Here is a 57421-nt window from a genome sequence, read left to right as displayed (position 1 = left end):
TATAATGGTATTCAAGCAGTTAGGTTTATAGAGATTACAAAGCAAATATAGATATATTTTACCACTTTATACCACTTTACACCACTTTGTTGATAAGTTTCACACTTTTGCCACCACCTGAAAAAAAAGTCTTACATTCACTAAAACTCAGATTTTAGAGAATTTTCGGGATATTCAAAAGAATACTAAAAGGTTTATATTTTTTTAAGAAATCTTAACATTGACGATGCAGAAAATAAAAAAGTCACAAAAATTGTTAATAACAATAAAAAACTTACCGAACGTAAATTTTGACACTGTCCAGCACCCCCTCCATTAAAAAAGCGCAAAGGTTAAAAAATAACCCAAATATCATGTAGTAAAATTCTTTTTAGCAGAGAATATCCTATATTTGCGATAATACAATTTGTTTAGACCACGACATGCACACTACAAAAAAAGACGGCAAATACACATATTACGAAGCCGGTGAAGGCACCCCGATAATCATCCTGCACGGATTGATGGGTGGCCTCAGTAACTTTGACGGCGTAGCTAACTACTTCCCTCAGCAAGGCTACAAGGTAGTTATACCCGAATTACCAATATATACACAGAGTATTTTAAAGACCAATGTAAAAGCGTTCGCCCGATGGGTTAAAGATTTTATTACGTACAAAGGTTTTGACAGGGTTATATTGCTTGGCAACTCGCTTGGCGGCCATATAGCACTTTACCATACCAAAATGTACCCGGAAAAAATGATGGGTCTTATAATAACAGGAAGTTCAGGGCTTTATGAAAGCGCTATGGGCGACAGTTATCCACGAAGGGGCGACTATGACTATATACAAAAGAAGGCTGAAGCTGTATTTTATGATCCGGCTATCGCTACAAAAGAAATCGTAGATGAAGTATATGCCATGGCAAACGACAGGATCAAGCTCATCAAAACACTTACTATTGCAAAAAGCGCCATACGCCACAATATGGCAAAAGACCTGCCGAAAATGCACGTTCCAACCTGCATTATCTGGGGTAAAAACGATAATGTAACACCACCTGATGTTGCCGAAGATTTCCATAAGCTATTACCTAACTCTGCACTTTATTGGATAGACAAATGCGGACATGCTGCCATGATGGAGCATCCTGATGAGTTCAACCGACTTATGCACGAATGGCTTAAAAAGCTGGACACAGCACACCATCTCTTAACAGAAGAATAGTACTTACGGCATACGCCGGATAAAAAAGCCCCGGGTAGCACTATTCGGGGCTTTTTGCTGGTGGTAAATTGTGGGGACAATAGGCTCTAAATTGTACTAATTTAGACGAATGATGGATCGACCTTACTAAATTAGAGATTATCAGAGGCCGACACTTTAAAATTCAGCCTAAAAATATTTACCGTAACTTTGCAGCAAATACATAAGACATGAAAATCAATACTGCCGAGTTTATAATAAGTAATTCTGAAGTTAGCAAATGCCCAAAGGAACCTATTCCTGAATATGCTTTTATAGGTCGCAGTAATGTAGGCAAGTCATCGCTTATCAATATGCTTACAGGCCGTAACAGCCTTGCAAAAACATCCGGAAAACCAGGTAAGACCCAGCTTATCAACCACTTTAAGATAAATGAGAACTGGTTCCTTGTAGATTTACCGGGATATGGATACGCACGTGTATCCAAATCTACTAAAGAAACCTTTCAGAAATTCATTACCGATTATTTTGAAAAACGTGAACAGATGGTTTGCGCTTTTGTACTTATAGATATTCGCCTGGAAGCCCAAAAGATTGACCTTGAATTTTTGACTTACCTAGGCACAACAGAAGTTCCATTCTGTATCGTGTTCACTAAAGCTGACAAAATAAGCAAAGGAAAAATAGACCAAAATGTTGCCGCTTACCGTAAGGCACTCCTTGCAAACAACTGGGAAGAGATGCCGCAGTATTTTGTTACTTCTTCTACAGAAGGCACTGGCCGCGATACGCTTCTTGACTATATAGGAGAAGTGAACCAGGGTATTTTTGACAATCAGGGATTTATATAACATAAACACTCTAATGGTGAAACACTTTCTTTTATCAATAATTGCGATACTGTGCCTTGCATCGTGCCAAAAGGAAAAAGCTGCAGGTAAAAACGTTGAAAAATTACTATCTGACCAATACAAGGAATCAGAATACTTTTACAGCACTAACCTTACCGATTTTCAGGCATACATACAACAGTACATATCGCAAAATCCGCAAACGGGCCTATATCCAAGTTTCGACAGCATAAGGCGCATAAAAGTCATTGTAGACAGAACTCTTGCTGATATAGACCACGCAAAAGACAAACAAAAACTGATCAATGACAGTCGCGAAGAAATATCAAGGCTATCTAATTATAAATTTGAATTTGTAGACCTGAAACTATTAAATGGTCTAAACGACACACTATACAATCAGGCCATAAAAACAGATTTGCTAAAAGCGAACTATAACATTTACCTTCAATATTCCCACGATAAGATGAAACAATAAAAAGCGGCTTTAAGCCGCTTTTTATTTATAATTGTGATATTAGCGATACAGCCACGCTGCCACTTTGTAATTATGATCAAAGAAATAAGCTTTAGGAGCACCCTTAGCGTTGTACACAAATACCGGTACTATACACTCATAAGTAGAGCCGTGACTGCGGTATGCAGCCGGGAGTTTTTCAAACTCTGTATCTGCCAGCTGGCCAAAAACAGTAACCTTATCTCCCAATACCATAAGGTCGCCTACGCGTTCAGGGAGTAAGTCATACTTGTTAACCGCCTCCTCTTTTGTCAATACTGCTTCGACACCTTTTAAAGATAGTAATGTCTTTTTAACCTTTTCAAGGTCTTTCGGTTTCTTAAGGTATACATAGGCAGATCCGCCCATGCCTCTGTGATGTTTAAAATAGCGATCTTTTTCGGGAGAGATAGATATTTTTATTGGCGCTTTGCGCTTTGCACAAGCTTTTTCAAGATCCCAGCAATAATCTTTATGATTCAGGCCGTGGTCTGCCGTTATAAGTATAGCAGCATCCGGAGCTGTTTCATGCAGCTTACCAATATACTCATCAAGCTTATGCAGAAATTCCTTAGAATCTTTATCTTCCGGAGCCCAGGTATGCATTGGGTAGTCGGTAGTATGAATATAGATAAGCCCAAGATCGGGATTATTCTTAATAGTATGCAAAGCCGATTCCATAAGCCAATACGTAACTTCCTTTGAATATACTCCCGGTGGCGGACCGAATAGCTTAGCCCATTCTGATTCCTCTGCCCCATCACATTCAGGACATAATGAAACGACTGTATTTTTAGACATCATATCAACCGTTTTTTTCTTCACAGAAAACAATGCCGACTTAATACCCCTGTCTTTTGCCTTATCAAAAATGGTAGGCACCATGATAAGATCAGGGTCTTCTATAAATTCTTCTTCTTTTGTTTTTGGGTTATACCAAACGTTACCGGTTATCCCTTGTTTATTTGGCAGTTCCCCCGTAGCAATTGCAACGTTATTTACCATTGTAACAGCCGGCATTATAGAAGGAACGACAGCAAATATCCCTTCTTTTTCCATTCTGTTAAGATTGGGCATATCGCTGTTACGGTAATACGGTTCACCAAAACCGTCTATCATAATTACAATTGTCCGCTGTGGTTTTGCAGCATTTTGTGCTGATGTTACGCCTACAGCTGTAAACGAAATTAGGGTTACAAACAGATTTTTAATAGCAGATTTCATTGTCTTATTTTTTAATAATTATCATTAAGGACAAAATTAGCAGGCCCGCTCTTATTTCCTCCGATGCAAAATTCAGTAGAATGAAATTAGCACACGACCATCTGAGTTTTTTTTGTGCCAAAAAGTAAATATAGAACCAGATTTACGTACAGATAGCTACATATCAAACAATTGAACCAATGTTAATTTATCATCATCTAAACAATACAAATGTTTGATAACATTAAAGAAACATTGCTTAACTGTTTGAGGGCTATTTTTGGTGCAGATTTACAACCATATGAATTACATTCTCTTTGCCGGGCTGCTGCAGATTATACTTGCTCTGGCATTTATAGGACTGCGCATGGAAAAACATAAGGCTAATTACCTCGTTATGTTACTTACATTATGTATAGGCATACATATAGCCGCCAAGCTCTACATATTTTCAGCGGTAGAGAATTCTAACGTAACGTTCAGAATGCACACAGGCATACAGCTCGCCTACGGTCCGCTATTATACCTTTTTACCCGTAAAACCAACGATGAGGGCTTTACAACTTCTAAAATGTGGTTTCTTTTTATACCGCTCATTATAGTGATCACCCTTTATATATGCACCTCTTTGGCTATATCGGCATTTCCTGTGCAGGGAAACTCAATCCTGAAATTCTACAACTCGATAGTGTTCTTACCCATCGTTTGTTCGCATATCATATTCGGAATACTGTCCAAACCCAAAACAACGCCAACCAACACCGTATCCTTAATTAACGGACTACGATCTATACTTATAGCATTGGGCATAACAGAAATAGCCCTTTTAATCTTCGGCAATATAGATCCGGCTATAAATCCTTACATCCGTTGTATTGTTTATATCTTATTAGCGGGCGTCCCCGTCATTATTTTCTGGTTTGGCCAGCCTTTAATGGTAAACAAGGGTTACGCCGGTAGTAAAGATATACCAGGAAATCAGGATACAAGTGAACGAAAACAAGTACTGCCAGAAATTAAGCACGAAGAAATATTTAATCAGCTTGAAGCACTGCTAAAGCAAAAGCAGCTTTACAAAGATGAAGACCTTTCCCTTGAAAAACTAGCCGCTGCATCCGGCATTAACAGGCACCATATTTCGGAGACTTTAAATGTTTTTGCTAAAAAATCTTTTTACAGATACATCAATGAATACAGGATAAGGGAAGTACTGCAGCAGCTTGATGCCGAAAATAATAAAAAAACAAGGCTGCTCTATCTGGCCTACGATTGTGGCTTTAAGACCAAAGCCTCCTTCAACCAATATTTTAAAGATATCGTAGGGACAACACCATCAGCATATATAAAAGAAAAAGCGGCATAAAGCCGCTTTTAAACTGTAATAATAAAAATATTATTTCTTCGTGATCTCAAGTTTTTCCGCAAAATAATCGCAGAAATCTTTCATCGTTTCGCTCATTTTTTTGTCGCCTGTAGCACGTTCAAAAGTATCGGCCATAGAAACAAGGGTCTGGTGATAAAACACCTTCATCTCATCTACCGGCATATCTTTTGTCCAAAGGTCAATACGCATACTTTCCTGAGCTTTACTGTCCCATACCGAAAGCATTACTGCTTTAGACTCTTCTGCAACGACACCACCATCACGAGCCGTCCATTTAAGTTTCTCCGGCACACGGTTATCATCAAGCTCAACAACTATTTTTATCTCAGACGTAAGAGGATTATTAGACATTACTTTTTAGGTTTGTATTTAGAATTATCAAAAATTGTTTTGGCATCCATCGCCAAAAGGTCCTGCAAAGGTACATTTTTATTATTTTCCACATATGATTTTACGATCTGCCATCCCAGCCATTGGCCTATCCTTCCAGGAGATTCATTATCAAGCTCCAGATAAAACTTAGAGAATGGTGCAGGGTTAATAAATCGAGGTGCAAGCTTAGGATCAGAATCATATAATATTTTCTTATCTACAAAGTAGCGCCATATCTCAGTTTCATTAGCTTCTGCCCATTGCATTTGTTCTTTTGTGTACCCTATTCTATTATTATCGGGCGTTTCAGGAATGAGGATATCTTTCATGTACAGCTCTTTTCCCCAGTAGACCATAAGCGACAGCAGTTGCTTATCGCGTGGAGGTGCAATCTTGCCATAGCAGAAAGACCCTGCAAGGTCTGGCATGATCTGGGACGGCTCATATTGCTCGATCTCATATTTATTAAGTCCTTCATACAAGTAATTATCTTTACCAAGATAAAGGCTAAGAGGTATAAGTATAACCTGTGGAGTATACACCGCCTTGATCTCATTATCATCTGTAACCAGCGATATTACTTTTGGCGTAGGCAGCTGCGGATAATAATATTTTATATGCTGTAAAAAAGCACTCATGTCGTCTTCGAGCACGTTGAGATTAGGAAACTTTTTTTCGGCTTCAGCCTTTAGCTTCAGCATAAAAGGATCCTTCATTTTATTTAACCATACAGCATCTTCATTTCCTTCAGGAAATAAAAATGGGTATTTAGCCTTAAGTTCCGGAAGGCTTCCAGGGCCTCCGGCAAAAAAATCTTTATCAAAACGTTCAATCTTCACTGTCGGGGCAGGTATCTCTGCAATCTTGCTTTCTGCTTCATTTTCCTTTTTACAGGCTGCAAATAGCACCAAAAGAGAAAGAATTACAACACATTTCTTCATTTTGTAATTTTATTAGTAATTTCTTATTAAGGTTTTTTTAATTTTATGCGCAAATATACAACTCACCCTTCAATAATAGATAATTATGACATCTAAGTCGTCTTTTCAGTCCGAAGCAATAAACAAACACATTGTAACATGGCTGCATGCCTATGCAGAAAACGCAAAAGTAAAAGGTTTTGTTGTAGGCATATCCGGAGGAATAGATTCTGCACTTACATCTACATTGTGCGCGCAAACAGGCCTGCCTACGCTTTGCGTAGAGATGCCGATACACCAGGCAGACAGCCATGTGAGCCGCGCACGCGAACATATTAAGAACTTAAAAGAAAAATATCCCAACGTATCATCTGCTGAGGCAGATCTTACCCCTATCTTTGAGAGCTTTAAAAAACAGCTGCCTGACACTGACAATCCGTTTATATTAAACCTGACACTAGCAAATACACGTGCAAGATTACGCATGACAACACTTTATTATTTTGCAGGCCTGCATAGCGCGCTTGTAGCCGGAACCGGCAATAAAGTCGAGGATTTTGGAGTAGGGTTCTTTACAAAATATGGTGACGGAGGTGTTGATATAAGCCCTATAGCCGACCTTTTAAAATCGGAAGTAAGAGAATTGGCACAATATTTGGGTGTAACACAGACAATTATAAAGGCAAAACCTACAGACGGCCTTTTTGGCGATGACCGAAGCGATGAAGATCAGCTTGGTGCCAGTTATGATGAATTAGAATGGGCGATGGAACAATTAGAGAACGGAAAAAACCACAACGACTTTACCGGCAGGCAAAAAGAAGTTTTTGAGATCTATAAAAGGCTCAATTCCGTAAATCAACATAAGATGAACCCAATACCGGTATGTGAAATTCCGAAAGAATTGAAATAAAATTCTTTCATTCACAATACTTTAAGAATTAAATTATTAAATTTACTATAGTCTAAACCCAAAAATCTAGCAATATGATTAAACTATGCCTCGCGGACAATCATCCCGTAGTGCACTACGGCATGAAATCGTACTTTAGCGACAATCCGCAATTTAGCTTCTCCGGCGTTGTGAACAACCTGGAAAGCTTACTTGATGTCTTAGGCAAAAAAACAGTTGACGTAGCTGTTATTGACCTTGAGCTTGAAGGACTAACAAGCATTAGTGCTGTTAAGTCGCTGGTAAAGGATTTCCCTGATACCAAAGTAATTATCTTTACTAACCTTGCTGAGCAAATCTACGCGCCTAATGCACTTAAAGCAGGAGTTTCTGCTTATGTTCATAAAAGCGCCAAGATGGAAGAGCTTGAAAACGCCATCAAAAAAGTAAATGAAGGCGAAGTAGTTTTCAGCGACCTAGTAAAGAAAAACCTTGCCTTACTTAACAAAGGTAAAAAATCTGAACGTTTGTACAGAAAGCTGTCTTCAAGAGAAATTGAAGTACTGCGCTACCTTAGTGAAGGCAAAAAAAATAAGGAAATCGCAAAACTGCTTGACCTTAATGAGAAAACTATCAGTACATACAAACTGAGACTGCTTACAAAACTGCATGTTACAAACCTTGTAGATCTTGTAAACAAAGCTAAAACATTAGACATTGTTTAATGACAGCTTACCCGCTTAAGACAAAAACAACAACGACACTTGCTATAAAGTATTAGTGCGGTACTGCCTTACCTGTACTCACAACCAATTATATAAAACGCCCTGCTTACTACCAGGGCGTTTTTTAATTTCTATAATTATTTCTTTAATAATACTGGCTTCTTATCCTGCTAAGTTTTCTGGAAAGGTAATTTACAAGTGTGTTATAATCATTTACAGCCATTAGTATCTCCATATTGTCTGCCTCCGGGCTTACCTGCATTTTTAAGTCCTGTATAAGCCTTCCTAAAAGTAGCCATCGAAGGTCTACAATATGTTCGTTAGTATAATTTGCCACCGTTACGATCTTTTCTTTCACCGGAATCTGTTTTTTTTCTTCCCATTCGTGCAGGTAGTATTTTTCGTCCTGCATGTATATATCAGTAGCTACATGCTGAAGTTCAGGATGCAGTTCATTAAGAAAGTTATCTATAACCATTGCCTGATTGGCCACATAAAAATCTATGATTGCCTTGTAAAGATCTTTAAATACAGGGTTGGTAAACTCAATCTCGTCTTCATGAAGATTTAAGTAGATGCGCTCGTATACCTTATAATTTTTTACTTCGGTGTGCTCAAACTCTTTTCCGTATTCATCATATTTGATATATACATCCTGAAATTCTTCTTCCACACCGCCATACAGCAAAAGTATTTCAATAATCTTTCTTTCGAGGGTATCAAGTATATTGATTCTTGGCTGGTTTGCCATTCCTTCTTCATCAAACACAGGCTTCATTACAGCAGCTTTCTGCTCTTCCTTAACCTTCTTACCGGCATCGGCTACATCTTTCTGCACAAGCTGCGCCAATGTACTTGAAAGCACCTGTTCTGATATATCCATGATGCGTGAACATTCCTGAATGTATATCTCACGCTGTATCCTGTCCGGAATCTTGGAGATACTGGTAACCATATCTTTTATCAGGCCGGCTTTTTTAACAGGGTCGTTCTTTGCCTCATCCATAAGAAGGCCTGCCTTAAACTGAATAAAGTCTTTTGAATTATCATTAAGATAGGCAACCAGTTCATCGTGTGGTGTCTTTTTTGCAAAACTGTCCGGGTCTTCCCCATCAGGAAAAGCACACACCCTTACGTTCATGCCCTCTTCAAGAATAAGATCTATACCGCGCACGGATGCCCTTAATCCTGCAGCATCACCATCAAAAAGTACGGTTATATTTTTAGTAAGCCTGTTGATAAGCCTGATCTGGTTTGGCGTAAGCGCAGTGCCCGATGATGCCACTGTGTTTTCTATACCCGCCTGATGAAACTGTATAACATCAGTATATCCTTCTACCAGGTAACAATTATCCTGCTTGGCGATTGCCTGCTTGGCATGATAAATACCATATAGCACATTACTTTTATGGTAGATTTCACTCTCGGGAGAGTTTAAGTATTTGGCTGCTTTTTTATCGTTTCCTAATATACGCCCGCCAAAGCCAAGTACACGGCCTGACATACTATGGATGGGAAACATTACACGCCCACGGAAACGGTCAATGTGCCTGCCGTCTTCGCGTACAATAGTAAATCCGGTTTTGTCAAGATAATCGAGCTTATAGGCCTTACCCAAAGCCTCTTTAGTAAAAGCATCCCATTGTTCGGGAGAATAACCTAAACCAAACTTTTTTATTGTATCGCCCGTAAAACCACGTTCTTTAAAATAAGAGTAACCGATAGCCTGGCCTTCGTCGGTATTAAGCAGCGTATTCTGGAAGTATTTCTGTGCAAACTCGGATACCAGGTACATACTCTCTTTCTCATTTGCCTGTTCCTTGTCAGCATCGGTCTGCTCTGTTTCCTCAAGCTCTATATTATATTTTTTTGCCAGGTAGCGAATGGCTTCAGGGTACGTGAAATGCTCGTGTTCCATTAGGAATGCAACCGAGTTTCCGCCCTTACCGGAGCTAAAATCCTTCCATATCTGCTTTACGGGAGATACCATAAACGACGGTGATTTCTCATTACTGAACGGACTAAGCCCCTTAAGGTTAGTACCCGCCCTTTTTAGAACTACGAAATCGCCGATAACCTCCTCTACACGGGCGGTTTCAAATACAGTATCAATGGAATTTTTGGATATCAATTTCTATGGAGTTGCAAAGTTGAGAGTGCCAAAGTTACAAAATAAAAAAGCAGGCTCTTACTCAGCCTGCTTTTCATTTACCAAAAAAAAAAGAAATACACTACATCTATGATTACCGGATTTCGACTCTTGCCGATACCAAAACCGGACAGTAATTTGCACCAGTTCAAATCGTTCACAGTAATCCTAAAAACTTTTTCAAAACTACTCCCTTTATAAACAGAAAAAAATACCCATCAGTGGGTATTTTATACCTTTAGTCACTATTACCTTATCAAATCAACTGTTAAACATCCTGCTTAGGTGCAAGTTCACAGTTTTCGTCTGTAAGTTCTACTTCTATTGTATAATGAGAAAACGGGTATTTTTTTAATATCTGCTTTACCTTTTGCTTTGCCTCTATCATCTGCGAAAAGTTAATGATGTACTTCAGCTTTATGTGCGCTGTAAAAACATGGTGCTCCCCTTCAAGTGACCATATATTCATATGATGTAACGACGCGATGTTATCAACCGCCAGTATATCCATTTTTATTTTTTCGGGGTCTATTCCTTCGGGCGTACCTTGAAGCAGTATTACAAAAGTCTCCCTCAACCTTTTTATTACATTGTATAGGATAAAAAGTGTAATAGCTAACGATAGTGCAGGATCAAGGTACGGTGCATCAGTAAACATCATCACTATCGATACTATAAGAACTGCCACCCAGCCTAAAACATCCTCTATAAGATGCCAGCTCACAACACGCTCGTTAAGCGAACTGCCGTGGCTCAGCTTAAAGGCGGCGTAACCATTTACCAAAATGCCAATAATGGCAAATATGAGCATTCCCTGTGCGTCAGACGGTTCAGGGTGTATCAGCCTTTTTATGGCCTCGATAATAACATAGACCGAACCACCCATTAATATTACGCTATTGATAAGCGCTCCTAATATTGAGAATCGGCTGTAGCCAAAGGTAAATTTATTATCTGCCTCTTTTTTTGAGCGGTTATGCAGGTACCACGATATACCCAGCGAAAAACTGTCGCCAAGGTCGTGCAGCGCATCTGACAATATGGAAACACTATTTACATAAAATCCACCTATAATTTCAAGAATGGTAAAACCAAGGTTTAAGAAAAAGGCAGCTTTTATATTTTTACCGGATGTAGTATGATGATGGTGCGAATGACTGTGTGATGAATGATCGTGCGGCATTAGATGTGTTTTTCATAAAAATACAAAACATAAAAATAGCCCTAGCTTAAAATAAACAAAAAAAGGGTGTCCTTTACGCAGACACCCTTCTTATCAAAGTACAAAACTAACCCTTATACTTAATTCAAATCAAATCTTATGCCAAGTGAGAAGTTATTCTGATCAACATCGTTATTATTAAAAACAGGCTGAAGATCATATTTCGCATACACGCTTATATCGCCATAACCTACATAAGCACTAAGCCCGTATGTAAAGTCGTTTACATTAAAATCGCCCTTAGTTTTATCCCTTACTCTGTTACCATCGTCATTTTTATATTTGAGAATTTGCTTCTCTTTTACATTGATACCTGCATATCCACCAATACCTAACCTAAAGCTATCATGTATAGGATAATATGTTTTATCTCCATTTACTTTTTTAGGTGTAAAGTCAAATTCTAAGTGCATTGGCACAACTAGGTTTACATATCGAAGACGTACTTTATTAAGGTTCCTGCCTGAGTCTACTAACTCTGTCTTATCGCCATCTGCCATAAATATCTTGTCATTTTTAGGCCTAAGATTATTGTATTGAAGTGAAAGCCCATATTTAAAATGCAGCAGGTTATTGGTCTTGAATATCCTTGTATTGTAGGCAATACCCCACTCGTAGAAGTCAGACCCGTCTTCAAAATTGTCAGTATCTACTTTTCCGTCAGTCATAAGGCGATTGATACCTAAGGCAAATACAAATTGAGATGTTGTCCTTTTAAAATCATGCCTTACTACTTTTACAGTGTCTGCTTCGTCATCTCCTTTATCGTACGTAAAAGAAAAACCGCCTTTTCTTCTTTTACCCTGAATTTTTCCGTCTACTTTATCTTTAACAAGCTGAGACAATTTCTCTTCCTCAACAGCTACTTTAGTTTCTATGTTTTTAGCACGTACCGCAGATAATTGCTGTTTTTTAGCAGCAGCCTGCTCGGTAGTTATTTCTTTATTGTCCAGCTGCACATTAACCGCTTCCACTTCTATTTTAAGCGAATCCTTTTGCTGTTTGGTGATGGTTTCTATGTTGTTAGAGATTTCCCTTGCCTGATCTTCAAAAGTCAGCGGCTTATTTTCCTGGGCTGATAGTCTGGTTGCAAGAAGGCATAGCATACCCGCAACATAAAAAGTTACTGTTTTCATGTTTAATGATTTAATTTATGTTTCTGATGATTGTTTTATTCGTAATTCCTGTTAGACACCGCTACTTTTACAGTATTAAAGCTTTTAACGACACCCTGAAAAGCTTTGCTCCTGTAGTTTTCGTTAAGCTCACCCTCTACGTTAGATAGTAAGGCATTAGGATCTACTTTTACCGTTGACCTCTTTTTCGGCGTTTCATTTGTCATCGCAGATGCTAAAAGATTATCGGCTGTAGCCTGAGGCACTACATTTTGAATCTCTTTTTTATCATTTGCTGCAACAGCTTCAGTATTCATCGCCGGAACTTCATGCATTTTGCTCACTGGCTGTACCGAATTTTTTTTGACTGTACCTCTAACCTGTTCTTTAGCTGCTACCGCTTCCCGGATAATAACAGGCACTACGTTTTGAGGCTGTACAGTTTCAGTTGCCGGCTGTGGTTGTTCTTTTGTCGTTACCACACTATTGTTATTCTCTACGCCGTTACCTTTTTTCTCCTGGTTTAAGAACAGTACTCCTGCCAGCAGGAACACTAAAAAAGCCGCTGCCACATACATCCATGTCCTTTTCTTCTTTGGCTTTTTGTTTTCGGTAACCGAAAGCATGGCATCCAGCCTGTCCCACGCCATTTCAGAGGGCTGAATTCTTCTTTGTTCCAGCTTATCCCTAAATTCGTTCTCTATTTTATTCGGTTCCATTTTCATAATTCTTTAATCTGTTAATCCCTTCCTTCAGCATCTTCCTTGCGTGCGATAATTGCGATTTTGATGTCCCTTCGTTAATGCCCAGCATCTTTGCTATTTCCTGGTGTTTAAATCCTTCTATCGCATAAAGGTTAAACACCATCTTGTATCCGTCGGGCAGTCCGTCTATCAGCGTTTGAATATCTTCTACCGAAAAATGACTTTCTATATTATTAAAGGTGTCTTCCACAAAAAATTCATCTTCAAGAAAACTTACTTTTTTCTGCACCCTTATAAAAGAGATACATTCATTTACAATTATCCTGCGTATCCATCCTTCAAAACTACCTTTGTGCTCAAATGCCTTAAGGTTAGTAAACACCTTCATAAAGGCCGTTATCATTATATCCTCGGCCTGCTGTACATCTTTAACATACTGCCTGCAGATGCTCAGCATTTTCGGAGCATGTTTAGCGTAGATCTTTTGCTGGGCATGGCGGTTGTTCTCCGCTGCCTGCGCAATAATATCTTTCTCTTCCTGATGTAAGGCTATTACTTTCAAAACTATTGGTTGGTTGGTTTGGTCTGCCGGTTCAAATCTTAATTACTAACCGACTTCTATTAGCATAGACGAGCCGGGTTGAAAAAAGGTTGCATGAAAGGTAAAAATATTTTTAAAATTTATCGGTTTTAATTTCAACATACTGAAGATCAGATACAATTAAAAAATAAAAAAAGCTACTAAAAGAGCAGCTTGTAAATATTTCTTATCCCAGAAGGTAAACTTTTCCCAAAAAATTAGATTTTTCGCTCAATAACGTAATTTACCATAAGCACTAATGCATCTTTGTAAACAGAAGAAGGATAGTCTGACAATAAAAGAAGTGCTTCTTCACGAAACTCTACCATACGCTGTTCAGCATACGTAAGTCCGCTCTTTTGCTTAACGAAATCTATGACTTCCTTTACGCGCTTTTTATCTTTATTGTGGTTCTTTATAGAATTGATAGCCCATTTTTTTTCGGCTTTGGTACAGTTATTAAGAGCATAAATAAGCGGAAGGGTCATTTTTTGCTCTTTAATATCAATACCTGTTGGTTTGCCTATGGCATCATCGGTATAATCAAAAAGGTCGTCCTTTATCTGGAAAGCCATACCTATGAGTTCGCCAAATTTACGCATCTTCTCTACGTGCATGCTGTCGGGCTGCACAGAACAAGCGCCAAGAGAACAGCAAGCTGCTATAAGCGTAGCTGTTTTTTGGCGGATTATCTCGTAGTAAATATCTTCGGTAATATCAAGCCTGCGTGCTTTCTCAATCTGCAAAAGCTCGCCTTCGCTCATCTCGCGAACAGCTACCGATATGATTTTAAGAAGGTCAAAATCGCCATTATCTATAGAAAGCAATAAACCTTTAGACAAAAGGTAATCGCCCACTAAAACGGCAATCTTATTTTTCCATAAGGCATTGATGGAGAAAAAGCCCCTGCGCCTGTTGCTGTCGTCTACAACATCATCATGCACAAGTGTGGCTGTGTGGATAAGCTCTATTACCGATGCTCCCCTGTAGGTACGTTCGTTAACTACACCCCCGCTTACCATCTTGGCAGTAAGGAATACGAACATAGGGCGCATCTGCTTGCCCTTACGGTTCACTATGTAATAGGTTATCCTGTTAAGCAATGCCACTTTTGAAGACATGGACTGATGAAACTTTGTTTCAAAAAGTTCCATTTCCTCTGCTATTGGCTGCTTAATTTGCTCTGTTATCTTCATTGCGCCTCAAAGATAACAAAACCCCCTTTACCCCCAAAGAGCGAAAAGGTAAAGTTTTTATTGTATTTACTGTGCAGGAGATGCTGCCTCATTTTTGTTTGCAAGCTGTCCGCAGGCAGCGTCTATATCCTTACCACGGCTTCGACGCACCTTAGCCACAATATCGTTTTTTTCCAGTGCCTTTATGTAAGCATCTATAGTCTCAGGGTCGGCCTGCTGGAATTCCCCGTCGTCTATTGGATTATATTCAATAAGGTTTACTTTACAGGGAACATACCTGCAAAATTTAACCAACGCATCTATATCCTGCTTACGGTCATTAATACCTTTCCACACTACATATTCATAGGTAACGCGGCTTTTAGTTATCCTGAACCAGTATTCTAATGATTCTCTTAGATCTGCCAGTGGAAAATTTTCGCTGAAGGGCATAATCTTAGAACGCACTTCATCTATTGCAGAATGCAGTGAAACCGCAAGCTTAAAGCGAACTCCGTCGTCTGCCAGTTTTTTGATCATTTTAGGAAGCCCTGATGTTGAAACCGTGATACGCTTTGGTGACATACCTAAGCCTTCTGGAGAGGTTATTTTTTCGATAGCCTTAAGCACATTATTATAGTTCATAAGCGGTTCGCCCATTCCCATAAATACAATATTAGAAAGTGGCCTGTTGTAATACAAACGGCTTTCGCTGTCTATAGCAGCCACCTGATCGTATATTTCATCAGGATTAAGGTTACGCATGCGCTTAAGTCTCGCAGTAGCACAAAAGTTACAGTCCAGACTGCACCCTACCTGGCTCGACACACAGGCAGTAGTCCTTGTTTCGGTAGGTATAAGTACAGATTCTACCACAAGGCCATCATGCAGCCTAACAGCGTTTTTAACCGTACCGTCGGTACTCTTCTGCATCTCATCCACATGGATGTGATTAATAACAAAATTATCCTCCAGCATCTGCCTTGTTTCCTTGGCAACATTGGTCATATCCTCAAACTTATGGGCGTGTTTGCTCCATAGCCATTCGTATACCTGGTTACCGCGGAATGCCTTATCGCCATTTGCTACAAAAAAATCGCGTAACTGTTCTTTTGTAAGCGCCCTTATATCTTTCTTCTCCGTTTGCATGGTGCAAAGGTAATAACTATTTGCTAAATATCTATTTTACTGCGCCAAGGTAAAAAAACAAACTCCTGAATACTGTAAATACAGTATTTCAGGAGTTTACCAATTTTATAGTTTAAACTACTCCTTAACCAGTTTATAATTTGCTGTTTTCCCTAAGCTGTCAACGACTTTTAATATATAAATACCGTTTGCAGCACCTGACAGGCTAAGGGTATTTTCGCCCGAAGCAAATTCCCCTTCAGTAACAAGCTGGCCTAAAACACCATAAACAGCATAATGAGCATCACCATCAATTGCAACAGTATACACTCCCTTAGAAGGGTTAGGATACACTTTCACTGTGTCCTTAACTACATCTGCTATATCAGCCACATCTGCTTCCTTATAATTCACAGTTTGTGCATTTGTATTTGTAGGGTCCAGCCAGTCTTTAAGCCTTGTAGAAGCTGTCGTTCCTGTATCCCAGGATTTACCCAGTCTTCCATAATAATCAGCTCCTCCGTTATCAACTGTGCCCTGGCATTCAGAACTGCCTCCATACAACTGTCCAATTATTCGTCCGTTTGCATCAAACAATGGCGATCCCGATGATCCCGGCTCGGTAACGCCCAAATCCCACTCTGATACTTCCCACATAAATTCATCAAAAGAATTATCAATTGCCGGTGCATTATAATCCCTGCTTACCTTCATTATATCTCCTGACGGGTGGTGAATACCAAATGTAGACGAAGTAGGCGTCTCACTCCTGCTCCATCCTGCATAAACAACATCCCAGGCAGGAGATATCGTCGCTGTTATCTCAACAAGGCAAAAATCACTTGCTGCACGTCTCGCTTTTAATTCGGCACCGCTAAGTGTCTGGTAATAATTAGGTGCATTATTTGTGCTGCCTATATTTTGCCCGCAAACAGGATTAGGACTTATCCAGTTGAAACGGAATGCCCATTGCCCAAAATCATTATCTTCAGTACAGTGGTTTGCCGTCAAAAAGTATGGCGTACCGTCGTTTGAAGTAGTATTGATAAGCGCGCCTGTACAAAAACTGCTGTTAGAAACAATTATCAGCCCAACCGCTTTTTTATTGATCTCTTTTAAGGCGTTAATATCAGATATATTACAATCCACGTCATAATTACAAGCTCCGGAAGAATTCAGGTCATTATCGGGCGATTTAAAATTCCTTACCGACCTGTAGCCGTGTACAACTTTAAATACCTCAAGCTTACCCTGTCCTTTTACAGCAGCAGGCTCATAATACTCTATCCAAATATCCTGTCCATCAACAAGCCATGTACCAAGCTCCCTTTTTTCATTATTTTGCTGCGCATCATACGCGCCAAGCAAATCTGTCCTCTCATTGTTATACAAATACACTTTTGCTCCTTTTGGCATATAGTAATCGCTAAAAAGAAAGTTCATTGTCTGCGCCCCTTCAGAATAGTAGCGTATTCTCCATATCCTGTCACCGTTAGCCAGAGTAGTCCACTGCCCACTGTTTTGCAGATTATGGTCTACTAAAAATTCATAACCATAACGCCATGGCTTATTTTTTCCGGCATCGGTAATTTTATCTTCTGCCTGTAGTTTTGCAAGATCAAAAGCAGGCATTTTTTGTGGTGCCAATGCCGTTATGCCTTCAGCTTCCCAACTGAATGGCTGGCCCTCATTTGAAACCTGGCTAAAACCAAAAGCTCCGCATAAAAGCAATAAAAAAGTAATTTTAAATTTCATTCGTTTGATATTAAGGCAGTAAAAATAAAGGTTTTAATGTTATATAATTATAGCTATTAAACTTTTGACCGCAGAATTAACAATAAGATGTCATTTATTATCTTTGCACAAATTACGATTATGCATTTTATATCAGAAGACTTAGAAGATTATGCTGCGCTTCACAGCGAAAACGAACCTGAACTGCTTGCTGCCCTAAACAGGGAAACCTATCAAAAGATACTGCTTCCGCGCATGCTTAGCGGGCACTTTCAGGGAAGGGTGTTGAGCATGATATCTAAGCTTGTAAATCCAAAACACATTCTTGAGCTGGGAACATATACAGGATACGCAGCTTTAAGCCTTGCTGAAGGAATGCAGAAAGACGGCACGCTTGACACTATAGATATAAAGGAAGAACTGTATGATTTTCAGCGAAAGTATTTTGACCGTTCGCCATGGAAAGACCAGATATTTCAGCATTTAGGAAATGCCATAGACATAATACCAACACTCAATAAAAAATTTGACCTTGTCTTTATTGATGCGGATAAAGAAAACTATGTAAATTATTTCCATATGCTCGTGCCCCTTATGAACAAAGGCGGTATCATATTATCTGATAATGTATTATGGAGTGGCAAAGTCGTTGAGCCGCTAATGCCAAACGACAAAAGCACTAAAATACTTTTAGATTATAACAAGCTGCTTAAGGACGACCCTAGAGTAGAAACAGTATTATTACCCATTCGTGACGGGCTCACTGTTAGTAGGATTATCTAAGTTTTCCTGTTGAGGAAAATACCTGTCTCTTAAATAAATATACAACTTAAGCACAAGCCATCCTGTAAATATACCCCAGGCATAACCTAAAAGTATGTCTCCCGGATAGTGAAGCCCCAGATAAATACGGCTGTAAGCAAATATTAACGGCCACAGGAAGAAGAATCCCATGTACCTTAAATACGGGCGCAGCACTTTATACAAGAAGAAAGCAGCTGCCATAGAATTTGAGGCATGCCCCGATATAAAACTGAAAGACCTGCGGTGTTGTATAGCCCTGATAATTCCTGCAATCTCGGGGTTATTGCCCGGCCGCAGCCTTTGGAATCCATTTTTAAACAGGTTTGTGGTCTGGTCTGTAAATGCGATCAACACTGCTACCATTCCTACTACCAAAAGAGCGTGGCGCCAGCCAAGCCTTTTAAAAGTAAGGTAAGCGATTATGGCAAAAAGCGGAATCCAGTTTATTTGTTTGGTTATAAATTCCCAGAAAGGGTCGAAGGTTTCAGAGCCAAGAGAATTAAGATAAACGAGTGCGTCCCTGTCAAGGTCCAGTAAACTTTTAAGCATATTACCTGATACGTTTTATAGGTCCTGTCATATCTTCAATATCTTCTTTTGCCTTAGTAATTTCGCCGGTAATGTTTTCGGTCAGGCTGTTAGCGCTCGTATCTACGCCATTAAGGGTATTTTTAATATCTTGTACCTGAGAACTGTTGCCAATGTCGTTGAACGATTTTTTTATACCGTCAACATCGGCACTTTTATGTATCTCGCTTTTAATATCGTTAGTTGCATTTTTAAGCTGCTGCATACCTTTACCAAGGCCGCGCGCAATCTCAGGGATCTTGTCAGATCCAAAAAGCATTAGTACTACTAATATAATTACAAAAAATTCTCCTCCTCCTATTCCAAACATAATTCGGGTGTTTAATATACAAATGTAGTTATAATTACGTTTTTAGTCTATAGCCGGTTGTCCTTTTACTGCAAATTTAACTACACCTTAATTTTTTCTACGCTTATTTTGACTTCTTTTCCAGCTCATCAAACTTAGAAACTGCCGCCGAAGCGGGCCATATATTGTTAGATGTATCTATATCTGCCGTAAGCAGTTTAGGATCGAGCGTAATCTTCTTAACCTGTTTGTTTACCGCAAATACGCGTGATGCCGTCTGGTTGTTCTTTCTCCATATCTGAACCGGAAAAGTATAGCTTTCAGTAGTACCGTCGTCAAAAGTAAGTTCCGCAATAATAGGCATAAGCATATCGCCGGGCTTATTGAAAGTTACTTCATAAAAATACTTTGGCGATTTAAGTTTAGCCCTTTCTTCTGCCGAAAATTTTTCTGAAATATAATCGTCAAGCAGCTTAACCTCTTTTGTATCGAGTGCTTTTTTATCACGGCTTTTAAGATCGGCGTCACCAGCCATATATACAAACGGCCCCTGCTCCTGTCCAAATCTGCCTTTTTTGATATTTACTTCCTTGAGGCTTTCCGGCTGTTTATCGGTTACATAATATTCTTTTACTTCCTGGATACCCATATCTACATAATCTGTTGTATAGAACCATCCCCTCCAGAACCAGTCAAGATCTACCGCTGATGCATCTTCCATTGTCCTGAAAAAATCTTCCGGGGTAGGGTGCTTAAATTTCCAGCGGGTGGCATACGTTTTAAACGCGTGGTCAAACAGCTCTTTACCCATAACCACTTCGCGCAGCATATTTAGGCCCGTAGCAGGCTTGCCGTATGCATTAGACCCAAACTGGTGTATCGACTCAGAATTTGTCATTATAGGTTCTAAGAACTTTTGATCACCACTCATGTAAGGAACAATCTTAGCTGCCGGCCCACGGGATGATGGGTAATTAGCGTCATACTCCTGCTCTGTTAAGTATTGAAGGAAGGTATTAAGCCCCTCATCCATCCACGTCCACTGCCTTTCGTCAGAGTTCACGATCATAGGGAAAAAGTTGTGCCCCACTTCATGTATTATAACACTCATGTTACCCCACTTTATCCTGTCACTAACAAAACCTTTTTCATCAGGACGTCCATAATTCCAGCAGATCATAGGGTATTCCATACCCTGGTCTTCGGCAGAAACCGATATCGCTTTTGGGTAAGGGTAATCAAAAGTATATTTAGAGTATGTTTTAAGGGTATGCGCGACTACTTTTGTAGACGTATCACCCCAAAGCGGATTTGCCTCTTTAGGATACAGTGACACGGCCATAACCGTTTTATTAGAAAGCTTAACTGCCATTGCATCATAAATAAACTTTCTTGATGTAGAGAAAGCAAAATCCCTAACAAAATCAGCTTTAAACCTCCACGTTTTCTTTTTATCAGAAAAACTTTTCTCTGATTTTTCAGCCTCTTCCTGGGTCACGATAACGACAGTCTTATCATACGACTTGGCTGCCTCTTCATAACGCTTTAACTGCGCCGGTGTAAGTACCTCAGCCCTGTTTTGAAGTTCGCCGGTACCATCCATTACATGATCTGCAGGAACAGTAATACTTACATCAAAGTTACCAAATGGCAGCGCAAACTCTCCTGCGCCCCAAAACTGCATATTCTGCCAGCCTTCAACATCGTTGTATACTGCCATGCGGGGATAAAACTGAGCGATAACATAAAGATTGTTATTATCCTTATCAAAATGCTCATAGCCTGAGCGCCCCCCCACTACACGGTAGTTATTAATATTGTACCACCACTTTATAGAAAAAGATATTTCCCCTTTAGATTTTAAAGGCGTTGGCAAGTCAATACGCATCATTGTCTGGTTTATAGTGTACTGCAACGGTTTACCCTTGGCATCCTGCACATATTCTATATTGAAACCTCCTGCAAATCCTTCTTCAAGGTATCTTCTTGAAAAAGCATCAGGTTTATAGGCCGTATCCATTTTTTGGCTTTCAACAAGTTTAGATTTAGAATCTTTAGCACTCTGGTTCTGATCCAGCTGTACCCATAAGTATTCAAGATCTTCAGGCGAATTGTTATGATACGTTATCGTTTCTGTACCATATATTTTGGTGTTCTTGTCATCAAGCTCAATGTTCATTTTATAGTCAGCCTGCTGTTGATAATACGCAGGGCCCGGCGCACCCGATGCCGTACGGAACATATTAGGTGTAGCCAAAAGATCGTACATCTGGCTGAATTTATTTTTATCCGTATGCCCAGGCTCCCTCTTTTCAACTGGTTTATCCTGTGCTGAAAGCTGAGATGCAGCAAACACAGATACCATAAATAAAATTTTTCTCATAACCGTATCTTAAAATTCCAGCACTCCTGCTGTAGTATCATTAGTAAGCAAAAGGCTTTTCTTTTTACCTTTTACATTAGCGTGTATTATATTCTGCTGCTCGTCATACAGTTCTAAAAGCATTGTGTTACTTACATTAAACTGTTTTATACCGTTTTCGGCAGGAAGCGTAAAGTAGCATATTAATATATCTTCTTCCGTTTCCTTTCCTAAAAACTTCAGGGCTTTTTCTTTACCGTTTATTTTAACATGCACCTTTTCGGCAAAATATTTTTCAAGGTATTCGTTTGCATCAGTCACTTCATTTGCAGCCCCAAGATAAAACTTCTTTTTATATTTTTTTACAAAAGCAGCTTCAAGGTCGTCTATAAATATGCGCGAAGTCATTTGCATCTCTTTTTTAGCAGGCACATAATTAAGCTGAAACACCGCTACATAATATTTATGCACACCCATTGCGAGGCAGGCTGAAACCAGCAAAAAAAGAGTTAGGTATTTCGCTTTTTGTATCACAGGGCCAAATATAGCAAACTGAAATGTTTATTTTTCATTTTTAAGATAGTCCTTGCTTTTTACCACAAGGTAATCGGTTAGCTCAAAATCTTTTTTAGGATCGAGCAGCCATGCAGAATCTTCGGCTTCGTCACAATACACAAGAAATTTACCTATATCTTCTCCCGGTATTTTAAGGGTTTGGGTAAAAAAATGGTAGGTATAGCGTTCTTTTACCGTTTCGGCAAAAGTCTTTACACCGGGAGTGCCGTAAATCTCACCTTTATCTTTTTTCTTAGGTTTCTTTTTAAAGATCATTTTATAAACCTGCACAAAATCCACCCCGGTCAATGGGCTGGACATCTGTGGCAGGGCTGTGTTTACATTGGCTTTGCTTACAGGAGGGAGATCAAGTTTTTGGGCCGTCTCATTATCAAGATCCTTATTTAGCCTGAGGGTTTTTGTATTCTTACTATCCTTAGCCAGCTCCCCGGTTAACGGATTTGCAGTAATAACAATCTCATTAAGCACCGTAACATCTACGTTAAGCCCAATCATAAGCGGGTTTTCAGCAAGGTGTGCTTCCTTTAACCCTAATGAAGCATCGCGAAAAGCGGTACCGTAAAAATAGAGCGTATCTTCTGCACGGGCGTAAATAGTAAAGCTACCTTCAGCATCAGTCACTGCACGTATTTTTGAGTTGGTATTAAGTACCGTAATATTATCAACAGCTATAGAGTCGGCAACAACCTTTCCGTGCAGTATTTGTCTTGGCCTTTTTTGGGCAAGGGCAGCGAGCGGCAAAAGCAGCAGCAAAAGGAATAAAAATTTAGTTTTCATTATTTTCGGGTTGGTTTAGGTATAAGGTATATTTATTTTTGAGGAAAATGATAAGATCTGCCTCATTTTTAGGATCAAGCAGGTAAAGCTTGGCATCCTGATTACAAAAGTGCAAAAATAAGGCCAGTTTTTCCTTGGGAATCTGCACGGTATCGGTAAAAAATGACAACGGATAGTTTTGCTGTATAACAACAGAAAAAGGTGGACGGTGAACTGTTGGGTAATATCCTCTTTCCCTGTATTTAGGCTTGGGTTTTGAAGGAGAGACTGCATCGGCAAGCATCCCGAAGATTGCCATGAAGTTCATATTACCCAAAGGATTTTCGGGCACAACATTGAGGTTTATTACTGATGCATCAAATTCTTTATTGAAGAGTTTGTCTACAGCCAGCTTTTTACTATCTATCGCTAAATTACCTGTCATCCCCACTACTTTAATCTCATCGAGGATTATTGCTAAAGGTTCTAATCGTATCACAAATAATTCCTCTCTAAAATCCTGTGGCTTGAGCGAATGCGTATACTTTTTAAAGGTTAGCGATGAAAATTCAAGGATATCGCCTACTGCAGCTTCAATAGAAAAGTTGCCTTCTTCATCTGTTACAACAGTCGTTTCGGCAGCTAAATTCTTCACAGTAACATCTACTGCCTTATACTCGTCTGATATTACCTTGCATTTAAGCAGCTGCCGATTCTGCCCTTGGAATACAGCCGGTGCAACCAGCAGGAAAAACGTTAAGAATTTATTCATTGGTTATGGTGTTGGTGTATTTTTCGGCAAGTGCTGTGAGTATAAATCTCTGTTCAGCCTCTGTCTTCGTATTGAGTGCTGCCAGAACAGCTTCATCTTCGGCAGCATAAAAAACAAAACCCTTCTCATACCCTTTCGGAACCTTTAGCCGGTTCACTATCTCATCTTCTGTAAAAAAGATGTTCATCTTTTGTATAGTCAGTTGTTTTTTCTCGTTAGCTACATCGTTTGTAATTCGGCTGATCCTGCCCGATATCGCATTTATAAAAGGGTCAAGAAGCATAGAACCTACCAGAAGCCCCAAACTATGTTTCCATAAAGGCTTATTACCCGAAGCTCCATACAGTTTTTTCTCCTGCTGGGTGTATTGTTTCTGCCCCTTAGGCACTAAGGCTCAACGACTCGGAATTTATAGCCCCATACTTATTAATAACAAGTTCATCCATTTCATTAGCCTTATAGTTTACCGAAAACACGCATGGTACGTCATCCAACGATTTTTTACTGAGTGTAAACTGGCGCTGCTCAACTTTAGCGGCATAAACTATGAGTACATCGCCAACTCTTGCAGCGATAGTAAAATTACCGTTGGCGTCGGTTTTCGTTTCCAACCCTGAGGCCTTATTAATTACAAAAACATCACCTACAACAAAATTATCAGCTACTACACGCCCGAAAAAAGCCACCCGCTCCTGTCCCACACAGACCGAGAAAACAAATAAAAGCAATACAAGAATTTTATTCTGCATCTTTAAGCAGGGCTATATATTCTTTTGCATAATTAAGCATCTGGAAATCTATATTAGGCTTTCTCCCCTGCTTAACCAACAGGGCAAATTCTTTATCTTCAGACAGGTAATAGAAAAAGCCACTTACATTTTCCTGAGGAATACCAAACATTTGCATAATCTCGTCTTCGTTATACATCCCCTGAAGACTTTCAATCATCATTACCTTCTTCTCAGTACGTACTGCGCGTTTTGCTTTGGCTATCTCTCCATTCATCAGGTTTATCAGATAGATTACAGGCATTCCTCCGCCCATTGCAAACCTTAAACCTTCGTTCGGCTACCGTATAGCGCTTTTGGTTGGCCGGAACCAATCCAAGCGAAACCTCATCTACCCTCCCATATTTATTGATTACAAGCTCATCCATTTCCAGCGCCTGTTGGTTAATCTGAACAATAAATGGCTGCGTCTTTAATAATTCGGGATTAATTGTAAACTGGCGCTCGTGTATTTTGGCATTATAAATAACTATAATATCGCCCACCTGGACGTCTACCGAAAAATTGCCTGAAATATCAGTTTTAGATTCGCTGCCTGTTTTTTTATTGATCACAAATACGTTCTTTACACCTTCCTGTCCTGCCATTACCCTCCCGGCAAATGTTGTAAGGTGCTGCGCATGGCTCATTATAGTGCAAAAAAACAGCATAAAATATAGTAGTTTATTTACCATCTTCCTGAAGGTTAAGGAATTTCTTAGCCATATTCATCATTAAAAAATCAATAAACTGTTTATTACCCTGTTTTATAGCATCTTTAAATTCCTGCTGTTCCACGAGGTAATAAATAAATCCGTTTATATTTTCTTTGGGAATATTGTACTGTCTTGTAATATCCTCATCGCTGTAGATGTTCTTTATATTACTGAAGACCGTTTCCTGCTTTTCGGTTTCGTAAGCCCTGCGAAGCATTTTTGTACGCCCCGAAATAGCGTTTATAATAGGATCGAGTCCTATAATGGTACCTACAGTAAACGTACCTGCGCTATACAATCTTCTTTCCGCTACGGTACGCTTTATCTGTCCCTTTGGCACAAGCCCAAGCGATTCGGCATTTAACCTTCCGTTTTTATTGATAACAAGCTCTTCAAGCTCATATGCATTATAGTTAACGCTTATTATATACGGATTTTCTTTAAAAGAATCGGGAAGGAGGCTAAATTCCCTGACGATGATTCTCGTGTTGTACGCTATAATCTTGTCTCCGGGCCTGGCCTCTATCATAAATCTGCCATCATAGTCAGACGAAACCTCTCTACCCGTTGCCTTATTTATGATGTAAACGTTAGGAACACCTGCATCATTAGCCACTATTTTGCCGGAAAGGGTATGGCGCTCCTGAGCCGTTGCGGCAATAGTCATAAAAAACAATAGTATATGCAAAAGCTTATTTTTCATCCTTTATAAGTTCGAGGTATTTACTGCTTAGCCCACTCATAAGAAACCGTGCCATGGTGTCGTTCTTATCCTTAAGGGCACGCGCAAAATTAGCATCTTCCACAAGAAAATATACAAACCCCCTTAGATAGTCAGCCGGAATTTTGAACTGGCTTATAAGTTGTTCCTCAGTATAAATATAGTCAATTTTGTCCAGCAGGTCAACCTTGACAGCTGTTTCATTAGCCTTCTCAAGCATTTTAGTACGGCCCGATAAAAAATTCAGTAGCCCGTCGCCACCATTACGTGCCGTATAAACCCTTTTTTCCGACATTGTTAGCCGCTTTTGCCCCTTCGGTACCAATCCCAGCGTTTCTGAGTTTATCATATTACTGTAATCTACAATAATAAGTTCGTCAAGCTGGCGCACAAATTTTTCTACCGGAACCATCAGCAGCTCGCTTTTAACATCCTCATCGGTTAATGTTATTTCTTTAGCAATGATATTTACACCCGAGAATATAAGCGTATCATTCACTTTTGCATTAATGGTAAAATAGCCGCCCCGTAATGTATTTACAGAATCATCTGCATTTTTATTGATTACATAGATGCCTTCCAGATCAGTGGCATCACATTTAATTTTTCCCTTAACAGGCATACGCTCCTGCGCCGTAAGCACTGTTGAAGTGACAATAGTAAACAGGAAAAACAAATTCTTCAAGCGAGTGAGTTTAGGTGATTAAAAAATCATAAAAAAAGATCATTAGTAAGGCAGGCTTCCCTGAACATACAAAACTTTGTAACTTTACCTTTTCTTACACTTATTTAACGAATGAAAAAACTAATTATTGCGAGCACATCTACTTTACATGGCGGTGCTTACCTTGAATATCTCCTGCCTGTACTGGCGTCTCATTTTAAAGGATGCAGTTCTCTGCTGTTTGTTCCGTATGCAAGGCCCGGCGGCATAAGTCATGATGATTACACAAAACGGGTAGCTGATACATTTGCCCCGTTAAACATAGATGTAAAAGGATTACATGAGTTTGACAATCCTGCAGAGGCTGTAGCCAATGCCGAGGCGATATTTACAGGCGGTGGTAACACTTTCTTACTTGTTACCCAACTATATAACAACAATGTACTTACTGCTATTCAAAATGCGGTTGAAAACGGCACGCCGTATTTGGGAAGCAGTGCGGGGAGCAACATTTGCGGACTGACAATGCAAACCACAAACGATATGCCCATTATCTATCCTCCAAGTTTTAATACACTAGCACTAGTGCCTTTTAACCTGAACCCGCATTACCTTGACCCTGTTGAAGGTTCTACACACATGGGGGAAACCCGCGAGACACGAATAAATGAATTCCACAAAATAAATCGGCAGCCTGTTTTAGGGCTTCGCGAGGGCAGCTGGCTTGAAGTATACGGCGAAACGATTGTCTTGAGAGGCGAGCTTAAAGCAAGGCTTTTCCGCCAGGAGCAGCAGCCCGAAGAGATTGAAGCCGGGAGTGATTTATCGTGGCTTAAATAAAAAAACATAAAAGCTTCTGCAATGCAGAAGCTTTTGTTAATGAGTCGTCCTAAAATAGGTTGACAAGTTTTACAATAAAAATTACATCAACCAGTCAGGTTTTCTTGACTGGTTTTTTCATGTATAAAGTTAGGAGTTTTCATCATTAAACTTAAATGTGGTCTTTTGATATTATAAGTATCTATTGCTACATTTATAAGCTTTTCTAATGTTGCTCCATCTTTACATTTATAAATAAGGAATTCACTTTTTAAAATTCCATTTATTCTTTCTGCCAAAGCATTTTGATAACAGTCATATCCATCTGTCATTGATGGTTTAATACCGTTCTGATTTAATATATCCTGATAAACCTTAGAACAATATTGTAATCCTCTATCAGAGTGATGGATAAGTGGTAATTTTGATTTTCGGTTCTTAATAGCCATTTTCAGAGCTTGTATGACATTCTCCGTAGTCATATCATCACTAAGTTTATAGCCTACTATTTTTCTACTGTATGCATCAGTAACTAAGGATAGATAATGTGTTCTTTCATGTGATTTCACATAAGTAATATCACTAACATATACTTGTTCAGGCCGCTCAAGTTTACATCCTTTTAAGAGATTATCATACTTACGCAGCCAATGTTTTGAAAAAGTGGTTTTAGTATAACTTTTCATTGGTCTTACAAGTAAATTCTCCCTTCTCAAATAGTCAAATAATGCATCGCGCCCTATCTTTATCCCATGCTGGGGAAATCGTTGTGAAAGAAGATAATACAGTTTGCGTGTACCTATACGTGGCATTTCCAATCTTATGCTAAGAACCAAATCTTTTAATTTCAAAAATTCAGATTCTCTTTGACTAATCCTTACCTGTTCCTGATATAAAGCCTGCCTGCTAATCCCAAACAATCGGCAACTTCTAGATAAACTTATTCTTTCTTTTTGCCGGAGGCGGAAGATGGTTTGGGAGAAAACTTTTTTCTGATCTGAGTGCCATATTAACTATCGGAAATATCAATCATGGTATTAAGTATCTTGTTCTTTAGTTGTTCATCTGCCAGTTCCTTTTCAAGCCTTTTGATGATTTGAGCTGGGGTTTCTTTGGATTTAGACATAAATAACAGATTTGGTTTGCTCCAGTCTAAATTACCAAATTTTCTTAACCAGACCAAAACTGTGCTTCGCCCTTGAATACCATAAGTAGATTGAGCCTGTTTATAGGTCACTTCGCCTTTTTCAACCCGGGAAATTATGGCTAATTTAAAAGCCATATTATAATCTCGCTGTGAACGCCTGGGCCTCTTGTTTTCGTTATCTTTCATAATAAGTCGAATTTGTGTCAACTTATTTTAGGACGGGACATAAAGACAAAAAAAGCCCAAACTTGATGTTTGGGCTTTTTTGCAGAGCGGAAGACGAGGCTCGAACTCGCGACAACCAGCTTGGAAGGCTGGAGCTCTACCAACTGAGCTACTTCCGCATTATTGTGGTGCAAATATACAACCACTTTCCATATTCGCAAACTTTTCAATAAAAAAAATCAAGGTTTTTTTCGCTTCCGTATTTAATATATTTATTACTAATTTGTTACGGAAAAACTAAATTTTTACTATTAAAAGGAAATCAGGAATCTGTTACGGTTTATAAACCTTTAATCCAAAAGAAGGAGCCAGAAAAGATTTTTTGCTAAGATTCATATTCATAGCTTTTTCATCTCTTGCCATTCTTTGATTGTTATTAACCCATCCTATTGAGCGCTTAAAAGAGTCATAGTTGTAACAATGAATAGGCTCGTACGTCTGAAACATTTCGGGTATGAATCCGTTATTTTCAGCTTTATCATTTGCATCATAAGAACCCAAACCTTCTAAAGCCACATAAACCCCATCAGCAGGCATTTCTACACTTATTTCGTCTAAACTAATCTCTACCAATCCTTTGGTATCTTCATCTAAATAATAAACCAAATCTTTGGTAAGGATGTCTTCTCCGGGAGTATCTTCTCCAACGCTATTTTTTTGCTGTTGCTTACGGTACAAATGGAGCCTGTATGCAGGATGCCCTGTTATACTTAAAACATTAAAAGAAACCGACTTTATAACTACCGGGGTTTTAAAAGGGTTTACTATAAAAGTTGCCATTTGGATAATTTGCCAATACCCAGCCTTGAATTTATTTTCTTTCGTTTACTTTTACTATAACCTATGTCGAAAGTTGCATTTGAATTAATAACCACTTCATTTAGGTCTATTGGCACTTCCATCAAAAAGACCTGTTTAGCAACATCTGCTTTATTTATTTTTTTGGTTTCATATCCTATACACGAAATCTCAATCATTTCAAAATCCTGCACATTGAGGTTGAATTTACCATTTTTATCGGCATAATCCCCCGCAATAATATTTCCTTTTTTATAGTAAGCTATTGAAGCAAATGAAACAGGTTGTTTAGAAGAAAAACCAATTACCTCAACAGCCTGGCCAATTGCATTTATACTTAGAAAAAAGAATATCAAAAAAATATTTTTCATAAACTCATAAATAAATGTGGCTAAAATATATTTTCTCCAGATATATTTAGATGTAAAACATAAACATTTATTTATTTTTGGCTCTAAACAACTCCTTATGTATTCCATAAAACAAATTCCGTCAAAAGAAACTTTTGCTGTTCGCCTACCTGTTCTACGACCGGGAAAACCTATAGAATCGTGCATTTTTGAGGGCGATGATTTACCATCTACCGTACACTTTGGCATTTTTGAAGGCGAAAAAATTGCCGGCATCGTATCGGTTTTTGAGGCAGCTACTCCCCTTTTACCCCAGCAAAAGCAGTTTCAGCTTAGAGGAATGGCAGTACTGGATTCGTACCAGAAAAAAGGCCTTGGCGAGAAGCTTGTAAAAGCTGCCGAAGAGTATATAAAAACAGCAGGCGGAGAAGCCATTTGGTTCAACGCGCGCGAAATTGCTGTTGGTTTTTATGATAAAATGGGCTACAAAATTATCGGAAATCCTTTTACCTTAGGCGATATAGGCATACACCATGTTATGTACAGAGAGGCTTAACTTTAACCTCTCTTTTACAAATAATTACATTTTTCGCAATCTTTTGTTTTGTAATTTTAGGATAAGCTAAATTCAAACACAAATGAAGAATGCAGCCTTAACCATATTGCTGTTTATTTTTTTACTCCCATCCTGCAAAAACACTATAGGGGGCAGCGATAAATTGCCCCAGCCGGCGGCAGATACCAGGCAACTTAAAAACGCTTCTCACAATATAGATACAGCATTGCTTGACGGCCAACCTGATGCCGTACAGTCCTTTTATAAAGGTAACGGATTAAAAACGGCCTGGGTAAAAGATACTGACAGGAAATCGCTGCTCCTCGCTATACAACAAACACTGGACGACGGTCTAAAGCCTGCTGACTACAACCTTGAAGCATTAATGGCGTTTGAGAATAACACTGTTATTACTAAAGAAGAGTGTGTAACCTACGATATACTACTTACCAAATCATTTAGAAAACTGGCAAGCCACCTTTTTAAAGGAAAGCTTAAACCTTACAATGTGTATTATGACTGGGCACTTCCCGCAAAATCTATAAATGCTAACAAGCTGCTTACCGATGCACTGGCAGATCATTCTGTTACTGAAACCCTAAACAAATGCAGGCCTTCGCATAAAATCTACGCAAGCCTTAGAAAAAGCATGAAATTTCTGAATTCGCTAAATGACGACGCCTCTTTTTCGGTGCTACCTAAAAATTCGGTTATAAAACTGAAAGACTCGGGAGCAGTGGTTTCAGATATTAAAGCGCGTCTCGTATTTTGGAAAGACCTTAGTTCTGAAGATGCTAAAAGCAGTACGTTTGACCGCCCAACACTCCGCGCTGTAAAAAAATTCCAGAAACGACATGGAATTTACCCTAACGGCATTGTTAGCGGCAGCACAGTTGCTGCGTTAAATATCAGCCTGGAAAAAAGAAAGCAACAGATTGTAGCTAATCTTGAGCGCTGGAGATGGTTTGCCAATGATTTTGGGCCAAAAGCACTTGTAATAAACATTCCTGAATTCCAAATGGCTGTACTGGAAAACGGAAGGGATACCGTACAACTGTATAAAGTGGTTGTGGGCAAGCCCGGCAGGAGAAGTCCGGTGCTGCACTCAATACTCAGCAATTTGGTTATTAACCCTACATGGACGGTACCACCTACCATACTTAAAGAAGATCTTACTCCCTCTGCATCTGAAGACAGGAGTTATTTTGCCAATCATAACATGAAAATATACAGGTATAAGGATACTATAGCAACCGACCCTGAAGAATGGGATCCTGAAAAAGCAGACCATTACCGTTATGTACAGGGTCCGGGGGTGAATAACTCACTAGGGTTAGTAAAATTCAATTTCAAGAACAGCTTTAGCGTATACCTCCATGACACTAACCACAGGGAACTTTTCAGTAAAGGGTACAGGGCACTAAGTTCCGGCTGTGTACGTGTGCAGGAACCTTTAAAACTTGCCGGATATATTATAGATAAAGAAGATGCCGGATGGACAAAAGAAAAGCTGGATGAAATGATAGCCGGGGCTGAAACAAAAAACGTGGGCCTCAAAAAAGAAACCCACGTTCATCAGTTATATTGGACCGCCTGGATGGACCGGGACGGTGTTCAGTTTAGAAATGACATCTACAATCTTGACAATATCCTTTATAAAAAATTACGACAGTAATTTAGAAGAAGAAAGGTATGTTTTAGAAGGATGATATATAAAAAGGCATGATTTGTCTTTGATAAGGCTTATCACTTCTTTAGTAAGATTAGCCGGAAGAGCAGGACATCCCTGGCTTCTGCCCAGTCTCTTGTGCATTTTTATGAAAGTCTCGCTTACATAATCTGCTGCGTGCATTACTACAGACCTGTTGCGTGCATTACTGTTTATCCCCTGCTCAAGGCCGTCAAGACGTAAAGAAGCACCATGTTTTCCCTGGTAAATCTCACCCGTGGCATAAAAACCAAGACTGCTTTTGTTTGAGCTTGATGCATTGCTGAAATCAGTGGCATATTCATCACCGCTTTTCATTCCGTGCGCTACAAGAGTATTATACAATACAGTATTTGTAGCCATATCAATTATCCAAAGCCTTTTTGTATTAGAAGACTGGCTGAAATCGATAAGGGTTAAGATATTTTTCTTGATCTTTCCTTCGGCCTTTAGACGTTTATAACCATTAAGGGCTTTAGAAAAGCAGTCCATTTGGGGTACAGACCCTGAATGTGCCTTAATTTCATTGTAAACTGAAACAGTTTCGGATACAGCATTTCCTGCTTTAGTAGTAGAAGCAGTTGTTGCGGCGTGTTTTGGTGTTGTTGCGGTAATAGAAAAGAACAAAAAGAAAACCGACGTAAAAAAGTTGTAAGCCATAAGTAATTCTAGTAGTTGTGTTTTTAATCAGAATGCTAAAATAAGTTAAAGAAATCTAAACAAAAAATAGCAACACTGTTAAAATCAATTATTTAACATTTATCATTTGGCAGGCCTCTTCCCAGGCTGTGCCTCTTTTTCATCTAATAATCAATTAATACAACGGAATCAAAATAAAGTTATTGTGCTCAATATTAAAATAATACTAAATTTTTTATAAAACACAATACAAACCGTCTTCAGAATATGTAAAACCGGCAAAATTATAGTAATTTTAGAGCCTCGATTACGGGTTAATATATTCCCAAAATCGTGCCAAAAATTAATAACATCTTGAAAATGAACAAAAAAGTAATTTTAATGATCCTTGACGGATGGGGTAAATCGCCCGATCCAAAAGTATCAGCCATAGACAATGCAAACGTTCCGTTTATTGACAGCCTGTATAAAAATTACCCTAATGCGTCGCTTCGCACAGACGGCCTAAACGTAGGCTTACCTGAAGGACAGATGGGTAATAGTGAGGTAGGCCACATGAACCTTGGCGCCGGCCGTATTGTTTACCAGGATCTTGTAAAGATTAACCTTGCGGTGCAAAACCACACCCTTGCAACAGAAAAACCACTTGTTGACGCATTTAACTATGCAAAGCAGAATAATAAAAAAGTACACCTTTTAGGACTGGTTTCTAACGGAGGGGTACATTCTCACATAGATCACCTTAAAGGCCTTATAGATGCTGCCGAAGCAGATGGAGTTGACAATGTTTTCATCCATGCATTTACAGACGGGCGTGACGTTGACCCAAAATCAGGAGTAAATTTCATATCTGACCTTGAGCACCACCTGAAAGATAAAAAAGCAAAACTCGCTTCTATCATCGGCCGTTATTATGCCATGGACCGCGACAAGCGCTGGGAAAGAGTAAAACTGGCGTATGATCTTTTGGTTAATGGCGAAGGAGCACATTCTACCAATGCCATTGAAAGCATGCAGGACAATTACAAAGACGGCATTACTGATGAGTTCATTAAGCCTATCCTAATGGTAGATGAGAACGACCAGCCCCGTGCAGTTATCCAGGAAGATGACGTGGTTATTTTCTTTAACTTCCGTACAGACCGTGGAAGGCAGCTTACCGAAGTACTTAGCCAATTTGATGTTCATGAGCAGAACATGCACAAACTAAAACTGTACTTTGTAACCATGACTAACTATGATGATAACTTTAAAGATATCCACGTAGTTTATGACAAAGACAACCTAACCGAAACACTTGGAGAAGTAGTGTCTCGAAACGGTAAAAAACAGATTCGTATCGCCGAAACCGAAAAATATCCTCACGTAACCTTCTTCTTTTCAGGAGGCCGTGAAGAGCCTTTTGAAGGCGAGAAACGTTTACTTTGCCCGTCTCCCAAAGTGGCCACATACGACCTGCAGCCTGAAATGAGCGCTTTTGACCTTAAAGATGCGCTTGTTCCTGAACTTAACAAAGGTGAGGTAGATTTTGTATGCCTTAACTTTGCCAATGGCGACATGGTAGGCCATACAGGTGTTATGGAAGCTGCAATTAAAGCCTGCGAAGCAGTTGATGCCTGCGTAAAAGAAGTTATTGAGACTGCCCTTGAAAATAATTATACTACTATCGTAATTGCCGATCACGGTAACTGCGAAACAATGATAAATCCTGACGGATCGCCTAACACAGCACACACAACAAATCCGGTACCTATAATCTTGGTTGACAAAGAGCTTAAACATGTTAAAGATGGTATTCTGGGAGATCTTGCCCCTACTATCCTTGACCTTATGGGACTTGAGAAGCCAGCTGTTATGACAAGGAATTCGCTGGTGTCGTAATTGTACATCAATGTGAAAAAGGGTCTTACTAAATTAGTAAGACTCTTTTTTATTACACATTCCTGAACGATTCAAAATAGGCGCGGTCTATAGACTCCCTGTGATCAGGATGCGCAATATTTGTCATTGCCACCGCACGCTGTTTAAGGGTTTTACCATAGAGGTCGGCAATTCCATATTCGGTAACCACATACTGAACGTGGGCACGCGTTGTTACCACGCCAGCACCCTGTTTAAGGAACGGCACAATTTTGCTTTCGCCATTTTTAGTAGCCGATGGCAAGGCTATTATTGCTTTACCTCCTTCGCTTAGAGAAGCCCCACGGATAAAATCCATTTGTCCCCCTACCCCCGAATACATTTTAGACCCAATAGAATCGGCTGATACCTGTCCTGTAATATCAACTTCTATAGCCGAATTTATTGCCACCATTTTGGGATTTCGGCGTATAACAGCAGTATCGTTTACAAAAGAAGATTCGCGCATGGAGATAAACGAATTATCGTTAACGAAATTATACAAACGCTGTGACCCTATAAGAAATGTAGCCAGCGCCCTATTCTTGGTCACCCCTTTATATTTACAGTTAATTACTCCACTTTCTATAAGATCTATCACACCATCAGAGAACATCTCTGTATGCAGTCCTAAATTTTTGTGGTTAGTAAGTTTAGCAAGCGCGGCATTGGGTATTGACCCTATTCCCATTTGCAAAGTGCTCTCATCTTCTATAAGTGATGCTACAAAACCTCCTATAAGTTCCTCCTGCGCAGAAATTTCGGCACTCCCATGCCCATAAAGAGGCACATTAACCTCAACCAGATAATCTATTGCAGAAAGGCTGATAACACTGTCGCCAAAAGTTCTCGGCATTTGCGGATTGACCTGCGCTATCACTATTTTGCAATTCTCGATAGCCGCTTTTGTAGCCTCTACCGATACGCCCAGCGAGCAATACCCATGGCTATCAGGCGGCGAGACATGAATAAACACCACATCCAGCGGCACTATATTTTTACGGAATAACCGTGGTATTTCGCTCAAAAAAACCGGCGTGTAAGATCCATTGCCCGCTGCAAGTGTATGTCGTACATTTTTGCCTATGAAAAATGAATTAACGTGAAAACTATCCTTAAGCGCGGGATCTGCATAGGGTGCTTCGCCTTCGGTATGCATATGGCAAACCTCCACATCACGAAGTTCGTGCGCCCTTTCAGCAAGTGCTTTGGTTAAGACTGTTGGTGTTGCTGCAGCTGCCTGTACATATATCCTGTTACCTGATTGTATTACTTTTACGGCTTCTGCCGCGGTTACATATTTACTCATACCAATTACGTTTATAGCAAAATTAATGTCCCCTAAAGATATAAAACATGACATATCTCATGTTATGCAGGCTCTTAAAAATATTCCGGCGGAATGTTGTACTTTTGCCGTGGAAAAAATTTTTTATATGATTATCCCAAAAACGACAGAACAAATTGAGTTGATGCGCCAAAGCGCACTTATCGTTTCTAAAACATTAGGCATGATTGCCTCTGAAATAAAACCGGGTGTAACGACTTTACACCTTGATAAACTGGCGGAAGAGTTCATCCGTGACAATGGTGCTGTTCCGGGTTTCCTTGGCCTATACGGCTGCCCGTCTACGCTTCTTACCAGCGTAAACGAACAAATAGTACACGGACTGCCTACTAGCCGCCCTATTGAAGAAGGCGACGTAGTATCGGTAGACTGTGGCGCCATCATGAACGAATATTACGGTGACCATGCCTATACTTTTGAGATAGGAGAAGTTGCCCCTGAAACCAAAAAACTGCTTCAGGTAACTAAAGAATCGCTGTATGTGGGCATTCGCGAATTTAAAGCAGGCAACCGAGTTGAAGATGTGGGTAATGCCATCCAGAAATATACCGAGGCACATGGTTACGGTGTAGTTCGTGAACTTGTAGGCCACGGACTTGGCAAAAAAATGCACGAGGAGCCAAACATGCCAAACTATGGCAAACGCGGCCGCGGAAAAATGTTTGTAGAAGGAATGGTTGTAGCCATTGAACCTATGATAAACATGGGAACCAAAAACATAAAACAACTTAAAGACGGCTGGACAATTGTAACCCGCGATGGTAAACCGAGTGCACACTTTGAGCACGATGTTGCTCTTGTAAACGGTAAACCGGAGCTGCTTTCTACTTTTGCATACGTTTACAAAGCATTAGGCATTGTAAGCAATGAAGAAGATGAGTTTAGGACGACGCCGTTTGTGGTTTAATTATTTAGCCACGGATTACACTAATCACACAAATTAATTAGTGCAGTTCGTAAAATTTGTGGTAAAGCCATACTATGAAGAAACTATTCAAATTTATACTTAATACTATTCCCCGCCCTTTACTAATAAGGCTTAGCTATGTTGCAAGGCCGGTATTGGCATTTGCCTTAAAGGGAAAAACGTATACCGACCCTATAGACGGGAAAAGTTTTAAAAACTTTTTACCCTACGGTTATGGGCATCAGCGTAATAACGTTTTGGCTCCGGGAACACTTTCTCTGGAAAGGCACCGCCTGTTGTGGCTTTACCTGAACAGGGAAACCGACTTTTTTACATCGCACAAAAAAGTACTGCACTTTGCTCCTGAGCAGGCTTTTTACAAACGCTTCCGTAACCAGAAAAACCTGGATTACACTACAACCGATTTGTATTCGCCTCTAGCCGACGTAAAAGCCGATATATGCAACCTCCCATTTGAGGCTAACGCATACGACCTTATACTTTGCAACCACGTTCTTGAACACATTCCTGATGACACTAAGGCGATGCAGGAGTTATACCGCGTACTTAAACCGGGCGGCATGGGAATATTCCAGATTCCGCAGGATCTTAACAGAGATACAACTTTTGAAGATAACAGTATTACCGACCCAAAAGAACGCGCGCGCATCTTTGGCCAATATGACCATGTAAGGGTTTACGGCCGCGATTATTTTGACAAGCTGAGAAGCATAGGCTTCAGGGTTGTTGAAGAAGACTACACAAAAAAACTTACTCCCGAAGCAGTAGAACGCTTTTGCCTTGCTAAAGGCGAGATAATACCAGTTTGTTATAAAGATTAATTTTATACATATCTATACAAATAAGAAACCCCTGCTAAAATCTAGCAGGGGTTTTCTTTTGAGTAATAATGTAAGATTTAGCTTTATAATAATTTCTTAATCAAAACGTTCTTACTATTCAAAACAATTATACTAAACCTATTATGAAAAACCTGTTTATCACCGCACTAACATTTTTGTTTTTAACCTCGTGTCACAACGATGACGATGCAAAAACTCCTGAACTGCTTCCAAAATCAGGATCTGATACGTTTGAAGATGGCGAGATTGTAAACGCTAATTTTGAATTTGACGGCAAGACTATTAAACGTATCAACTGGGACGACAATTCCTATGAAGACTACACCTATGAGAATGGAAAAATAAAATATATTAATCAATATATTGAAGGTGATCTGGTAATTAAAAAAACTCTTGAATATGAAGCCGATAAACTGGTAACAGTTACTGCAGATGATTTAGATATATTACAACGCAAGGTAGTGAAATACACTTATGATAGCAACAATACGGTTAGCATTAAAGAATATGACCTGGATTTGGAAGAAGAAGATACTACTTTATATCTCAATGCTACTGCCGAACTTACCCTGAGCAATGGTAACATTACTAAACTTGTTCGTAAGTATAGTGAAGGCCCTGTTGAAACACATACTTACACTTTTGACAATAAAAACGGTCCCTATAAAAATGTCTCTGGATTTGAAATTATGAAATTTGCTGAACTTGAAGGTGGAGTAAATAATTACCTTACCCATACATTTGCTGGTGACGAACAAAACTTCACAGCTGTTTACACCAATACATATAATACACAAGGATATCTGATTAAATCCGTCGGATCTACATCGGGCCAAGTCAACACGAGCACATTTAACTATTTTGAATTCGAATAATCATTTACACAAAATCAAGAAACCCCTGCTAAAATCTAGCAGGGGTTTTATTTTTAACCTTATAACAAAGTAATACTTAGCTTTTTTCCGGCATTAGCACTCCAACAATTTTTTCTTTAGTCAGGTATTTTTTGGCTACTGCCTGAATATCTTTTGCGGTCAGCGCATTTACTTTTTCTTCATATACTAATATATCTTCAGGATTTTCACCTTCAGTATAGGAGTTTTTTAAATTGCTCATCCACGTACGGTTTTCCTTAATATTCTTTTTATAGTCTAAAAGTTCACCTTCTTTATATTTAGCAAGGTCTTTAGCTTCAGGGCCGTTATCTACCAGTTTTTTAAGTTCAGCTAATGCGGCCTCTGTAAGCTTGTCTGTGTTTTCAGGGCCGCACGGAAAACTTATGGTGAAACGGTAGGCGCCATGAGGCATTTTACTTAAACCGCCGCTTGCATTCACAGTATATACACCGCTATCTTTTTCCCTTAGCTGCTCAATAAGCTTAATGGTTAATATTTCGCCTAACGCCTGCATAGCAAGATCTTCTTTCGGCGTATAAGTTGTTTCTCCGCGAAAACGTATTAAAACTTTGCTCTTAGGCTCAGAACCTTTGTAAATGATCTTTTTATGTTCTCCTTTTAAAGAACGTATACCCAGATCAACAATCTTCTCCCTTTTATCTGTTGCAGGGAGCGACGCAATATATTTTGCCGAAAAGTCCTCTATAGCCTTATCGTCTATGTTACCCACAAAAAAGAACTGGAAGTCGCCGGCATTGGCAAAACGTTCTTTATATTTATTATAGGCAAGCTGATAATCGGTCCTGGCCCAGTCTTCATCTCCCGGAAACATAGGTGTATACCTTGGGTTATCTTTATTTGTAAATTTTCGAAATTCGCTTGTAAAATAACCCTCAGGGTTAGAGCCCATATTAGCAAACATTGAGATTTGCTTTTTCTTGTAACCTTCGTAAGCTTCCGTATCAAAATTCAGGTCGGTAAAGTAGGCGTGTATCATCTGGAACATATACTCCATGTCTTTTGGAGCTGCATTACCCCTTAACCCTTCGGTGTCTTCGTATATATACGGATTTACCCTCGCTATTTTACCTGTCATAAATTTATTGATATCGTTTAGCTTGAGCCCTGAAAAACCTGCCTGCGAAAGACCAGACTGTGCCCATTCCGTCTTTAAAGATTCCTCATAAGTATATAGGTTTGATCCGCCAAAACTAACCGCTTCAAGCAACACCTCATCATTTTTAAAATCGGTTTTCTTATAGGTTACTTTTGCACCGTTAGAAAGTGTTAATGTTGTTGTACCGAGCCTAGCATTGTTTTCTTTTTTCGTTATGCTTCCCGGCTTAACCTCTTTACGCAATAATCCCACAGCCGTTGTACCTTCGTCGTAAGGCTTAAGGTTATCGCTTGGAGTATTAAGGACAGCAAGCACTTCCTGCTCCGTAGGTTTTTTTATGTTGTCCTTTTCAGGACCGGTTATCACAACAACGCGGTTATCATCTTTTATATAACCATTGACAAGTGAATTGATATCAGTCAGTTTGATATCAGGAAGCATTTTTTTTATGGCATTATATGTCCATTCTATGCCGGGTGCCGGTTCTTTATCAAGAAAGTTTCCCTGATACTGCCCAACAAAAGCAGCAGAATTCATTTTCTCTCTTTCATTATACGCATTTTCCATTCCGGCAAGCACATCAATTTTGGCTCTTTCAAACTCACCCTGCGTAAAACCAAATTTCTTAACACGGTTATTTTCTTCAACCAGTGTTTTAAGAGCATCCAGCTGTTTACCATCCTGCGTCATGGCAAAAGAACTATATGCTTCTTTATCGCGTGCCATGATTCCGCCGTGAGAGCTTCCTCCGAAAGTAAACGGCGGTGTAGGCGAATTTGTAAGCTCGCGGAATCTTTTATTAAGCATTACCGCAAACAAACGTTCTGTCAGCCTTTTTTTGTAATCATCGACAGTAACTATTGGTTTTGCAGTATCATAATCTTTATACACCAGGCGCACCTGGCTTCCATCAGCCTCTTTATCGCTTTCAATAGCTACAAAAGTTTCTTTATGGTTAGGCACTTCATAAAATTTTCTCGGGCGTGCGTTTTTTGGATTTTCATACGATGAGAAATGTGCTATTACCTTTTTTTCCATTTCGGCAACATCAATATCACCTACTACAATGACAGCCATAAGATCTGGTCTGTACCAGTCTCTGTAGAACTTTTTGATCTTGTCGTACGTAAAATTCTCGAGTATTGCTTTCTGCCCTATAGGAAAACGGTCTACATAATGCGACTTATACATCATCTTGGGCATAAACCTTTTCTCCATCCTGTTATCAGCATCAAGACCAAGGCGGTATTCTTCGAGCACTACACCCCTTTCCTTATCTATTTCTTCAGGAGAAAGAATGGTGTTAAACGCCCAGTCTTCGATTATCTCAAAACCTTTTTCAAGTTTTGCCGGGTCGTCGCTTGGTATCGGCAGGAAATAAACAGTTTCATCAAAACTGGTGTAGGCATTTAAGTGCTGCCCAAATTTTACTCCTATGCTTTGCAGGTAGTCTACCAGCTGGTTTTTAGGAAAACGTTTTGTACCGTTAAAACACATGTGTTCCATAAAGTGGGCAAGCCCCTGCTGGTCGTCATCTTCAAGAATAGAACCCGCATTGATAACAAGCCTCAAGTCAACTTTGCTTTCGGGTTTGGCGTTTTTCCTGATGTAGTAAGTCAATCCGTTTTTAAGCTTACCGGTCTTCACGGCAGGGTCTAACGGAATTGGGTCTGAACCCTTCAGTCCCTGTGCAGTGCCCGCCAAAGGCACAGCCATAAGGAACATCCATAATTTGAAATGTTTCATTGTAAATTGGTTTAAGTAGTTGGCATCATAATAACTTTAAAAATAAGAGATTATTATTTTTAACACACAAAAACCTATATGTTTTTTTGGCGTGCTTCTTGATTAGTTAAAATGGCAGATATAATATATATTGCTATATTTACGTTCACTAATAAAACCAAAAACACAATGAAGAGCGCAATTAAAAGGTGTATCGCCTTATCTCTTTTCTTATTTATATCAGTTAACCTTTCAGCACAGGTACAGCAGGAAATTGCGCCGCCTTACAACATCAAAACAGCTTCTTTCATCAAAGATGCTGCTAACGTATATCCGTTTTTTAGATTAGGCGAAAGCTTTGCTTTTGTTTTTGACGACCTGTTTGGCAATGAGGCCAACTATTATTACACAATAACACATTGCAATTACGACTGGACTCCGTCGTCCATGCTTACTGTAAACGATTATATACAGGGGTTTGACAACCAGAGGATTCAGGCTTACGAAAATTCTTTTAACACACTGCAGATCTATTCACGCTATACACTTACGTTTCCTAATAAATTTACCACACTGCTGCTTTCAGGAAATTATGTACTAAAAATACTTAACGACGATCGCGAAGTGGTTTTTACACGAAGGTTTGTGCTTTATGAAGAGCAGGTATCTGTACCCGTTCAGGTGAAGAGAGCAAGAAACATGGAGGTAATACAGGAAAAACAAAATCTTGACTTCTCTATCAAAAGTGCTTCGATACAATTTCAAAGCCCTTTGCAAAATGTAAAGGTGGCGCTTTTTCAAAACGGAAGATTTGACTCTGCCATTTACAATGTTAAACCACAATATACCATAGGCAACGATCTTATTTACAGGTATGACAAGGAAACGCAGTTTTGGGCCGGCAATGAATTTATGTATTTCGAAAACAAGGACATTAGGAATGCGGTGAACAATGTATTACGTATTACAGCCGGCGAAATCTACAACACCATATTATACCCTAACGCTGCCCGAAGGGGAAGCGCCTATACTTTTTACCCAGACGTAAATGGTAATTTCCAAACCAGGAATATCAACCTTAGCGTCACAAATCCAGGGCTTGAGTCAGACTACACATGGGTCTTCTTTTCGCTTAGCGCTCCATTATATTATGAAAAGAAAGACATCTATGTAGGCGGCATGTTTAACAACTACGCAAAAACACCGGAATACAAGATGGATTACAACGAAAAGACGGCCACTTACGAAAAGGCAGTAATGATAAAACAGGGCTTTAATAACTACCAGTATCTAATTGCCGACAAAAATGGCGTTGTAGATGGTGAGCACGCCATTGACGGTAACTTTTACCAGACTGAAAACGACTATACCGTTTTGGTATATTACAGGGAGAACGGACAGCGTTATGACAGGGTAATTGGCATTGGGCAGGCAAATTCAGAAAACATTATCAACTAAATTTCAATTAGTTAAATATTACTTACTATTAATTTAATGTTTAAAAGGTAGCCTGTAATTTAATAAATTTGTATTTTTGGGGCAGTATTTAGAACCCGTTTAAGAAGGTGAAGTATGGTAACACAGATAACACGAGGCATAAAAATATCGGTATCCACTAATTTTGAAGGCACTTACTTTAAAAATTACAGGATTCAGTTTGCATTCAGCTATGAGATAACCATAGAGAACCAAAGCAAAGATTCAGTACAGCTAAACACGCGCCATTGGGAGATATACGATTCTCTTAATGACATAGAGACCGTAGACGGCGAAGGTGTTATAGGTAAAAAACCAGTACTTAAACCGGGAGAGAAACACACCTACAGCTCAGGCTGCCTACTGGCATCTCCGTTTGGGGCTATGAGGGGTTACTTCAACATGATCAATTTTACCACAACGCGTACATTCAGGGTTATTGTACCCACTTTCAGGCTTAGTGCGCCATTTGCCGTAAACTAACATAATAGTCAATAGATTACCCTTTTTCCTGTATTATTTGCAAATACAGGATTAATAATTTATTGTACATTTGCACTACTTTAATTTAATCCTTTAAAATTATCTTATACTATGCCAAAAGGAATATATCTTGTACCAAAAGCTATTAACGAACCTGTTAAAAGCTATGCTCCCGGATCTAAAGAAAGAGAGCAGGTACTTGCCGCTTTTAAAGAATTGTATAATGCCAGCACAGATGTGCCTTTATACATAGGAAGCGAAGAAATACGCACAGGAAAAACAAGAACAATAAACCCTCCATTTGACCATAAAAAAGTAGTAGGTACTTTTCACGATGCCGAAAAAGAGCACGTAGAAAAAGCTATCGCTGCTGCGCTTGCTGCTAAAAAGAAATGGGCTGCACTGGCGTGGGAACACAGGGCTTCTATATTCCTTAAAGCTGCCGATCTTTTAGCAGGTCCTTACCGCGCTAAAATTAATGCTGCTACAATGATAGGCCAGGCTAAAACCGTTCATCAGGCAGAAATTGATTCGGCTTGTGAATTCATTGACTTTTTACGTTACAACGTAGAGTTCATGACAAGGATTTATGCTGAACAGCCTGCATCGTCTGAAGGTATCTGGAACAGGATGGAACACCGCCCACTTGAAGGATTTGTGTACGCAATCACTCCATTTAACTTTACTGCTATTGCCGGTAACCTACCTGCTTCTCCTGCCCTTATGGGTAACGTGGTGGTTTGGAAACCAAGCGCAACGCAAATGCTTAGTGCAAATGTTATCATGGAAGTATTTAAACTTGCAGGATTACCTGATGGTGTGATCAATATGATCAACGGCAGCGCAGGCATGATTACAGATACTCTTATTGCAAGCCCTGATTTTGCAGGTATCCACTTTACAGGATCTACAGGTGTATTTAACGACATTTGGGCAAACATTGGCAAAAACATAAGCAAATACAAAACCTACCCAAGGATAGTAGGCGAGACAGGAGGTAAAGATTTCGTTCTTGCCCACCCGTCATCTATTCCTGCACAGGTTGCCACTGCCCTATCAAGGGGTGCTTTTGAATACCAGGGACAAAAATGTTCTGCTGCTTCAAGAGCTTATATACCGCAGTCTATCTGGCCTGCCGTAAAAGAACACCTTGCAAAAGACCTTGCTTCTTTTAAAATGGGCTCTCCGGAAGATACTACCAACTTTGTATCTGCAGTAATTACCGAGGGTTCTTTTGACAAGCTTGCTGCTGCTATCGATGCTGCTAAAGCCGCTCCGGATGCAGAAGTAGTTATCGGTGGAACGTATGACAAATCTGTGGGTTGGTTTATAGAGCCTACTGTTATTGTTACTACAAACCCTAAGTATGACACTATGTCTACAGAGCTTTTTGGCCCTGTACTTACAATATATGTTTATGAAGATGCAAAATGGACGGAGACTCTTCAGCTTGTAGACGAAACTTCGCCTTATGCACTTACTGGCGCTGTATTTAGCCAGGACCGTTATGCTATAGAGGAAGCTGCTAAAGCACTTGAAAATGCTGCGGGTAACTTCTACATCAATGATAAACCTACAGGTGCTGTCGTAGGCCAGCAGCCATTTGGCGGTGCAAGGGCATCAGGCACAAACGACAAAGCAGGTTCTATACTGAACTTACTTCGCTGGGTATCGCCAAGAACAATCAAAGAAACTTTAGTTCCGCCAACAGATTACAGGTATCCTTCCTTAGGATAATCTAAATAACAAAATCCTTTCCCGTTAAAACAGGAAAGGATTTTTTTTAGCTCAATTTGTAGAAAATGATTTAATACTACTACAATCCTGTTTTACCACGGAATATATCCCGTTTCAGGATTCGATTCCTCGCTGAAGAATTTCCCTGTTGGCCCATCGGCATCAATAAGTGCGTATTTTGCCACGCGTGAAGCGGCATCTTCAACCCTGCCCGGACCATTATGGTGATTAAAATCGGTTTTGGTATAACCGGGATCAACGGCATTAACTTTAAAAGGAGTTTCGCGTAGCTCATACGCCAGTTTTATGGTGTACATATTGAGCGCGGCTTTAGAAGAGTTGTACACACCGCCATTCATATTGTAATATATCCAGGTTGGGTCGGCGCTAAGGGTAAGCGACCCGAGTCCCGAGGTAACGTTTACTATTCTTGGTTCGGCAGATTTGCGAAGCAGGCTCACAAAAGCCTGCGTAACACGAACTACTCCAAATACATTTGTATCATATACCGACTGAAACATTTCTATAGGTGCTTCAAGCGGAGTTTGTGGGAGCCCGCCGCTTATACCCGCATTGTTTATAAGTACGTCAAGCACATCGGTCTTTTTACCTACTGTTTCGCGTGCTGAAGCTACTGAAGCATCATCGGTAACATCCAGTTGAACGGCTTCTACGTTTTCAAAGCCTTCAGCTTTAAGTTCATTGACGGCGTCTTGTCCGTTTTCTAAGGTACGGCTACCAATAAATACATGAAATCCTTGTTGCAGCAGTAAGCGCGCCGTGTGAAACCCAATGCTTTTATTTGCGCCTGTAATAAGTGCTGTTTTCATATTAAAATGCTGTTTATAAATTATAAAAGCAAAATTATATGGAAGCGACTTTAGAGAGATTGCACTCCGTCAGGGATTAATGGTACATTTCGCGGATTGAAGACCTGTACTCTGCCGGGGTAGCAGATGTAAGCCTTTTAAAGAAGCGGTTAAAGTAAGAAGCATCCTCAAAACCTAATTGAAACGCAATCTCTTTTACAGATGTTTGAGTATGAAATAAAAGTCTTTTTGCTTCCAGCAGCAAACGTTCGTGGATGTGCTGCATAGCAGTCTTTCCGCTTTGAACTTTTATAAGTTCACTAAAATGACCGGCGGAAAGGTTTACCATTGCGGCATACCCTGCCACATCGTGTATAGTGTTGAAATTTTCGGTAATAAGGCTTTGGAATCTCTTTAGCAATTCACGGTTTTCATGCAAATTATTGTCCGCAAACCGTTCTGTATATATCCTGCTTAAATATATAAGCATTACCTGCAGGTAAGCCGAAAGCATGCTGTTGCGCCATCCGTTTTCGTGCTTGTACTCTGCAATAAGCTTATCAATAACATCATTTAAATACGTAATATCTTCATCTGACAACACTAGTTCATGCTCATTCTGCAAATTCTGTATTATCGGCAATTTGCGAAGCATCCTGTTTTCCTCAATTTCTAAAAATTCATCGGTAAAACAAATGGCCACCACATCGCTATATGAATTTTCCTCTTTGAGTACTATATGCTGCGGCGATGAAAAATAAAAAGCGTTAGGCTTTACGGTAAAAGGCACCATATCTACCCAATGCCTGCTATTACCTTCCCTTACTAATATCAACTTGTAAAAGTTGTTGCGGTGCGGCACAAAAAAGTAATCCTTCTGGTGGCTTGTAAGCCCAACACACTTGGCAATTTCAAAATACTTTTCACCATAATGGCCGCCCTCTTCAAGAGTATAGACGGGAATATTAGATTCGGTAAGTGTCTGCATTGTACAAAGCTAATAATTTTTAAGTCAGTATAATTTGTTTTGAAGCAGGGAGCGAAAACAATTATCAAAGCCAAATCACACTTTGTATTTCATGGCAAGATGCACAACCTTCTTGGTTTCAAAGAATTCGTCTTCGAAAAAGTCCGACAGGTTATATGTAGTAACTTTTTGAAAAACAGAAAGCTCTTCAGTAAGATCTCCTCCTTTAAGATACAGTATCCCATTTGGCAGGTCGTGGTTCTGGTCTTTTTTTACTTTACCTCTTACCCATTTTACAAAGTCTGGCATATTAGTAACGGCACGGCTTACAATAAAGTCGAATTCTTTGTTTACTGTTTCTGCACGTTTTTGTTCGGCCTTCATATTTTTAAGCCCAAGGCCGTTAGCCACTTCCTGCACAACCTTTATCTTCTTGGCAATGATATCTATTAAGTAAAATTTAGTTTCAGGATATAGTATAGCAAGCGGGATTCCCGGAAAACCTCCTCCGGTACCTACGTCCATAACGCTGGCGCCCGGCCTGAAATCCATTACCTTTGCAATACCCAGCGAATGTAACACGTGTCTTGTGTAGAGCTCGTCTATATCCTTTCTCGAAATCACATTTATTTTAGCATTCCACTCTTTGTATAATTCTTCCAGTCTTGTAAATTGATCAATCTGAACCTCAGTAAGGTTAGGAAAATGCTTAAGTATCTCCTGCATCTTTTTAATTTTGAACAAAAGTAATCATTTTGGTGATGAAATTTTGCCTAATTTTTTGCGTTTACAACTTCATTAATGGTTACCTTTGAAACCCAAGACTATAAACCTGTTATGCAAATAAACCCACCTATATTTTCTAAAAACGACTCGGTAAAATTCTTTCGTACCCTTAACAAAAGGGTAAATGATTATTTTAAAGAGAACAACATAAAAAAGACAGGAAACTGGAAACTGCACCTTAAAGCTGTTATCATGTTTTCACTTTTGCTTACACCCTATTTTGTTATCCTTGCGCTCGATATGCCGTTATGGATCCAGCTTTTGCTGTCCGTAATTATGGGAATTGGCATGGCAGGAATCGGCATGAATGTTATGCACGATGGCAACCACGGTTCGTATTCAGACAAATCATGGCTTAACAAATTTATGGGCGGGAGCCTTTACCTTTTGGCCGGAAACGTAAACAATTGGCAGGTACAGCACAATGTGCTTCACCACACCTATACCAACATACACGGTCATGACGAAGATCTTGATGCTGGGCGTATAATCCGTTTTACTCAGGATGCAAAATGGATGAAAGTTCACAAATTTCAGCACTACTATTCTATTTTCCTTTACGGACTATTAACCTTCAACTGGGCGATAACTACAGATATCAAACAAATGAGGCGTTATATCAAAAGAGGCCTTTCGTATGGTAAATTCCAGAGCCCTGTAAAACAATGGACGGTATTAGTAATTACCAAGATAATTTATATCATGGTATGGATAGTGACCCCTATACTTTTAGGCATCACATGGTGGAAAGTACTTGTAGGCTTTTTTGTTATGCATTATGTAGCAGGGCTAATTTTAAGCGTGGTATTCCAATTGGCGCACGTAGTTGAAGAAACTGCCAACCCACTACCTGATGAAAATGGAGAGATGGAAAACACATGGGCAATACACCAGTTGTATACTACAGCTAACTTTGCTCCAAAAAACAGAATAATCAATTGGTTTACAGGTGGCCTTAACCACCAGATAGAACACCATATATTCCCAAATATCAGCCATATCCATTACGGCAATATTGCCAAGATCGTAAAAGAAACAGCAAAAGAACACAACCTGCCGTACCATGAGTTCAAGACCATGAGAGGCGCAGTAATTGCCCACTTCAGGCACCTAAAAGAACTGGGAATGAAACCTGCTTTGAATTAATTAAAAAAACATAACTCCAAAAAACATTCTATTCGATGAATCCGCTTTCAGACAGAATCAACAACTTATCTGTATCACAAACCCTTGCTATGGCTGCAAAAGCCCGCGAACTTAAAGCACAGGGAAAAGATATAATCAGCCTTAGCCTTGGCGAGCCTGATTTTAACACACCTGATTTCATTAAAGAAGCTGCCATAAAAGCCATACACGAAAACTACAGCACCTATAGCCCTGTAGACGGTTACGCTGAACTTAAAGACGCTATTGTGCGCAAGTTTAAAAGAGATAACAATCTTGATTACAAACCTGCAAACATTGTAGTTTCTACCGGGGCAAAACAATCACTTTACAATGTTTGCCAGGTAATGCTTAATCCAGGCGACGAATGCATCCTTCCTGCACCATACTGGGTAAGCTACTCAGAAATGGTTAAAATGGCAGAAGCTAATCCTGTTGAAGTGCCTACATCTGTAGAAAGTGATTTTAAAATAACACCTGAGCAGCTTGAAGCGGCGATTACGCCAAAAACCAAGCTTATCATGTTCAGTTCGCCATGTAACCCAAGCGGATCTGTTTATAATGAGGCAGAACTTACTGCTATTGCTAAAGTGCTTGAAAAATACCCTAACATCTACATCGTATCAGATGAGATTTATGAGCATATCAACTTCTCCGGAACTTTTTGCAGTATCGCAACAATCCCGGGAATGTTTGACAGGACCATTACTGTAAACGGTGTCGCAAAAGCATTTGCCATGACAGGATGGAGAATCGGATACATCGGTGCTCCTGAGTTCATCGCAAAAGCGTGTACAAAAATGCAGGGACAGGTAACAAGCGGTGCAAACAGTATTGCACAGCAAGCCACCATTACTGCCCTGGATGCAGATCCTTCTGTACTAAAAGAGATGGTTCAGGCTTTCCATAGCCGCAGGGACCTTGTTGTAGGATTACTAAAAGAAATTCCGGGTATCAAGATCAACACTCCGGAAGGTGCATTTTATGTATTCCCTGACGTTTCTTCATTCTTCGGAAAAACACTTAACGGTGTAGCCATCAAGAATGCTGACGATCTTTCAATGTACCTTTTAGAATATGCAAATGTAGCAACTGTAACGGGCGATGCCTTTGGTAACCCAGACTGCATTCGTTTCTCTTACGCTACAAGCGAAGACATCTTAACGGAAGCGCTACGACGAATAAAAGAAGCCTTAGCTTAAATATACCGAGTCCCGCCACAGAGCGGGACTTTTTTTATACTTTTGCTTCATGGAAACAGAAAAATCAGGCTCTTTATTTGCACTGCTTATTGGCCTCCCGATAGGTTTGGCAATGGGCACAATGGCGCTGTCGGCATCAAAATTTTATCCTTTCAGGTTTCTCCTGAAACTGGCCAGCTTTAAACTGTTCTGGAACCCGATGGTGTGGACTTTAATCGCCGCTGCCCTAGCCCTGATATTGTGGAAGACCGGCAAAATGATAGCTCCGGCCTTAGAAAAGAATGATGTTTTAAAAACGAGCTTCTTATTTACTTTCAAAGTTACCCTAAGGTTGTTCCTTTTTATTTGCGCCATTTACTTTATTGCTGTCATTACAGAATGGCTGCGCATTGGTGAAGCCGCATTTTTGGCTATCGTGCCCTACTCGCTTATTGCAATGATCATTTTCTTTTCTTTTACCGCAGCGGTTGTTACAATCACGGGCGGACTCGCAGTAGTTCAGCTGACAAAACTCAGACTGAAAACACCCCCAAAAACAAAGGAGCAAATCTAAAAGTTTGTAAATTAGCACTTTTAATTACATCAACTACAACTATACAATGCAGAAAAAAATAGTACTATTAGGATCAGGAGAACTTGGTAAAGAATTTGTAATTGCAGCACAACGCATAGGCCAGACGGTTATTGCCGTAGACAGTTATGCCGGCGCGCCGGCAATGCAGGTGGCAGACGGTTTTGAAGTAATCAATATGCTTGACGGCGACGCGCTTGATGCCATTATAGCAAAACACAATCCTGATTTTATAGTTCCTGAAATAGAAGCAATACGTACAGAGCGCTTTTACGATTACGAAAAACAAGGCATTAAGGTGGTACCATCGGCTAAGGCGGCCAACTTTACGATGAACCGTAAGGCCATCCGAGACCTTGCTGCAAAAGACCTTGGCCTTCGTACTGCCAATTACCGTTATGCTACATCGGGCGAAGAGCTTGCTGAGGCTGTTGCCGAAGTAGGCATGCCTTGCGTGGTTAAGCCATTGATGTCATCATCCGGTAAAGGGCAGTCTACCATTAAGACACAGGAAGATATAGAAAAAGCATGGAAATATGCTGTTGAAGGTTCGCGTGGCGATGTTGTAGAAGTTATTGTTGAGGCATTTGTAAATTTCAATTCTGAGATTACACTTCTTACCGTTACACAAAACAACAACCCTACCCTTTTTTGTGCACCTATAGGCCACAGGCAGGAGCGTGGCGACTACCAGGAAAGCTGGCAGCCTGCTAATGTAAATGATGCAGCCATTGCCGAAGCTCAGGATATGGCGCGCAAAGTAACCGAGGCCCTTGGCGGTGCAGGTATCTTTGGTGTAGAGTTTTTCCTGACAGATGAAGGTGTTTACTTCTCAGAACTTTCTCCGCGTCCGCACGACACAGGAATGGTAACGCTTGCGGGAACACAAAATTTTAATGAATTTGAATTGCACCTGCGTGCGATACTCAGCCTGCCAATTGCAGAGATCACTTTAGAGAGAGCCGGAGCGAGTGCTGTTATGCTGGCTTCAGAAAACAGCGACAACCCAACCTTTACCGGTGTAGAACAGATTGCTGTGCTACCTAAAACCGATTTCAGGCTTTTTGGCAAGCCAACATCAAGACCATACCGACGTATGGGAGTAGCATTGGTTAGCGATGCTGTAGATACTCCGGTTGAAGGTATTGTTGAGAAAGCAAAAGCAGCTGCTGCGTTGGTTAAGATACACGCTTAACCTGACAGAACATATAACAAAAAAACCTAAGCAATGCTTAGGTTCTTTTATGCGTTGAAACTTTGTCTTAGCTTCGTATTTTCTGCTCCCATTTCCAGGCAGATGCAAGTGCTTCGTCAAGCGAAAGCTCTGCTTTCCATCCCAAAACGTTGTTTGCTTTATTTGTATCCGCGTAAGCCTCCGTAATATCGCCTGCACGTTTGTCTACGATCTTGTAGTTTAGTTTTTGCCCGCTTACTTTTTCAAAAGCGTTAATCACTTCAAGTACAGAGCTGCCTTTTCCTGTGCCCAGGTTGAATATCTCAACTTTATCGGCGTTGTCTTTATTCACAAGGCGCTTAAGGGCTTTAACGTGTGCTTTGGCAAGATCTACCACGTGAATATAATCACGTATGCAGGTACCGTCCGGTGTTGGGTAATCTTCGCCAAAAACCGATAGTTCTTTGCGTAAACCCATTGCAGTTTGTGTAATGAACGGCACTAGGTTTTGCGGAGTTCCTTTAGGAAGTTCGCCAATGTTAACCGACTCATGGGCGCCAATAGGATTAAAGTAGCGAAGCAATATAGAAGTTATGCCGCTTACCTTTGCTACGTCCTGAATTATCTCCTCACCAATCTGTTTTGTGTTCCCATAAGGAGACATCGCAGTTTGTATAGGTGCATCTTCTGTAATTGGCATTTTTTCTGCCTGTCCGTATACGGTACATGAAGAGCTGAATATAAAATGCCCTTCCGGTTTAGCCTGAAGTTCCTGCAAAAGGTATACTAAAGCGCCAATGTTGTTTTCATAATACAATAGCGGATTCTCTACGCTTTCGCCTACCGCCTTTGATGCCGCAAAGTGAATAATACCCGACACATCGCTGTATTTCTTAAAGAAATCTTTTACCGCTGCCTTTTCACGAAGGTCTATTTGTTCAAAATCAGGTTTTTTGCCTGTAATGGCAGTAATTCCGTCAAGCACTTCAAGAGAAGAGTTTGAAAGGTCGTCTATGACAACGACATCAAAGCCTTCGTTCTGAAGCTCTACAACGGTGTGCGAACCTATAAAGCCAAGGCCGCCTGTTACAAGAATTTTCATAAAATGTTTTTTGGATTGATTAAGTATTGGTTATATGATAATGGCTGCCGAATATACGGGCAGCCATCAATCTAATATTATTTAAGGAACTCCAAAACGCTGTCAGTAATAAATTTAATCTGCTCATCGTCAAGCTCTGTATGCATCGGTAAAGAGATCACTTCTTTCACCAATTGGTTGGTAACCGGGAAATCAGCTTCATTATAGCGAGAATCGGCGTATGCCTTTTGGCTGTGTAATGGTATCGGGTAATAAATAGCACAAGGAATACCTTTGTCTAGCAGGTGCTGCATAAGTCCGTCCCTGTCAGCATTAATTATACGTAATGTATATTGATGGAATACGTGGCTATCCCTGTCTCCTTTGATAACCGGAGTTACGATATTAGCGTGTCCTGCAAGGGCATCACTGTATTTTTGTGCGGCAGTCTGTCTTGCATCGTTATATGTATCAAGATTTGGCAGTTTTGCGTTAAGCACCGCCGCCTGAATACTATCCAGCCTTGAGTTAACACCTACAACATCGTGGTGATAACGCACATACATACCGTGATTTACGATACCCCTAAGTTTGTGTGCAAGTTCATCATCATTAGTAAAGATGGCACCGCCATCGCCATAACAGCCTAAGTTCTTAGACGGGAAGAATGATGTAGAAGCCACATGGCCTATAACACCTGCTTTTTTCTTAGAACCGTTGGCATATTTATAGTTAGCACCTATGGCCTGTGCATTATCTTCAATTACATAAAGGTTATGTTCGGCAGCAAGCGCCATGATCTCCTCCATATCGGCCGACTGGCCAAAAAGATGTACAGGAACTATCGCTTTTGTTTTAGGAGTAATCGCTTTTTTTACAGCATCGATAGAAATATTAAAAGTATCCGGCTCAACATCTACCAGTACCGGAGTAAGCTGAAGCAAAGCGATAACCTCTACTGTAGCGGCAAAAGTAAAATCGGCAGTAATAACTTCATCACCCGGTTTAAGGTCAAGGCCCATCATAGCGATCTGAAGGGCATCGGTACCATTAGCGCATGGTATCACATGTTTTGCATTAAGGTAAGTTTCAAGGTTTTTCTGGAAGCTGTGCACCTGAGGGCCATTAATATAGGCTGTTGTATCAAGCACTTCCTGTATAGAAGCATTAACTGTATCTTTAATCTGGTCGTACTGACTTTTCAGGTCAACCATTTGGATTTTTTTCATGTTTGTGAAATTATTAATCAACGCAAAACTACTAATTTAATGACTGCCTGCCAATGAAAATAGTATAAAGTATGTAATTTAGCGACTCAATTTTAAGCCTATGTTTTTTCTCTACAATATCCTTGTTACAATCGCCAAATATACCCTGAATATCGTGGCGCTTTTCAGCCCCAAGATGAAACTTTTTGTGGAGGGCAGAAAGTCTGTCTTTACCACTTTGGAACAAAAACTACAACCTGATGATAAGACCATCTGGTTTCACGCCGCCTCGCTTGGCGAATATGAACAAGGGCTTCCTGTTATGGAAAAAGTAAGGGCGGCGCAACCCGAACATAAGATCGTACTAACGTTCTTCTCGCCATCAGGGTATGAAGTACGTAAAAACGCAACAACAGCCGACGTTATTGTTTACCTGCCTATGGATACACTGGCAAATGCCGAAAAGTTTCTTTCTATAGTAAAGCCCGAAAAAGTATTCTTCATTAAATACGAATTCTGGCCTAACTACCTTACCCAACTTAAAAAGACACAGGCGCAGGTTTATCTTATTTCAGGCTTTTTCAGGAAAGACCAGGTTTTCTTTAAGTGGTATGGCGGTTTTTACAGAAAGGCGCTTAAAGCATTCAATCACTTTTTTGTACAGTATGAAAGTTCTAAAACATTGCTGCAAAGTATAGGTTTTAACAATGTAACCATAAGCGGCGATACACGCTATGACCGTGTAAGCGAAATATTGAAACGCGACAACAGCCTTCCTTTTGTTGAAGAATTTATAGATGGCAAAACAGCTGTGGTCTTTGGCAGCTCCTGGCCTAAGGATGAAGCTATGTTTACCGGCTTTATTAATAGCGCGGCAAACGCCAAATTTATAATCGCGCCACATACCACAGGCGAAGATCATATTGCTGCAATAAAAAACAGCCTGACAAAAAAGGTGGTTTTGTTCTCTGAAAAAGAAGGAAAAAACCTTGCCGATTATGATGTGCTTGTCATCAACACCGTAGGCATACTGACGAAAATTTACAGTTATGCCGATGTCGCGTATGTAGGCGGCGGCTTTGGTACCGCCGGGCTGCACAACATACTGGAACCTGCTGCTTTTGGCGTACCGATAATAATTGGCCCTAACCATACCAAATTTCCTGAAGCGGTGGCCTTGGTAAACATGGGTGGCTGCATTGCGGTCAAAGACGAGAATGAGATGAACGACGCCCTATCTTCTCTTGTATACAACGATGATGTGCGCGAAGAAACAGGCCATATTGCAGGTACGTTTGTAAGCATGAACCGTGGCGCAGTAAATATCATCCTTAAAAACATAGAATACTAATGGAAGCTATTTTCAGGCCCATAGAAAGCAAGGATATCCCAATCGTGGTTGCCATGATGGAGGATTTTTATGCTATAGACAACTATCCGATCGACGCTAATGTATCTCGCGAATTGATGCTTGAATTCCTTGAAAATGAAAGTTTAGGCAGGGGATGGACAATTTTAAAAGAGAATGAACCTGTAGGCTATGTAATTATGACGTTTGTTTTTTCTTTTGAATACAGAGGAAGAATTGCCTTTCTGGATGAGCTTTTTATTTCGGCTGGCGCACGCGGACTCGGTTTTGGTAAGGCGGCGCTTGATTTTGTAGCCGGGCAGGCGAAGGCCTTATCCGTTAAGATAATTTACCTTGAAATAGAACGCCACAATAGCGCTGCCCAAAAGCTATATCTTGCTAAAGGTTATGAAATACACAACCGTGGGCTGATGAAGCTAGTGGTACAGTAAAAACGTCGTGCTTCTTCGTCATTGTAGGCAAACAGCAGTAACGCACGGCAATCTTTATTTTAAAGTAACATTGTCTATATTGCTGCCTTTGCTCAATTCACAGTTCTCCCTGTTCTCATTTGAAGCATTTACAAATATTGCTGCACCCGTTATTGCAAAGGCAACTATCGCGATAAGGAAAAAGATTTTGATTTTCATAACGATATGGTTTACAGTAAATATATAAAATAAAAATCCCCAAAACTTTTGCTTGGGGATTTTTTTATGAGTGTACACTATTACTTTTTAGATGGAAAAAATCTATAAAATAGTAGAGATTCTATATTCCATTGCATTTTATTCAGAATGATACATATCTTATATACTGATTCTATTTGTCATTTTGAAAATGGAAGAATATGAATCTTTAAAGATCGCTTCGTTCGTCGCGATGACATAACGTCGCGTTCTGAATACCGACCACCGTTAGCTCTTAACTTAAAACAGCCGCTGCTGTTTGTGCTTCAGGGGCAATTTTTTTAACCAGTCCCTGCAGTACGTTACCCGGACCAACTTCAGTAAATAAAGTAGCGCCATCAGCAACCATATTCTGTACCGACTGCGTCCATTTTACCGGAGCAGTTAGCTGTATGATAAGGTTTTGTTTAATCTCGTCAGGAGAAGTCACCGCACTTGCCGGTACATTTTGATATACAGGGCAAACAGGAGTGCTGAAAGTTGTTTTCTCAATGGCAGCAGCTAGCTCTTCGCGTGCAGGCTCCATCATAGGTGAGTGGAATGCACCACCTACAGGTAATATAAGCGCACGTTTAGCGCCAGCTTCCTTCATGGCAACACAAGCCTTTTCTACCGCAGTAGTTTCGCCAGATATTACAAGCTGCCCGGGGCAGTTATAGTTAGCAGGAACAACAACGCCATCAACTGTAGCGCAAACATCTTCTACCACCTTATCATCAAGGCCAAGAACAGCAGCCATAGTAGACGGCGTGATCTCACATGCTTTTTGCATGGCAAGAGCACGCTGCGAAACTAATTTAAGTCCGTCTTCAAAAGTAAGCGCTCCGGCAGCAACAAGTGCAGAGAACTCGCCTAAAGAATGTCCGGCAACCATTTC

60 protein-coding genes and 1 tRNA gene (2 of these 61 cut by a window edge) are annotated in these 57421 nt (G+C 39.9%); 23 read left to right on the top strand and 38 right to left on the bottom strand.

The window, feature by feature from the left end; genetic code table 11:
* Positions 1 to 15, bottom strand: the start of a protein-coding gene (mraZ, locus tag R1T16_RS11895) for a division/cell wall cluster transcriptional repressor MraZ (protein WP_317501328.1). The gene continues 459 nt to the left of window position 1, outside the view; the window shows 15 of its 474 coding nt (coding positions 1-15); the start codon lies at positions 13 to 15; the stop codon falls past the left edge of the window.
* A gap of 407 nt (positions 16 to 422) precedes the next feature.
* Between mraZ and R1T16_RS11890 the strand changes: the two genes are divergently transcribed.
* From R1T16_RS11890 to R1T16_RS11880, 3 genes are all read left to right on the top strand, one after another.
* Positions 423 to 1208: an alpha/beta hydrolase gene (locus R1T16_RS11890; RefSeq protein ID WP_317501327.1), complete on the top strand. Its 786-nt coding sequence runs from the start codon at positions 423 to 425 to the stop codon at positions 1206 to 1208.
* Between the two features lie 209 nt (positions 1209 to 1417).
* A complete protein-coding gene (gene yihA / locus R1T16_RS11885) occupies positions 1418 to 2038 on the top strand; it encodes a ribosome biogenesis GTP-binding protein YihA/YsxC (protein WP_317501326.1) in 621 nt (206 codons plus the stop codon).
* 13 nt (positions 2039 to 2051) lie between these two features.
* Positions 2052 to 2516, top strand: coding sequence for a hypothetical protein (locus tag R1T16_RS11880; RefSeq protein WP_317501325.1), 465 nt, complete (start codon positions 2052 to 2054; stop codon positions 2514 to 2516).
* Positions 2517 to 2555: 39 nt separating this feature from the next.
* Here R1T16_RS11880 and R1T16_RS11875 read toward each other — a convergent pair whose 3' ends face one another.
* Positions 2556 to 3758, bottom strand: coding sequence for an alkaline phosphatase family protein (locus R1T16_RS11875; RefSeq protein WP_317501324.1), 1203 nt, complete (start codon positions 3756 to 3758; stop codon positions 2556 to 2558).
* 280 nt (positions 3759 to 4038) lie between these two features.
* On the opposite strand from R1T16_RS11875, the gene R1T16_RS11870 reads away from it, so the two are divergent.
* Complete coding sequence (locus R1T16_RS11870; RefSeq protein ID WP_317501323.1) at positions 4039 to 5100, top strand: AraC family transcriptional regulator; 1062 nt, start codon at positions 4039 to 4041, stop codon at positions 5098 to 5100.
* 30 nt (positions 5101 to 5130) lie between these two features.
* On the opposite strand, the gene gldC is transcribed toward R1T16_RS11870, so the two are convergent.
* The gene (gldC, locus tag R1T16_RS11865) at positions 5131 to 5472 is read right to left on the bottom strand and encodes a gliding motility protein GldC (protein WP_317501322.1); all 342 of its coding nucleotides are present in this window, start codon (positions 5470 to 5472) and stop codon (positions 5131 to 5133) included.
* Positions 5472 to 6434, bottom strand: a complete 963-nt coding sequence (gldB, locus tag R1T16_RS11860) for a gliding motility lipoprotein GldB (protein ID WP_317501321.1) — start codon at positions 6432 to 6434, stop codon at positions 5472 to 5474. Before gldB ends, gldC begins: the two co-directional genes overlap by 1 nt.
* An 85-nt stretch (positions 6435 to 6519) precedes the next feature.
* Between gldB and nadE the strand changes: the two genes are divergently transcribed.
* Together nadE and R1T16_RS11850 are read left to right on the top strand one after the other, a co-directional pair.
* Positions 6520 to 7326, top strand: a complete 807-nt coding sequence (nadE, locus tag R1T16_RS11855) for an NAD(+) synthase (RefSeq protein ID WP_317501320.1) — start codon at positions 6520 to 6522, stop codon at positions 7324 to 7326.
* 74 nt (positions 7327 to 7400) lie between these two features.
* On the top strand, positions 7401 to 8030 hold the full coding sequence (locus R1T16_RS11850; protein WP_317501319.1) for a response regulator transcription factor: 630 nt from the start codon (positions 7401 to 7403) through the stop codon (positions 8028 to 8030).
* A 145-nt stretch (positions 8031 to 8175) separates the two neighbouring features.
* Here R1T16_RS11850 and dnaG read toward each other — a convergent pair whose 3' ends face one another.
* From dnaG to R1T16_RS11810, 8 genes are all read right to left on the bottom strand, one after another.
* Positions 8176 to 10161, bottom strand: a complete 1986-nt coding sequence (dnaG, locus tag R1T16_RS11845) for a DNA primase (RefSeq protein ID WP_317501318.1) — start codon at positions 10159 to 10161, stop codon at positions 8176 to 8178.
* 286 nt (positions 10162 to 10447) lie between these two features.
* Positions 10448 to 11362, bottom strand: a complete 915-nt coding sequence (locus R1T16_RS11840) for a cation diffusion facilitator family transporter (protein ID WP_317501317.1) — start codon at positions 11360 to 11362, stop codon at positions 10448 to 10450.
* 119 nt (positions 11363 to 11481) lie between these two features.
* Positions 11482 to 12537 carry a hypothetical protein gene (locus tag R1T16_RS11835; protein ID WP_317501316.1) on the bottom strand — a complete coding sequence of 352 codons (1056 nt, stop codon included), beginning with the start codon at positions 12535 to 12537 and terminating at the stop codon, positions 11482 to 11484.
* 35 nt (positions 12538 to 12572) lie between these two features.
* Complete coding sequence (locus R1T16_RS11830) at positions 12573 to 13235, bottom strand: hypothetical protein (RefSeq protein ID WP_317501315.1); 663 nt, start codon at positions 13233 to 13235, stop codon at positions 12573 to 12575.
* A complete protein-coding gene (locus tag R1T16_RS11825; protein ID WP_317501314.1) occupies positions 13222 to 13782 on the bottom strand; it encodes an RNA polymerase sigma factor in 561 nt (186 codons plus the stop codon). The genes R1T16_RS11830 and R1T16_RS11825 overlap by 14 nt, the downstream gene beginning before the upstream one ends.
* A 236-nt stretch (positions 13783 to 14018) precedes the next feature.
* On the bottom strand, positions 14019 to 14996 hold the full coding sequence (locus tag R1T16_RS11820; RefSeq protein WP_317501313.1) for a polyprenyl synthetase family protein: 978 nt from the start codon (positions 14994 to 14996) through the stop codon (positions 14019 to 14021).
* Between the two features lie 66 nt (positions 14997 to 15062).
* Entirely contained in the window at positions 15063 to 16124 is a 1062-nt protein-coding gene (gene rlmN, locus R1T16_RS11815; RefSeq protein WP_317501312.1) for a 23S rRNA (adenine(2503)-C(2))-methyltransferase RlmN, read from the bottom strand.
* A gap of 117 nt (positions 16125 to 16241) precedes the next feature.
* Entirely contained in the window at positions 16242 to 17858 is a 1617-nt protein-coding gene (locus R1T16_RS11810; RefSeq protein ID WP_317501311.1) for a T9SS type A sorting domain-containing protein, read from the bottom strand.
* A 120-nt stretch (positions 17859 to 17978) separates the two neighbouring features.
* Here R1T16_RS11810 and R1T16_RS11805 point away from each other — a divergent pair, with 120 nt between their 5' ends.
* The gene (locus tag R1T16_RS11805; protein ID WP_317501310.1) at positions 17979 to 18620 is read left to right on the top strand and encodes an O-methyltransferase; all 642 of its coding nucleotides are present in this window, start codon (positions 17979 to 17981) and stop codon (positions 18618 to 18620) included.
* Here R1T16_RS11805 and R1T16_RS11800 read toward each other — a convergent pair.
* The 12 genes from R1T16_RS11800 to R1T16_RS11745 all read right to left on the bottom strand — a co-directional run bounded on the left by R1T16_RS11800 (position 18579) and on the right by R1T16_RS11745 (position 26873).
* On the bottom strand, positions 18579 to 19190 hold the full coding sequence (locus tag R1T16_RS11800) for a phosphatase PAP2 family protein (protein WP_317501309.1): 612 nt from the start codon (positions 19188 to 19190) through the stop codon (positions 18579 to 18581). The two genes, R1T16_RS11805 and R1T16_RS11800, sit on opposite strands and share 42 nt — an antisense overlap.
* Position 19191: 1 nt before the next feature.
* Positions 19192 to 19539 carry a twin-arginine translocase TatA/TatE family subunit gene (locus R1T16_RS11795; protein ID WP_317501308.1) on the bottom strand — a complete coding sequence of 116 codons (348 nt, stop codon included), beginning with the start codon at positions 19537 to 19539 and terminating at the stop codon, positions 19192 to 19194.
* A 103-nt stretch (positions 19540 to 19642) separates the two neighbouring features.
* A complete protein-coding gene (locus tag R1T16_RS11790; RefSeq protein WP_317501307.1) occupies positions 19643 to 21901 on the bottom strand; it encodes a M1 family metallopeptidase in 2259 nt (752 codons plus the stop codon).
* Between the two features lie 9 nt (positions 21902 to 21910).
* Positions 21911 to 22381 (bottom strand): DUF6702 family protein, encoded by a 471-nt coding sequence (locus tag R1T16_RS11785; RefSeq protein WP_317501306.1) that lies wholly within the window; start codon positions 22379 to 22381, stop codon positions 21911 to 21913.
* 60 nt (positions 22382 to 22441) lie between these two features.
* Positions 22442 to 23233: a hypothetical protein gene (locus tag R1T16_RS11780; RefSeq protein WP_317501305.1), complete on the bottom strand. Its 792-nt coding sequence runs from the start codon at positions 23231 to 23233 to the stop codon at positions 22442 to 22444.
* A complete protein-coding gene (locus tag R1T16_RS11775; protein WP_317501304.1) occupies positions 23223 to 23984 on the bottom strand; it encodes a hypothetical protein in 762 nt (253 codons plus the stop codon). The genes R1T16_RS11780 and R1T16_RS11775 overlap by 11 nt, the downstream gene beginning before the upstream one ends.
* Positions 23977 to 24372, bottom strand: a complete 396-nt coding sequence (locus R1T16_RS11770; protein ID WP_317501303.1) for a hypothetical protein — start codon at positions 24370 to 24372, stop codon at positions 23977 to 23979. The genes R1T16_RS11775 and R1T16_RS11770 overlap by 8 nt, the downstream gene beginning before the upstream one ends.
* Positions 24365 to 24733 carry a hypothetical protein gene (locus tag R1T16_RS11765; RefSeq protein ID WP_317501302.1) on the bottom strand — a complete coding sequence of 123 codons (369 nt, stop codon included), beginning with the start codon at positions 24731 to 24733 and terminating at the stop codon, positions 24365 to 24367. Before R1T16_RS11765 ends, R1T16_RS11770 begins: the two co-directional genes overlap by 8 nt.
* Positions 24723 to 24989 carry a hypothetical protein gene (locus R1T16_RS11760; protein WP_317501301.1) on the bottom strand — a complete coding sequence of 89 codons (267 nt, stop codon included), beginning with the start codon at positions 24987 to 24989 and terminating at the stop codon, positions 24723 to 24725. Before R1T16_RS11760 ends, R1T16_RS11765 begins: the two co-directional genes overlap by 11 nt.
* Positions 24946 to 25446 (bottom strand): hypothetical protein, encoded by a 501-nt coding sequence (locus tag R1T16_RS11755; RefSeq protein ID WP_317501300.1) that lies wholly within the window; start codon positions 25444 to 25446, stop codon positions 24946 to 24948. The genes R1T16_RS11760 and R1T16_RS11755 overlap by 44 nt, the downstream gene beginning before the upstream one ends.
* A complete protein-coding gene (locus R1T16_RS11750; RefSeq protein WP_317501299.1) occupies positions 25436 to 26170 on the bottom strand; it encodes a hypothetical protein in 735 nt (244 codons plus the stop codon). Before R1T16_RS11750 ends, R1T16_RS11755 begins: the two co-directional genes overlap by 11 nt.
* Positions 26160 to 26873: a hypothetical protein gene (locus R1T16_RS11745; protein ID WP_317501298.1), complete on the bottom strand. Its 714-nt coding sequence runs from the start codon at positions 26871 to 26873 to the stop codon at positions 26160 to 26162. Before R1T16_RS11745 ends, R1T16_RS11750 begins: the two co-directional genes overlap by 11 nt.
* Positions 26874 to 26984: 111 nt before the next feature.
* Here R1T16_RS11745 and pepE point away from each other — a divergent pair, with 111 nt between their 5' ends.
* Complete coding sequence (gene pepE / locus R1T16_RS11740; RefSeq protein WP_317501297.1) at positions 26985 to 27692, top strand: dipeptidase PepE; 708 nt, start codon at positions 26985 to 26987, stop codon at positions 27690 to 27692.
* Between the two features lie 86 nt (positions 27693 to 27778).
* Here the strand turns inward: pepE and R1T16_RS11735 are convergent.
* From R1T16_RS11735 to R1T16_RS11720, 4 genes are all read right to left on the bottom strand, one after another.
* Positions 27779 to 29004, bottom strand: a protein-coding gene (locus R1T16_RS11735; RefSeq protein ID WP_411162031.1) for an IS3 family transposase whose coding sequence is annotated in 2 segments (ribosomal slippage) — positions 27779 to 28683 and positions 28683 to 29004 — 1227 coding nt in all. Because the reading frame shifts where the segments join, the coding sequence is not laid out codon by codon here.
* 85 nt (positions 29005 to 29089) lie between these two features.
* Positions 29090 to 29162, bottom strand: a tRNA-Gly gene (locus R1T16_RS11730).
* A 154-nt stretch (positions 29163 to 29316) separates the two neighbouring features.
* Positions 29317 to 29823, bottom strand: coding sequence for a hypothetical protein (locus tag R1T16_RS11725; protein WP_317501296.1), 507 nt, complete (start codon positions 29821 to 29823; stop codon positions 29317 to 29319).
* Complete coding sequence (locus R1T16_RS11720) at positions 29808 to 30212, bottom strand: carboxypeptidase-like regulatory domain-containing protein (RefSeq protein WP_317501295.1); 405 nt, start codon at positions 30210 to 30212, stop codon at positions 29808 to 29810. Before R1T16_RS11720 ends, R1T16_RS11725 begins: the two co-directional genes overlap by 16 nt.
* 97 nt (positions 30213 to 30309) lie before the next feature.
* On the opposite strand from R1T16_RS11720, the gene R1T16_RS11715 reads away from it, so the two are divergent.
* The gene (locus R1T16_RS11715) at positions 30310 to 30747 is read left to right on the top strand and encodes a GNAT family N-acetyltransferase (RefSeq protein WP_317501294.1); all 438 of its coding nucleotides are present in this window, start codon (positions 30310 to 30312) and stop codon (positions 30745 to 30747) included.
* An 82-nt stretch (positions 30748 to 30829) separates the two neighbouring features.
* A complete protein-coding gene (locus tag R1T16_RS11710; RefSeq protein ID WP_317501293.1) occupies positions 30830 to 32422 on the top strand; it encodes a murein L,D-transpeptidase in 1593 nt (530 codons plus the stop codon).
* Here R1T16_RS11710 and R1T16_RS11705 read toward each other — a convergent pair.
* Positions 32411 to 33115, bottom strand: coding sequence for a murein L,D-transpeptidase catalytic domain family protein (locus R1T16_RS11705; protein WP_317501292.1), 705 nt, complete (start codon positions 33113 to 33115; stop codon positions 32411 to 32413). The two genes, R1T16_RS11710 and R1T16_RS11705, sit on opposite strands and share 12 nt — an antisense overlap.
* Before the next feature lie 339 nt (positions 33116 to 33454).
* On the opposite strand from R1T16_RS11705, the gene gpmI reads away from it, so the two are divergent.
* Positions 33455 to 34975 (top strand): 2,3-bisphosphoglycerate-independent phosphoglycerate mutase, encoded by a 1521-nt coding sequence (gene gpmI, locus R1T16_RS11700; protein WP_317501291.1) that lies wholly within the window; start codon positions 33455 to 33457, stop codon positions 34973 to 34975.
* Positions 34976 to 35027: 52 nt separating this feature from the next.
* Here gpmI and R1T16_RS11695 read toward each other — a convergent pair whose 3' ends face one another.
* Positions 35028 to 36302 (bottom strand): acetyl-CoA hydrolase/transferase family protein, encoded by a 1275-nt coding sequence (locus tag R1T16_RS11695; RefSeq protein WP_317501290.1) that lies wholly within the window; start codon positions 36300 to 36302, stop codon positions 35028 to 35030.
* 127 nt (positions 36303 to 36429) lie between these two features.
* Between R1T16_RS11695 and map the strand changes: the two genes are divergently transcribed.
* The 3 genes from map (at position 36430) to R1T16_RS11680 (ending at position 38986) form a co-directional block, all read left to right on the top strand.
* Positions 36430 to 37248: a type I methionyl aminopeptidase gene (gene map / locus R1T16_RS11690; protein WP_317501289.1), complete on the top strand. Its 819-nt coding sequence runs from the start codon at positions 36430 to 36432 to the stop codon at positions 37246 to 37248.
* A gap of 74 nt (positions 37249 to 37322) precedes the next feature.
* Positions 37323 to 38090, top strand: coding sequence for a class I SAM-dependent methyltransferase (locus tag R1T16_RS11685; RefSeq protein WP_317501288.1), 768 nt, complete (start codon positions 37323 to 37325; stop codon positions 38088 to 38090).
* A 143-nt stretch (positions 38091 to 38233) separates the two neighbouring features.
* Positions 38234 to 38986: a hypothetical protein gene (locus tag R1T16_RS11680; protein ID WP_317501287.1), complete on the top strand. Its 753-nt coding sequence runs from the start codon at positions 38234 to 38236 to the stop codon at positions 38984 to 38986.
* Between the two features lie 76 nt (positions 38987 to 39062).
* On the opposite strand, the gene R1T16_RS11675 is transcribed toward R1T16_RS11680, so the two are convergent.
* The gene (locus R1T16_RS11675) at positions 39063 to 41870 is read right to left on the bottom strand and encodes an insulinase family protein (RefSeq protein WP_317501286.1); all 2808 of its coding nucleotides are present in this window, start codon (positions 41868 to 41870) and stop codon (positions 39063 to 39065) included.
* Positions 41871 to 42038: 168 nt separating this feature from the next.
* On the opposite strand from R1T16_RS11675, the gene R1T16_RS11670 reads away from it, so the two are divergent.
* From R1T16_RS11670 to pruA, 3 genes are all read left to right on the top strand, one after another.
* Complete coding sequence (locus R1T16_RS11670) at positions 42039 to 43307, top strand: DUF5103 domain-containing protein (RefSeq protein ID WP_317501285.1); 1269 nt, start codon at positions 42039 to 42041, stop codon at positions 43305 to 43307.
* A gap of 114 nt (positions 43308 to 43421) precedes the next feature.
* Positions 43422 to 43808 carry a Co2+/Mg2+ efflux protein ApaG gene (gene apaG / locus R1T16_RS11665; RefSeq protein ID WP_317501284.1) on the top strand — a complete coding sequence of 129 codons (387 nt, stop codon included), beginning with the start codon at positions 43422 to 43424 and terminating at the stop codon, positions 43806 to 43808.
* Positions 43809 to 43919: 111 nt separating this feature from the next.
* On the top strand, positions 43920 to 45545 hold the full coding sequence (gene pruA / locus R1T16_RS11660; RefSeq protein WP_317501283.1) for an L-glutamate gamma-semialdehyde dehydrogenase: 1626 nt from the start codon (positions 43920 to 43922) through the stop codon (positions 45543 to 45545).
* A gap of 92 nt (positions 45546 to 45637) precedes the next feature.
* On the opposite strand, the gene R1T16_RS11655 is transcribed toward pruA, so the two are convergent.
* The 3 genes from R1T16_RS11655 to rsmG all read right to left on the bottom strand — a co-directional run bounded on the left by R1T16_RS11655 (position 45638) and on the right by rsmG (position 48047).
* The gene (locus R1T16_RS11655; RefSeq protein ID WP_317501282.1) at positions 45638 to 46375 is read right to left on the bottom strand and encodes an SDR family oxidoreductase; all 738 of its coding nucleotides are present in this window, start codon (positions 46373 to 46375) and stop codon (positions 45638 to 45640) included.
* Positions 46376 to 46451: 76 nt separating this feature from the next.
* Entirely contained in the window at positions 46452 to 47342 is an 891-nt protein-coding gene (locus R1T16_RS11650) for an AraC family transcriptional regulator (RefSeq protein ID WP_317501281.1), read from the bottom strand.
* A gap of 75 nt (positions 47343 to 47417) precedes the next feature.
* Complete coding sequence (gene rsmG, locus R1T16_RS11645) at positions 47418 to 48047, bottom strand: 16S rRNA (guanine(527)-N(7))-methyltransferase RsmG (RefSeq protein ID WP_317501280.1); 630 nt, start codon at positions 48045 to 48047, stop codon at positions 47418 to 47420.
* A 111-nt stretch (positions 48048 to 48158) separates the two neighbouring features.
* Between rsmG and R1T16_RS11640 the strand changes: the two genes are divergently transcribed.
* Genes R1T16_RS11640 through purT form a run of 4 tightly spaced genes read left to right on the top strand, consistent with a single transcriptional unit; the run spans position 48159 to position 52239 of the window.
* Positions 48159 to 49253: an acyl-CoA desaturase gene (locus R1T16_RS11640; protein ID WP_317501279.1), complete on the top strand. Its 1095-nt coding sequence runs from the start codon at positions 48159 to 48161 to the stop codon at positions 49251 to 49253.
* 35 nt (positions 49254 to 49288) lie between these two features.
* Complete coding sequence (locus tag R1T16_RS11635) at positions 49289 to 50473, top strand: pyridoxal phosphate-dependent aminotransferase (protein WP_317501278.1); 1185 nt, start codon at positions 49289 to 49291, stop codon at positions 50471 to 50473.
* Positions 50474 to 50522: 49 nt separating this feature from the next.
* Complete coding sequence (locus tag R1T16_RS11630; protein ID WP_317501277.1) at positions 50523 to 51026, top strand: hypothetical protein; 504 nt, start codon at positions 50523 to 50525, stop codon at positions 51024 to 51026.
* A 46-nt stretch (positions 51027 to 51072) separates the two neighbouring features.
* Positions 51073 to 52239: a formate-dependent phosphoribosylglycinamide formyltransferase gene (gene purT / locus R1T16_RS11625; RefSeq protein ID WP_317501276.1), complete on the top strand. Its 1167-nt coding sequence runs from the start codon at positions 51073 to 51075 to the stop codon at positions 52237 to 52239.
* Between the two features lie 67 nt (positions 52240 to 52306).
* Here purT and galE read toward each other — a convergent pair whose 3' ends face one another.
* Entirely contained in the window at positions 52307 to 53320 is a 1014-nt protein-coding gene (galE, locus tag R1T16_RS11620; RefSeq protein ID WP_317501275.1) for a UDP-glucose 4-epimerase GalE, read from the bottom strand.
* 77 nt (positions 53321 to 53397) lie between these two features.
* Positions 53398 to 54528 (bottom strand): DegT/DnrJ/EryC1/StrS family aminotransferase, encoded by a 1131-nt coding sequence (locus R1T16_RS11615; protein ID WP_317501274.1) that lies wholly within the window; start codon positions 54526 to 54528, stop codon positions 53398 to 53400.
* A gap of 100 nt (positions 54529 to 54628) precedes the next feature.
* Here R1T16_RS11615 and R1T16_RS11610 point away from each other — a divergent pair, with 100 nt between their 5' ends.
* Positions 54629 to 55858 (top strand): 3-deoxy-D-manno-octulosonic acid transferase, encoded by a 1230-nt coding sequence (locus R1T16_RS11610; protein ID WP_317501273.1) that lies wholly within the window; start codon positions 54629 to 54631, stop codon positions 55856 to 55858.
* Positions 55858 to 56307, top strand: a complete 450-nt coding sequence (locus tag R1T16_RS11605; protein ID WP_317501272.1) for a GNAT family N-acetyltransferase — start codon at positions 55858 to 55860, stop codon at positions 56305 to 56307. Before R1T16_RS11610 ends, R1T16_RS11605 begins: the two co-directional genes overlap by 1 nt.
* A 54-nt stretch (positions 56308 to 56361) precedes the next feature.
* Here R1T16_RS11605 and R1T16_RS11600 read toward each other — a convergent pair whose 3' ends face one another.
* Positions 56362 to 56505, bottom strand: a complete 144-nt coding sequence (locus R1T16_RS11600; RefSeq protein WP_317501271.1) for a hypothetical protein — start codon at positions 56503 to 56505, stop codon at positions 56362 to 56364.
* Between the two features lie 274 nt (positions 56506 to 56779).
* Positions 56780 to 57421, bottom strand: the 3' portion of a protein-coding gene (gene fabD, locus R1T16_RS11595) for an ACP S-malonyltransferase (RefSeq protein ID WP_317501270.1). The gene runs 243 nt beyond the window's last position; 642 of the gene's 885 nt are visible here — the last part of the coding sequence; its start codon lies beyond the right edge, outside the window; the stop codon is at positions 56780 to 56782.

Origin of the sequence: Flavobacterium sp. DG1-102-2, assembly GCF_033042555.1 — a bacterium.
GTDB lineage: Bacteria > Bacteroidota > Bacteroidia > Flavobacteriales > Flavobacteriaceae > Flavobacterium.
This window is presented reverse-complemented; position numbering and strand designations above follow the sequence as displayed.

Coding starts and splice junctions, on each gene's coding strand:
- R1T16_RS11890 (WP_317501327.1), top strand. CDS start 423: ATGCACACTACAAAAAAAGACGGCAAATACACATATTACGAAGCCGGT.
- yihA (WP_317501326.1), top strand. CDS start 1,418: ATGAAAATCAATACTGCCGAGTTTATAATAAGTAATTCTGAAGTTAGC.
- R1T16_RS11880 (WP_317501325.1), top strand. CDS start 2,052: ATGGTGAAACACTTTCTTTTATCAATAATTGCGATACTGTGCCTTGCA.
- R1T16_RS11875 (WP_317501324.1), bottom strand. CDS start 3,758: ATGAAATCTGCTATTAAAAATCTGTTTGTAACCCTAATTTCGTTTACA.
- R1T16_RS11870 (WP_317501323.1), top strand. CDS start 4,039: ATGAATTACATTCTCTTTGCCGGGCTGCTGCAGATTATACTTGCTCTG.
- gldC (WP_317501322.1), bottom strand. CDS start 5,472: ATGTCTAATAATCCTCTTACGTCTGAGATAAAAATAGTTGTTGAGCTT.
- gldB (WP_317501321.1), bottom strand. CDS start 6,434: ATGAAGAAATGTGTTGTAATTCTTTCTCTTTTGGTGCTATTTGCAGCC.
- nadE (WP_317501320.1), top strand. CDS start 6,520: ATGACATCTAAGTCGTCTTTTCAGTCCGAAGCAATAAACAAACACATT.
- R1T16_RS11850 (WP_317501319.1), top strand. CDS start 7,401: ATGATTAAACTATGCCTCGCGGACAATCATCCCGTAGTGCACTACGGC.
- R1T16_RS11840 (WP_317501317.1), bottom strand. CDS start 11,362: ATGCCGCACGATCATTCATCACACAGTCATTCGCACCATCATCATACT.
- R1T16_RS11835 (WP_317501316.1), bottom strand. CDS start 12,537: ATGAAAACAGTAACTTTTTATGTTGCGGGTATGCTATGCCTTCTTGCA.
- R1T16_RS11830 (WP_317501315.1), bottom strand. CDS start 13,235: ATGGAACCGAATAAAATAGAGAACGAATTTAGGGATAAGCTGGAACAA.
- R1T16_RS11820 (WP_317501313.1), bottom strand. CDS start 14,996: ATGAAGATAACAGAGCAAATTAAGCAGCCAATAGCAGAGGAAATGGAA.
- rlmN (WP_317501312.1), bottom strand. CDS start 16,124: ATGCAAACGGAGAAGAAAGATATAAGGGCGCTTACAAAAGAACAGTTA.
- R1T16_RS11810 (WP_317501311.1), bottom strand. CDS start 17,858: ATGAAATTTAAAATTACTTTTTTATTGCTTTTATGCGGAGCTTTTGGT.
- R1T16_RS11805 (WP_317501310.1), top strand. CDS start 17,979: ATGCATTTTATATCAGAAGACTTAGAAGATTATGCTGCGCTTCACAGC.
- R1T16_RS11800 (WP_317501309.1), bottom strand. CDS start 19,190: ATGCTTAAAAGTTTACTGGACCTTGACAGGGACGCACTCGTTTATCTT.
- R1T16_RS11795 (WP_317501308.1), bottom strand. CDS start 19,539: ATGTTTGGAATAGGAGGAGGAGAATTTTTTGTAATTATATTAGTAGTA.
- R1T16_RS11790 (WP_317501307.1), bottom strand. CDS start 21,901: ATGAGAAAAATTTTATTTATGGTATCTGTGTTTGCTGCATCTCAGCTT.
- R1T16_RS11780 (WP_317501305.1), bottom strand. CDS start 23,233: ATGAAAACTAAATTTTTATTCCTTTTGCTGCTGCTTTTGCCGCTCGCT.
- R1T16_RS11775 (WP_317501304.1), bottom strand. CDS start 23,984: ATGAATAAATTCTTAACGTTTTTCCTGCTGGTTGCACCGGCTGTATTC.
- R1T16_RS11765 (WP_317501302.1), bottom strand. CDS start 24,733: ATGCAGAATAAAATTCTTGTATTGCTTTTATTTGTTTTCTCGGTCTGT.
- R1T16_RS11760 (WP_317501301.1), bottom strand. CDS start 24,989: ATGAATGGAGAGATAGCCAAAGCAAAACGCGCAGTACGTACTGAGAAG.
- R1T16_RS11755 (WP_317501300.1), bottom strand. CDS start 25,446: ATGGTAAATAAACTACTATATTTTATGCTGTTTTTTTGCACTATAATG.
- R1T16_RS11750 (WP_317501299.1), bottom strand. CDS start 26,170: ATGAAAAATAAGCTTTTGCATATACTATTGTTTTTTATGACTATTGCC.
- pepE (WP_317501297.1), top strand. CDS start 26,985: ATGAAAAAACTAATTATTGCGAGCACATCTACTTTACATGGCGGTGCT.
- R1T16_RS11725 (WP_317501296.1), bottom strand. CDS start 29,823: ATGGCAACTTTTATAGTAAACCCTTTTAAAACCCCGGTAGTTATAAAG.
- R1T16_RS11720 (WP_317501295.1), bottom strand. CDS start 30,212: ATGAAAAATATTTTTTTGATATTCTTTTTTCTAAGTATAAATGCAATT.
- R1T16_RS11715 (WP_317501294.1), top strand. CDS start 30,310: ATGTATTCCATAAAACAAATTCCGTCAAAAGAAACTTTTGCTGTTCGC.
- R1T16_RS11710 (WP_317501293.1), top strand. CDS start 30,830: ATGAAGAATGCAGCCTTAACCATATTGCTGTTTATTTTTTTACTCCCA.
- R1T16_RS11705 (WP_317501292.1), bottom strand. CDS start 33,115: ATGGCTTACAACTTTTTTACGTCGGTTTTCTTTTTGTTCTTTTCTATT.
- gpmI (WP_317501291.1), top strand. CDS start 33,455: ATGAACAAAAAAGTAATTTTAATGATCCTTGACGGATGGGGTAAATCG.
- R1T16_RS11695 (WP_317501290.1), bottom strand. CDS start 36,302: ATGAGTAAATATGTAACCGCGGCAGAAGCCGTAAAAGTAATACAATCA.
- map (WP_317501289.1), top strand. CDS start 36,430: ATGATTATCCCAAAAACGACAGAACAAATTGAGTTGATGCGCCAAAGC.
- R1T16_RS11685 (WP_317501288.1), top strand. CDS start 37,323: ATGAAGAAACTATTCAAATTTATACTTAATACTATTCCCCGCCCTTTA.
- R1T16_RS11680 (WP_317501287.1), top strand. CDS start 38,234: ATGAAAAACCTGTTTATCACCGCACTAACATTTTTGTTTTTAACCTCG.
- R1T16_RS11675 (WP_317501286.1), bottom strand. CDS start 41,870: ATGAAACATTTCAAATTATGGATGTTCCTTATGGCTGTGCCTTTGGCG.
- R1T16_RS11670 (WP_317501285.1), top strand. CDS start 42,039: ATGAAGAGCGCAATTAAAAGGTGTATCGCCTTATCTCTTTTCTTATTT.
- apaG (WP_317501284.1), top strand. CDS start 43,422: ATGGTAACACAGATAACACGAGGCATAAAAATATCGGTATCCACTAAT.
- pruA (WP_317501283.1), top strand. CDS start 43,920: ATGCCAAAAGGAATATATCTTGTACCAAAAGCTATTAACGAACCTGTT.
- R1T16_RS11655 (WP_317501282.1), bottom strand. CDS start 46,375: ATGAAAACAGCACTTATTACAGGCGCAAATAAAAGCATTGGGTTTCAC.
- R1T16_RS11650 (WP_317501281.1), bottom strand. CDS start 47,342: ATGCAGACACTTACCGAATCTAATATTCCCGTCTATACTCTTGAAGAG.
- rsmG (WP_317501280.1), bottom strand. CDS start 48,047: ATGCAGGAGATACTTAAGCATTTTCCTAACCTTACTGAGGTTCAGATT.
- R1T16_RS11640 (WP_317501279.1), top strand. CDS start 48,159: ATGCAAATAAACCCACCTATATTTTCTAAAAACGACTCGGTAAAATTC.
- R1T16_RS11635 (WP_317501278.1), top strand. CDS start 49,289: ATGAATCCGCTTTCAGACAGAATCAACAACTTATCTGTATCACAAACC.
- R1T16_RS11630 (WP_317501277.1), top strand. CDS start 50,523: ATGGAAACAGAAAAATCAGGCTCTTTATTTGCACTGCTTATTGGCCTC.
- purT (WP_317501276.1), top strand. CDS start 51,073: ATGCAGAAAAAAATAGTACTATTAGGATCAGGAGAACTTGGTAAAGAA.
- galE (WP_317501275.1), bottom strand. CDS start 53,320: ATGAAAATTCTTGTAACAGGCGGCCTTGGCTTTATAGGTTCGCACACC.
- R1T16_RS11615 (WP_317501274.1), bottom strand. CDS start 54,528: ATGAAAAAAATCCAAATGGTTGACCTGAAAAGTCAGTACGACCAGATT.
- R1T16_RS11610 (WP_317501273.1), top strand. CDS start 54,629: ATGTTTTTTCTCTACAATATCCTTGTTACAATCGCCAAATATACCCTG.
- R1T16_RS11605 (WP_317501272.1), top strand. CDS start 55,858: ATGGAAGCTATTTTCAGGCCCATAGAAAGCAAGGATATCCCAATCGTG.
- R1T16_RS11600 (WP_317501271.1), bottom strand. CDS start 56,505: ATGAAAATCAAAATCTTTTTCCTTATCGCGATAGTTGCCTTTGCAATA.